The 57,126-nt window shown below is 63.9% G+C and carries 50 protein-coding genes and 1 pseudogene (2 of these 51 cut by a window edge); 14 read left to right on the forward strand and 37 right to left on the reverse strand.

The genetic code is table 11. The annotated features are described in order from the left end of the window. Positions 1-2,001: the 5' portion of a Tex family protein gene (locus J7E83_RS13205; protein ID WP_396020544.1), read on the reverse strand. The gene continues 420 nt to the left of window position 1, outside the view; only the first 2,001 of its 2,421 coding nucleotides appear in the window; its start codon is at positions 1,999-2,001; the stop codon falls past the left edge of the window. A gap of 135 nt (positions 2,002-2,136) precedes the next feature. On the opposite strand from J7E83_RS13205, the gene J7E83_RS13210 reads away from it, so the two are divergent. Next, positions 2,137-2,433 carry a hypothetical protein gene (locus J7E83_RS13210; protein WP_214962786.1) on the forward strand — a complete coding sequence of 99 codons (297 nt, stop codon included), beginning with the start codon at positions 2,137-2,139 and terminating at the stop codon, positions 2,431-2,433. Here J7E83_RS13210 and J7E83_RS13215 read toward each other — a convergent pair whose 3' ends face one another. The 3 genes from J7E83_RS13215 to J7E83_RS13225 all read right to left on the reverse strand — a co-directional run bounded on the left by J7E83_RS13215 (position 2,434) and on the right by J7E83_RS13225 (position 6,049). Then, positions 2,434-2,886 carry a nucleoside deaminase gene (locus J7E83_RS13215; RefSeq protein WP_214962788.1) on the reverse strand — a complete coding sequence of 151 codons (453 nt, stop codon included), beginning with the start codon at positions 2,884-2,886 and terminating at the stop codon, positions 2,434-2,436. Positions 2,887-3,008: 122 nt separating this feature from the next. Then, complete coding sequence (locus J7E83_RS13220) at positions 3,009-4,079, reverse strand: alkene reductase (RefSeq protein ID WP_214962790.1); 1,071 nt, start codon at positions 4,077-4,079, stop codon at positions 3,009-3,011. A 227-nt stretch (positions 4,080-4,306) separates the two neighbouring features. After that, on the reverse strand, positions 4,307-6,049 hold the full coding sequence (locus tag J7E83_RS13225) for a cytosine permease (protein WP_214962791.1): 1,743 nt from the start codon (positions 6,047-6,049) through the stop codon (positions 4,307-4,309). Between the two features lie 247 nt (positions 6,050-6,296). Between J7E83_RS13225 and bioB the strand changes: the two genes are divergently transcribed. The 3 genes from bioB (at position 6,297) to J7E83_RS13240 (ending at position 8,698) form a co-directional block, all read left to right on the forward strand. Continuing rightward, entirely contained in the window at positions 6,297-7,322 is a 1,026-nt protein-coding gene (bioB, locus tag J7E83_RS13230; RefSeq protein WP_214962794.1) for a biotin synthase BioB, read from the forward strand. 293 nt (positions 7,323-7,615) lie between these two features. Further along, positions 7,616-8,059, forward strand: a complete 444-nt coding sequence (locus tag J7E83_RS13235; protein WP_214962796.1) for a very short patch repair endonuclease — start codon at positions 7,616-7,618, stop codon at positions 8,057-8,059. A 228-nt stretch (positions 8,060-8,287) separates the two neighbouring features. Continuing rightward, entirely contained in the window at positions 8,288-8,698 is a 411-nt protein-coding gene (locus J7E83_RS13240) for an Hpt domain-containing protein (protein ID WP_214962798.1), read from the forward strand. Here the strand turns inward: J7E83_RS13240 and J7E83_RS13245 are convergent. Beyond that, the gene (locus J7E83_RS13245) at positions 8,671-9,444 is read right to left on the reverse strand and encodes a response regulator transcription factor (protein ID WP_214962800.1); all 774 of its coding nucleotides are present in this window, start codon (positions 9,442-9,444) and stop codon (positions 8,671-8,673) included. The genes J7E83_RS13240 and J7E83_RS13245 overlap by 28 nt on opposite strands. Positions 9,445-9,543: 99 nt before the next feature. Here J7E83_RS13245 and J7E83_RS13250 point away from each other — a divergent pair, with 99 nt between their 5' ends. Then, positions 9,544-11,199, forward strand: coding sequence for an ATP-binding protein (locus J7E83_RS13250; protein ID WP_214962802.1), 1,656 nt, complete (start codon positions 9,544-9,546; stop codon positions 11,197-11,199). A 7-nt stretch (positions 11,200-11,206) separates the two neighbouring features. Here the strand turns inward: J7E83_RS13250 and J7E83_RS13255 are convergent, their stop codons facing one another. The 10 genes and pseudogenes from J7E83_RS13255 to speB all read right to left on the reverse strand — a co-directional run bounded on the left by J7E83_RS13255 (position 11,207) and on the right by speB (position 25,063). Continuing rightward, complete coding sequence (locus tag J7E83_RS13255; protein WP_251043838.1) at positions 11,207-12,460, reverse strand: McrC family protein; 1,254 nt, start codon at positions 12,458-12,460, stop codon at positions 11,207-11,209. Next, on the reverse strand, positions 12,447-14,678 hold the full coding sequence (locus tag J7E83_RS13260) for an McrB family protein (RefSeq protein ID WP_214962803.1): 2,232 nt from the start codon (positions 14,676-14,678) through the stop codon (positions 12,447-12,449). The genes J7E83_RS13255 and J7E83_RS13260 overlap by 14 nt, the downstream gene beginning before the upstream one ends. 73 nt (positions 14,679-14,751) lie before the next feature. After that, a complete protein-coding gene (locus J7E83_RS13265) occupies positions 14,752-14,982 on the reverse strand; it encodes a PLDc N-terminal domain-containing protein (protein WP_214962805.1) in 231 nt (76 codons plus the stop codon). Between the two features lie 69 nt (positions 14,983-15,051). Then, on the reverse strand, positions 15,052-15,468 hold the full coding sequence (locus J7E83_RS13270) for a thioesterase family protein (protein WP_214963025.1): 417 nt from the start codon (positions 15,466-15,468) through the stop codon (positions 15,052-15,054). A gap of 71 nt (positions 15,469-15,539) precedes the next feature. Continuing rightward, positions 15,540-17,590 (reverse strand): annotated as a pseudogene (locus J7E83_RS13275) (ABC transporter ATP-binding protein). Further along, positions 17,587-19,320: an ABC transporter ATP-binding protein gene (locus J7E83_RS13280; RefSeq protein WP_214962806.1), complete on the reverse strand. Its 1,734-nt coding sequence runs from the start codon at positions 19,318-19,320 to the stop codon at positions 17,587-17,589. Before J7E83_RS13280 ends, J7E83_RS13275 begins: the two are co-directional and overlap by 4 nt. 196 nt (positions 19,321-19,516) lie before the next feature. Beyond that, entirely contained in the window at positions 19,517-21,586 is a 2,070-nt protein-coding gene (locus J7E83_RS13285; RefSeq protein WP_214962807.1) for an MDR family MFS transporter, read from the reverse strand. 10 nt (positions 21,587-21,596) lie between these two features. Continuing rightward, complete coding sequence (locus J7E83_RS13290) at positions 21,597-22,076, reverse strand: MarR family winged helix-turn-helix transcriptional regulator (RefSeq protein ID WP_214962808.1); 480 nt, start codon at positions 22,074-22,076, stop codon at positions 21,597-21,599. A gap of 186 nt (positions 22,077-22,262) precedes the next feature. Beyond that, positions 22,263-23,981 (reverse strand): thiamine pyrophosphate-binding protein, encoded by a 1,719-nt coding sequence (locus tag J7E83_RS13295; RefSeq protein WP_214962809.1) that lies wholly within the window; start codon positions 23,979-23,981, stop codon positions 22,263-22,265. Beyond that, positions 23,978-25,063, reverse strand: a complete 1,086-nt coding sequence (gene speB / locus J7E83_RS13300) for an agmatinase (RefSeq protein WP_214962810.1) — start codon at positions 25,061-25,063, stop codon at positions 23,978-23,980. The genes J7E83_RS13295 and speB overlap by 4 nt, the downstream gene beginning before the upstream one ends. Positions 25,064-25,369: 306 nt before the next feature. On the opposite strand from speB, the gene J7E83_RS13305 reads away from it, so the two are divergent. Further along, positions 25,370-26,200: a DUF559 domain-containing protein gene (locus J7E83_RS13305; RefSeq protein ID WP_214962811.1), complete on the forward strand. Its 831-nt coding sequence runs from the start codon at positions 25,370-25,372 to the stop codon at positions 26,198-26,200. A gap of 136 nt (positions 26,201-26,336) precedes the next feature. Here J7E83_RS13305 and J7E83_RS13310 read toward each other — a convergent pair whose 3' ends face one another. Beyond that, complete coding sequence (locus tag J7E83_RS13310) at positions 26,337-26,912, reverse strand: helix-turn-helix domain-containing protein (RefSeq protein ID WP_214962812.1); 576 nt, start codon at positions 26,910-26,912, stop codon at positions 26,337-26,339. A gap of 297 nt (positions 26,913-27,209) precedes the next feature. Between J7E83_RS13310 and J7E83_RS13315 the strand changes: the two genes are divergently transcribed. Further along, entirely contained in the window at positions 27,210-28,733 is a 1,524-nt protein-coding gene (locus tag J7E83_RS13315; RefSeq protein ID WP_214962813.1) for a sodium:solute symporter, read from the forward strand. Positions 28,734-28,828: 95 nt separating this feature from the next. On the opposite strand, the gene J7E83_RS13320 is transcribed toward J7E83_RS13315, so the two are convergent. Beyond that, positions 28,829-29,071, reverse strand: coding sequence for a hypothetical protein (locus tag J7E83_RS13320; protein WP_214962814.1), 243 nt, complete (start codon positions 29,069-29,071; stop codon positions 28,829-28,831). Positions 29,072-29,326: 255 nt separating this feature from the next. On the opposite strand from J7E83_RS13320, the gene J7E83_RS13325 reads away from it, so the two are divergent. Next, a complete protein-coding gene (locus tag J7E83_RS13325; protein ID WP_311379669.1) occupies positions 29,327-30,487 on the forward strand; it encodes a VIT1/CCC1 family protein in 1,161 nt (386 codons plus the stop codon). Positions 30,488-30,567: 80 nt separating this feature from the next. Then, the gene (locus J7E83_RS13330; protein ID WP_396020545.1) at positions 30,568-31,386 is read left to right on the forward strand and encodes a matrixin family metalloprotease; all 819 of its coding nucleotides are present in this window, start codon (positions 30,568-30,570) and stop codon (positions 31,384-31,386) included. A 27-nt stretch (positions 31,387-31,413) separates the two neighbouring features. Here the strand turns inward: J7E83_RS13330 and J7E83_RS13335 are convergent, their stop codons facing one another. Beyond that, positions 31,414-32,547 (reverse strand): LOG family protein, encoded by a 1,134-nt coding sequence (locus J7E83_RS13335; RefSeq protein WP_214962816.1) that lies wholly within the window; start codon positions 32,545-32,547, stop codon positions 31,414-31,416. Between the two features lie 160 nt (positions 32,548-32,707). On the opposite strand from J7E83_RS13335, the gene J7E83_RS13340 reads away from it, so the two are divergent. Then, entirely contained in the window at positions 32,708-33,448 is a 741-nt protein-coding gene (locus J7E83_RS13340) for a GntR family transcriptional regulator (protein ID WP_214962817.1), read from the forward strand. Between the two features lie 80 nt (positions 33,449-33,528). Continuing rightward, entirely contained in the window at positions 33,529-34,425 is an 897-nt protein-coding gene (gene iolB / locus J7E83_RS13345; protein ID WP_214962818.1) for a 5-deoxy-glucuronate isomerase, read from the forward strand. Between the two features lie 31 nt (positions 34,426-34,456). Here iolB and J7E83_RS13350 read toward each other — a convergent pair whose 3' ends face one another. From J7E83_RS13350 to J7E83_RS13380, 7 genes are all read right to left on the reverse strand, one after another. Continuing rightward, a complete protein-coding gene (locus J7E83_RS13350) occupies positions 34,457-35,491 on the reverse strand; it encodes a Gfo/Idh/MocA family oxidoreductase (RefSeq protein WP_214962820.1) in 1,035 nt (344 codons plus the stop codon). Further along, positions 35,488-36,273, reverse strand: a complete 786-nt coding sequence (locus tag J7E83_RS13355) for a TIM barrel protein (protein WP_214962821.1) — start codon at positions 36,271-36,273, stop codon at positions 35,488-35,490. Before J7E83_RS13355 ends, J7E83_RS13350 begins: the two co-directional genes overlap by 4 nt. Next, positions 36,273-37,388 (reverse strand): Gfo/Idh/MocA family oxidoreductase, encoded by a 1,116-nt coding sequence (locus tag J7E83_RS13360; RefSeq protein WP_214962822.1) that lies wholly within the window; start codon positions 37,386-37,388, stop codon positions 36,273-36,275. Before J7E83_RS13360 ends, J7E83_RS13355 begins: the two co-directional genes overlap by 1 nt. Before the next feature lie 103 nt (positions 37,389-37,491). Beyond that, a complete protein-coding gene (locus tag J7E83_RS13365) occupies positions 37,492-38,409 on the reverse strand; it encodes an ATP-binding cassette domain-containing protein (protein WP_214962823.1) in 918 nt (305 codons plus the stop codon). A 12-nt stretch (positions 38,410-38,421) separates the two neighbouring features. Further along, complete coding sequence (locus J7E83_RS13370) at positions 38,422-39,495, reverse strand: ABC transporter permease (RefSeq protein WP_214962824.1); 1,074 nt, start codon at positions 39,493-39,495, stop codon at positions 38,422-38,424. Between the two features lie 78 nt (positions 39,496-39,573). Beyond that, positions 39,574-40,569 (reverse strand): substrate-binding domain-containing protein, encoded by a 996-nt coding sequence (locus J7E83_RS13375; RefSeq protein WP_214962825.1) that lies wholly within the window; start codon positions 40,567-40,569, stop codon positions 39,574-39,576. 280 nt (positions 40,570-40,849) lie between these two features. After that, positions 40,850-42,067, reverse strand: coding sequence for an MFS transporter (locus J7E83_RS13380; RefSeq protein WP_214962826.1), 1,218 nt, complete (start codon positions 42,065-42,067; stop codon positions 40,850-40,852). Positions 42,068-42,233: 166 nt separating this feature from the next. On the opposite strand from J7E83_RS13380, the gene J7E83_RS13385 reads away from it, so the two are divergent. Then, positions 42,234-42,683 carry a MarR family winged helix-turn-helix transcriptional regulator gene (locus J7E83_RS13385; RefSeq protein ID WP_214962828.1) on the forward strand — a complete coding sequence of 150 codons (450 nt, stop codon included), beginning with the start codon at positions 42,234-42,236 and terminating at the stop codon, positions 42,681-42,683. 74 nt (positions 42,684-42,757) lie between these two features. Here the strand turns inward: J7E83_RS13385 and J7E83_RS13390 are convergent, their stop codons facing one another. The 8 genes from J7E83_RS13390 to J7E83_RS13425 form a co-directional block, all read right to left on the reverse strand. Then, the gene (locus tag J7E83_RS13390; RefSeq protein WP_214962829.1) at positions 42,758-43,633 is read right to left on the reverse strand and encodes a sugar phosphate isomerase/epimerase family protein; all 876 of its coding nucleotides are present in this window, start codon (positions 43,631-43,633) and stop codon (positions 42,758-42,760) included. 111 nt (positions 43,634-43,744) lie between these two features. After that, complete coding sequence (locus tag J7E83_RS13395) at positions 43,745-44,758, reverse strand: Gfo/Idh/MocA family protein (protein WP_214962831.1); 1,014 nt, start codon at positions 44,756-44,758, stop codon at positions 43,745-43,747. 44 nt (positions 44,759-44,802) lie between these two features. Beyond that, the gene (locus J7E83_RS13400) at positions 44,803-45,714 is read right to left on the reverse strand and encodes a sugar phosphate isomerase/epimerase (RefSeq protein ID WP_214962834.1); all 912 of its coding nucleotides are present in this window, start codon (positions 45,712-45,714) and stop codon (positions 44,803-44,805) included. A gap of 91 nt (positions 45,715-45,805) precedes the next feature. Beyond that, a complete protein-coding gene (locus J7E83_RS13405) occupies positions 45,806-47,320 on the reverse strand; it encodes a CoA-acylating methylmalonate-semialdehyde dehydrogenase (RefSeq protein ID WP_214962836.1) in 1,515 nt (504 codons plus the stop codon). 37 nt (positions 47,321-47,357) lie between these two features. After that, a complete protein-coding gene (gene iolD, locus J7E83_RS13410) occupies positions 47,358-49,313 on the reverse strand; it encodes a 3D-(3,5/4)-trihydroxycyclohexane-1,2-dione acylhydrolase (decyclizing) (RefSeq protein ID WP_214962837.1) in 1,956 nt (651 codons plus the stop codon). Between the two features lie 39 nt (positions 49,314-49,352). Continuing rightward, complete coding sequence (locus J7E83_RS13415) at positions 49,353-50,261, reverse strand: deoxyribose-phosphate aldolase (RefSeq protein ID WP_214963029.1); 909 nt, start codon at positions 50,259-50,261, stop codon at positions 49,353-49,355. Between the two features lie 23 nt (positions 50,262-50,284). Continuing rightward, entirely contained in the window at positions 50,285-51,286 is a 1,002-nt protein-coding gene (iolC, locus tag J7E83_RS13420; protein WP_214963031.1) for a 5-dehydro-2-deoxygluconokinase, read from the reverse strand. Between the two features lie 200 nt (positions 51,287-51,486). After that, on the reverse strand, positions 51,487-51,891 hold the full coding sequence (locus J7E83_RS13425) for a tautomerase family protein (protein ID WP_214962839.1): 405 nt from the start codon (positions 51,889-51,891) through the stop codon (positions 51,487-51,489). A 168-nt stretch (positions 51,892-52,059) separates the two neighbouring features. Here J7E83_RS13425 and J7E83_RS13430 point away from each other — a divergent pair, with 168 nt between their 5' ends. After that, complete coding sequence (locus J7E83_RS13430; RefSeq protein WP_214962840.1) at positions 52,060-52,419, forward strand: helix-turn-helix transcriptional regulator; 360 nt, start codon at positions 52,060-52,062, stop codon at positions 52,417-52,419. After that, positions 52,416-52,898, forward strand: a complete 483-nt coding sequence (locus J7E83_RS13435) for an SRPBCC family protein (RefSeq protein WP_214962848.1) — start codon at positions 52,416-52,418, stop codon at positions 52,896-52,898. The genes J7E83_RS13430 and J7E83_RS13435 overlap by 4 nt, the downstream gene beginning before the upstream one ends. Before the next feature lie 157 nt (positions 52,899-53,055). On the opposite strand, the gene sucD is transcribed toward J7E83_RS13435, so the two are convergent. From sucD to J7E83_RS13455, 4 genes are all read right to left on the reverse strand, one after another. Then, positions 53,056-53,958: a succinate--CoA ligase subunit alpha gene (sucD, locus tag J7E83_RS13440; RefSeq protein ID WP_214962851.1), complete on the reverse strand. Its 903-nt coding sequence runs from the start codon at positions 53,956-53,958 to the stop codon at positions 53,056-53,058. Positions 53,959-53,968: 10 nt separating this feature from the next. Continuing rightward, a complete protein-coding gene (gene sucC, locus J7E83_RS13445) occupies positions 53,969-55,138 on the reverse strand; it encodes an ADP-forming succinate--CoA ligase subunit beta (RefSeq protein ID WP_214962853.1) in 1,170 nt (389 codons plus the stop codon). Positions 55,139-55,357: 219 nt separating this feature from the next. Beyond that, positions 55,358-56,065 carry a hypothetical protein gene (locus J7E83_RS13450; RefSeq protein WP_214962855.1) on the reverse strand — a complete coding sequence of 236 codons (708 nt, stop codon included), beginning with the start codon at positions 56,063-56,065 and terminating at the stop codon, positions 55,358-55,360. A gap of 21 nt (positions 56,066-56,086) precedes the next feature. Further along, a protein-coding gene (locus tag J7E83_RS13455) for a glycosyltransferase (RefSeq protein ID WP_214962857.1) crosses the window boundary here: on the reverse strand, positions 56,087-57,126 show its 3' portion. Its footprint extends 271 nt past the window's final position; only the last 1,040 of its 1,311 coding nucleotides appear in the window; its start codon lies beyond the right edge, outside the window; its stop codon occupies positions 56,087-56,089.

The raw sequence follows: 57,126 nt of genomic DNA on the forward strand, positions 1-57,126 counted from the left end.
GACCATGCCTGGCCTAAGGTCGGAGATCCTCTCGATCCCTTCCGAGAACGTGGCAGCGGCAAACCCGGGCCGGGGATCGCGGCCCGGCTTGTCCAGCTCGGCCAGGATGTCCTGCACAGTGGGCAAGCCAAAGCTCCCGTCCACGAAGTTGCGCGGGTCCAGGGACGACGCCGGTGCGGAACCGGCGGCCACCAGAATCTTCCGGGCCACCGCATAGGCCTCCGGGTGCACACTTGACGCATCCAGTGGCTCCGCTCCCCCGGTAATCCGCAGGAAGCCAGCGCATTGCTCAAACGCCTTGGCGCCCAACCTCGGCACCTTTTTCAATTCAGAGCGCTTGGCGAACGGCCCGTGCTCATTCCGGTACGCCACAATGTTTTCGCTCAGCAAAGGTCCGACGCCAGCCACCCGGCTCAGGAGCGCCGGCGACGCCGTGTTGACGTCGACTCCCACGGCGTTCACGCAGTCTTCCACTACAGCGTCGAGGCTGCGGTCCAGCTTGGATGCCGTGACATCGTGCTGGTACTGCCCGACTCCAATGGACTTTGGATCGATCTTGACCAGCTCCGCCAGCGGATCTTGCAGCCGGCGCGCTATGGAGACGGCCCCGCGCAAGGACACATCCATTCCCGGCAGCTCCGCTGCAGCGAGGGCGGACGCTGAATACACCGATGCCCCGGCCTCCGACACCACCAGCTTTTGTGGCTTCCGGTCCGCCGCGGGCAACTGCTTGATCAGCTCCGCGGCGAGCTTGTCCGTCTCCCGGGAGGCCGTCCCGTTACCGATCGCCACGAGCTCGACGGCGTGTTGCCGCGCCAGCCGGACAAGGGTCGCCAAAGCTTCATCCCACTTCCGCGCCGGGGCGTGGGGATAGACGGTATCGGTGGCCACCACCTTGCCTGTCCCATCGACAACGGCGACCTTCACGCCTGTCCGCAGCCCCGGGTCGAGTCCCAAGGTGGCGCGGTTGCCTGCAGGAGCCGCGAGGAGGACGTCGCGTAGGTTGGCAGCGAATACCCGCACAGCCTCGTCTTCGGCAGCGGTAAACATCCGGCCACGAAGGTCAGCGGTAAGTCTGGCCAGCAGCCGCGAGCGCCAGGCAACCTGGGCAGTCTGCACCAGCCAGGCATCGGCGGGACGGCCCCGGTCGGCAACGCCGAGGCACCTGGCCACAGCGGACTCGTAGCGGGAGCGCGCGGCGGCGAGGGCGTCGTCGTCGTTCGGATCCGCCTCGGCGAGATCGAGCTCCAGGACGCCGTCCTTCTCACCGCGCAGCAACGCGAGCACCCGGTGCGACGGCATCCCGGCCGGCGCCTGCGAAAAGTCGAAGTAGTCCGCAAACTTCTGGCCCTCGGCCTCTTTGCCCTTCTTCGCCCGCGACACCATCCGGCCCTGGGTCCAGAGCCGTTCCCGCAGCGTTGCCGCGAGGTCAGGGTCCTGCGCAACACGTTCCACGAGGATGGAACGGGCACCGGCGAGCGCTGCTGCGGCGTCATCGACGGCGTGTTCAGTGTTCAGATACTTGGCGGCCTCCCGCTCCGGGTCCAGATCGGGCCGCTTCAACAGGGCCTCGGCCAAAGGCTCCAGCCCGGCTTCCCGGGCGATCTGTGCCTTGGTGCGGCGCTTGGATTTGAACGGGAGATAAATGTCCTCCAGCCGGGACTTGGTATCAGCGGCGAGGACAGCCTTCTGGACTTCCGGAGTGAGCTGGCCTTGGGCGGCAATCACTTCGAGGACAGTACGACGGCGGTCCTCAAGTTCGCGGAGGTAGCGCAGGCGCTCGTCGAGCTCGCGGAGCTGGGTGTCGTCAAGCGTCCCCGTGGCTTCCTTGCGGTACCTGGCGATGAAGGGGACAGTGGACCCGCCGTCGAGCAGTTCCACGGCGGCCTTGACCTGCCAGGTTTTCACGCCCAGTTCGGCGGCAATCTGGCTATGGATCATGTCATCCGGTGCTTCGGCCGGGGACGCCGGGGCGGACGGGCGTTGCGGGAGTTGGGTCACCAGAACATTTTGCCCTACTCACCCGTCTTGAGCAGACTTGCCCCAGTCCGCCGCCGGAGGTATTCCGCTCGGGGCGCCGAAGTGCTGTAGTGGAGATGCCGTCACAGGCAACCCATTCTCGAGGAAGAGGCCACCATGCGGGAACTGCTCATCGTCTTTCAGGATGGGTTTGACGAGGCCAACATCACCGTCATGGTCAACGGCAAAGAAGTCCGCCGCGATGTCGGAGTGTCCACCAACCCTCTCCTCGGAGAAGCGTTTGAAACGTCAGTGGAGCTGCCGGCCAAAGGCGCACACGTGGGCGTGGAGGTCACCAACCGGGGACTCAAGGGCATTATCAAAGTAAGCGGAAAACCCAGGAGCTTGCTGGTTTCCATTGAGGACGGGAAGCTGCTGCTGCGGGAAGGAACCGGCCGCGAAGCGTTCCTTTAGCTATTCGGCGATGTCCACTTCTTCGGCGATGTCCTCGGCCCAGAGTTCAGCGTGATCGCGTTGAAAATCGCGCATCATGTCGACGCAGCGTTCGTCATTCAAGACCACCACTTCCACCCCGCGCGACCGCAGGAGATCGAATTCGCCGGGAAAGGTCTCTGCTTCTCCCACAACAACCTTGGGGATCTTGAACTGGATGATTGTTCCCGTACACATGGCGCATGGAGCGAGTGTTGTGTACAGCACGGTGTCCCGATAGTTGCGCTGGCGCCCCGCCGCCCGAAGCGCGGACATCTCGCCGTGGGCAATCGGATCCCCGTGCTGCACCCGCTCGTTGTGGCCGGTGGCGATGACCTCGCCGCCACGGGCAAGGGCGGCGCCGATAGGGATGCCGCCTTCACTGAGGCTTTTCTGCGCGGCTTGGAAAGCAGCTTCGAATCCAGGGTCATTCATAGGCAGAGCCTACCCTCGGGGGAGAGCCGGATGGCTTATTGGCTCTGGCTGCCGGACAGCACACCGGGCAGCAGGCGACGGCGGCACCCAAGACGGGGGCCGCCGTCGTCGTTAAGTTATTCCTAGTTCTGGTAAGCCGGGTAGTCGGTGTAGCCCTTGGCCCCTTCGCCATAGAAGGTGGACGGATCAGGCTCGTTCAGGGGGAGGCTTTCCTTCCAGCGCCGGGCCAGGTCCGGGTTGGCGATGGCCGGGCGCCCCACCACAACTGCGTCGGCATGCCCGTCGGCAACCAGCGACAGTGCTTCATCCCGAGTGGTGACAACACCGAAGCCGGTGTTCACCAGGAACGTCCCGTCAAAGCGTGAGCGGAGATCCTGGACCAGCTCACCCTTTGGCTCGTGGTGAAGGATGCTCAGGTACGCGAGATTCAGCGGCGCAATGCTGTCCACCAGGACCTCGTACGTGGCGCGCACGTCGGCGGCGTCGGTTTCGGCGATGCCCTGGACGTTGTGCTCGGGTGAAATCCGGATGCCCACGCGGCTGGCGCCAAGCGCCGCCACCACGGCATTGACCGTCTCGATCACAAAGCGGGCACGGTTTTCCGGTGAACCACCGTAGCTGTCCGTGCGGACGTTGGCGTTCGGCGCCAGGAATTCGTGCAGGAGGTACCCGTTGGCCGAGTGCAATTCGACGCCGTCGAACCCAGCCTCGATCGCGTTGAGGGACGCCGTGACGATCTCCTGCATGACCACGGAAAGCTCATCACTGGTCAGCGCATGCGGCACTGGGTACTGCTGCTTGCCGGCGGGGGTGCGAACTTCGCCTTCGATGGCTACGGCACTGGGGCCAACGATCTGGTGACCGCCGGTGATGTCCTGGTGCGACACCCTGCCGCCATGCATGACCTGGGCGAACATCCGGCCGCCCTCAGCGTGGACGGCGTCGGTGACCTTCTTCCAGCCGGCGATCTGCTCTTCAGTGACCAGGCCAGGCTGCCCCGGGTAGGAACGGCCTGCAGGGCTGGGGTAGGTACCCTCGCTGACGATCAGGCCGAGCGTTGCGCGCTGGCGGTAGTGCTCAGCGACCAGCGGTCCGGGAACGCCTTCCTCACCCGAGCGGACACGGGTCAAGGGCGCCATCACCAGGCGGTTAGGCAGTTCGAGCTCGCCAAGGGTCAACGGGGAAAACAGCATGCGCAGTTCCTTTCAGGAAATGAAGTGGTTCTGCTCTGCCCAACTGGGTGGCGCCTGCAACTATTCCGGATGAGACAGGGATCATGCTGGGTGTGGCGCCGAGTCGGCACCTGAGCGGCCCACCCTCCCTGAGCTGTCGATGGATCGAGGCTGCTTCTGGAGTCAAAAGGGAGGCCGGCGCATAACTGCACCGGCCTCCCCAACAGAGCACAAACGAAAACAGGGAGCTACTTTTGCGCCGGCAGTACCAGCTCCCCTGTCTTGTCGGTCGAAAGGGCGAGGGACGAGACGTACTGCGGTCCGCCGTCGGGCCCGTCCTGGGCAGAGCGGATCATGTCCGGGCGTTCGAACTCCAGCCCCGTGACATGGCAGAGCAGCTTCTGGTCGCTCGGGTTGCCGTCGCCGTCGAACATCGGCAGGTCGATGCCGTCATCGGCGCGCCGCAAGTAGTACCTTCCGCGGGTAAGCAGCGCCAGGACGGGCGGCAACACCAAGGCCAGGCCGACGGCGAAGATCGGCGAGTAGGGCTGGATGGCGGCGCCGAACGCCCCGAAGAAGACCGCAATGGACACCCCGGCGGACACCAGCATGGACACAAACCCAACCGGATTCACCGCGTAGAGCATGCCGCGGCGGAACTCCGGAACCTTCGGCGAAATCTTGAGCAGGTACTTGTTGATCGCGATGTCAGACGCCACCGTGACAACCCAGGCCATAGCGCAGTTCGCGTAGAAGCCCAGGATGGTGCTGAGGAAGTCGAACATGTTGGCTTCCATCAGGATCAGGGCGATCACCAGGTTCACCACCACAAACACCATGCGGCCGGGGTAGGTCTTGGTGACGCGCGTGAAGCTGTTGGTCCAGGCCAGCGACCCGGAATACGCGTTGGTGACGTTGATTTTGATCTGGGAGATGACCACCAGCGCCACGGCCAGGCTCATCGCCAGCCACGCGGGCATCATCTCCTGGTACACGCCAAGGAACTGGTGGACCGGCTCATTGGCGTGCACGGACGCCGCCGGATCCAGGGTGGCGATCAGGTAGATGGCGATGAACATGCCCACGACCTGCTTGATCGCCCCGAAAATCACCCAGCCGGGCCCGGCCAGGATCACGGCCCGCCACCAGGCGCCCTTGTTCTGGGCAGTCTTGGGCGGCATGAACCGCAGGTAATCGATTTGCTCGGCGATCTGCGCCATCAGGGACAGGCAAACGCCGGCGGCCAGCATCACCGACGCGAGGTTCGTCCCCCCAGCCCCCGACTCCCCCGTATAGGCAAAGAAGCCGTCGATGCTCTCCGGGTGTGAAACCAGCAGGTATCCCACCGGCACCACCATGAGGAGCAGCCACAGAGGAGTGGTCCACACTTGCAGCTTGGCCAGCGTGTTCATTCCGTAGATCACCAGCGGAATGATGATCAAGGTGGATGCCGCATACCCCAGCCATTGCGGGATGCCCAAGCCAAGCTCCAGGCCCTGGGCCATGATCGAGCCTTCCAGGGCGAAGAAGATGAATGTGAACGTCGCGAAGATGACGTTGGTGACCACCGATCCGTAATACCCAAACCCGGATCCGCGCGTGATCAGGTCCAGGTCGATGTTGTAGCGCGCGGCGTAGTAGGCAAGCGGAAAGCCGGTGGCAAAGATGATCACGGCCGCCACCAGGATGCCGAAGATCGCATTCACTGTTCCATAGGCTATGCCGATGTTCGCGCCGATGGAGAAGTCGGCCAGGTACGCGATCCCGCCCAGCGCGCTCGTGGCCACCACGCCGGCACTCCACTTCCGGTAAGAACGCGGTGCGAACCGGAGCGTGTAATCCTCCAGGCTCTCCTTCGTTGCGCTCAGCGCTGCGGCGTTGCCCGTCGTCGCGGTTCCCGCCGTAGCAGTTCCAGACGGACTGCTGACGGCGGCGGCCCCTCCTGCCGCCGTCGGCTCCAGTAGCTGGGTGCTCTCCACGTCATGACTCATTCGGGCCGTCGCTTTCGTTGCTGAAGCATGGTTTTCGTAACGTCTCTTTGCGAGGCTAACCGGCAGGAACGACAGATGGGTCACGGCCTTGTTTCGGCCGCGTTAAGGATTGACACAGCTGTGAAGCGGTGGGCCCTACTTCGACCAAACGGGGACGGACGCCCTTGTAGCCATTCCACAAAAACCGCCACGAAGCGCCGGACTACCGTCAAAGGGAGGTCCCACCCAACCCGATGAAAGAGGATCGATGACGATACAGGCAGAACCGCAGGTGAGCCGGCACGCCATTCTCGAAACCGCCCGGATGCAGGTACTCGAGCAAGGCATCGGTCTCTCTGAAAGCCAACTCCTGGACATCCTCAGGCTCCCGGACCATGCGGTTCCGGCGGCCCTGCAGCTGGCCCACGAGGTCCGGCTGAAGCACTGCGGCGAGGACGTTGAAGTGGAGGGCATCATCTCCATCAAGACCGGCGGCTGCCCCGAGGACTGTCATTTCTGCAGCCAGTCTGGCCTTTTCGATAGCCCTGTCCGTGGCGTCTGGCTGGATATTCCCGCGCTGGTCAGGGCCGCGAAAGAGACCGCAGCCACGGGCGCCACCGAGTTCTGCATCGTGGCAGCGGTCCGCGGCCCGGACATCAAGCTGATGAACCAGATCAAGTTCGCGATCGACCGCATCAACGAAGAAGTGGACATCAACATCGCATGCTCCCTGGGCATGCTGACACAGCGGCAGGTGGACCAGCTCGACAGCTGGGGCGTACACCGTTACAACCACAACCTGGAAACAGCCCGCAGCTACTTTCCACAAGTGGTCACGACGCACAGCTACGAGGAACGCCTGGAGACTTGCGCGATGGTGAAGGACGCCGGCATGGAACTCTGCTGCGGCGCCCTGATCGGCATGGGCGAGTCCCTGGAGCAGCGGGCCGAACTGGCAGCCCAGCTCGCAGCCCTCGAACCGCATGAGGTCCCGCTGAACTTCCTCAACCCGCGCCCCGGAACTCCCCTGGAAAATCAAGGCATCATGGACGGCAAGGATGCCCTCCGCGCCATCGCGGCCTTCAGGCTCGCCATGCCCCGCACAGTGCTGCGCTATGCGGGCGGACGCGAGCTGACCCTGGGTGACCTTGGCACCCGCGAAGGCCTGCTCGGCGGCATCAACGCAGTCATAGTCGGCAATTACCTCACCACCCTGGGGCGCCCGGCGACCGCTGACCTGAACCTCCTGGTGGAACTGAATATGCCGATCAAGGAACTCCAGAAGACGCTGTGAACGGGAGTCCCAGGAGCCAAGTTGCCGCTGGTATCACCTACTGCGGGCACTGCGGTGAGACGCCCGGCGGCGCCGGGGCAGCGCCGTCGGACGCTCACCAGCTGTGCAGCGCACGGCTCCAACTCGAACCGCCGCGGTATTGCCGGCTCTGTGGGCGGCGTCTGAAGGTCCAGGTGTCTCCCTTGGGCTGGTGGGCTAGCTGTTCACGGCACGGGGTCACGACAGCCTGAGATTACCGGCACGCGCGGCACGAACAGCCGGAGCGCTGAAACTGGAGCTCCTAGACTGGAAATATGGCGGACAGGCTGACTCCCGAGCGGCGCAGCTGGAACATGTCCAGGATCAGGGGCAAGAACACCAAGCCCGAGTTGTTGGTCCGCCGGCTCCTCCATGCCAAAGGATACCGGTACCGCCTGCACGGCAAAGCCGGCAAGGCCCGCCTGCCCGGTAATCCGGACCTGGTTTTCGCTGGCCGCCGCAAGGTCATCTTCGTCAACGGCTGCTTTTGGCATTTCCACGATTGCAGGGTGGGCCAGCACGCCCCGAAAGCAAACGCTGTGTTCTGGGAGGCAAAGCGCACCCGGACGAAAACCCGCGATGCCGATCAGCGCCGTCGGCTCCAAGAGGCCGGCTGGGAAGTTCTTACAGTGTGGGAATGCGAGTTGAAGGACGCATCCGCGCTGGAAATCCAACTGGAACAGTTCCTGGACGCACAAGCAAAGTACCGCGGAAATTGAGGCAATCTTTACCATTTACGCCCGCCCTTATTGAGGCCTCGACCCGAAGATTAGATCGGGTGGCCCGTCCGGACTGCCGATGTAAAACCCGCAGTCTCCCCAAGAAAGCCGCACTACTTCTCCGCAGCCGATGCCGGTCAGGAGAACAGACCTAACCTGAAGACTGACGAATGCCTCAGCTCACAACCCCCCTTGCTGGGGCGGAGGAGGCCAGCGGAAAGGAGGATCATGACACAGCCCGACGACTCCGGACGGCCGCTGGTGGACCAGTCCGTGCTGGACCGGCTGCTTGAGGAACTGGACCAGGACGAGGGCTATTTCACAGTTTTCGTTGGGAAGTTCATCGAACTGCTGCCCGCCAGGATAGGAAAGCTGCGGCTCGCGCTGACAACAGGGGACCTGGACGGAACCGTCGACGCGGTCCTCAGCCTGAAGACCTCCAGCCAGATGGTCGGGGCCGAGCGGCTTGCTGGCCTGGCCATGGACTTGGAAGGCGCCATTCGAAACGAATCCCAGCTGGGCGATCCGACAGTGGGCCTGCCCCGGTTAGCGGCCATGTACCTGAAACCGATCGACCATTGCAGCAAGCAAACCCTTCACAGGCTCGAGGCTCAGCGCTCCTCGGGAGCCAGCCGATAACCTACGCCGCGCACCGTCTGGAGCCATCGAGGACGCTGGGGCGAATCCCCGAGCTTCTTGCGCAGGTTTCCCATGTGGACTTCCACGGAACGTTCATCCGCTTCGCTGATGTAACTGCCGACGTCGTAGTCCTCGTCGCGGAGGCGCCGCACCAGATCCGATTTGGTCCGGACCGTCCGCCCCGCCTCCAGGAGGGCGTACAGGAGTTCAAACTCTGTCCGGGTCAGGTTCAGTTCCTGGCCATCCACAGCCACCGAGCGCGACGCATAGCTAAGGACCAACCCGTTATGGCTGTAATTCCCGCTCCCCGTGACCCTTTGTCCGCCCTGCGCTGCCGCCTCCGCGGGTACGGAATGAGGAGCAGGGTCCGGGACTAAGCGGGGCCGGCGCATCATGGCAGCCACCCGGGCCCGCAGTTCCCTGGGTCGGAAGGGCTTGGTGAGGTAATCGTCGGCACCGGACTCCAGGCCAATCAGCGTGTCCAGCTCGTCAGCCCGGGCCGTCAGCATCACGATGTAGGCGTCGGAAAATTCGCGGATCTGGCGTGAGACTTCAAAACCGTCAATATCTGGCAATCCCAGATCCAGCGTTATCACGTCGGGGTTCAGGTTTTTCGCAGCCAGAACCCCCTCGGCGCCGCTGGCCGCAACCGATACCTGAAAGCCTGCCTGGCTCAGCACCGTACGTACCAATTCCCGGATGTCCTGATCGTCCTCGATTACCAGACCTACACGTGCTTCACTCATCGCAGCCCCCTCAGCCAGCCCTACTCGTGAGAAGTATAGCTGGCTGCCGATATCCTGCTGGTATGCAACTCGATTATCCGGCGTCCCAGGCACGTATCCATGACTAAGCCTGTAGCGAAGCCCTCCGGCAGACTGAGGTTTTTCCGCCGGCAGTTCCACGAATACCGGCTGACGGACCGGGTTGCCCTGAGCCAGATGCCACTTTTCGTCACCACGGTGCTGACGGCAATCCTCGTCGCTGCGTTCTTCCCAGTCAGCATGGGCCACCCGCTGTTTATTGCGTTCCTGGTCTCCCAGCTTTCGATCATGGTCCTTTGCTATGCAGTGCCATGGGAGCGCCTGCCGTACACCAGCTTCCTCGTTCTGCCGCTGCTGGACTTCATCTCGATCGCGCTGGGAAGGGAAGGCGGACAGGACGGGCTGACGGGCATCAGCCTGCTCGCGGTTTTCCCCGTAATCTGGCTGTGCGCCTCGGGCTTCTACCCACGTGCTGCCCTGTGTCTCTCCTTCCTTGGGCCGCTGGCAATCATTTGGGTGCCCCTCTTCATCCGGGGAGACATATCCGGGCCCAGTTTGGCGCGTTCGTTACTCCTTCCCGTGATGATGCTGGGGATCGGGGTGTCCGTGACTGTGCTGACGATGAGCATGGCACGGCAGCAACAAGTCCTGGAGGAGAAGGACCAGCAACTCCTGGACAGCCTGCGCAGGAGCAAGCGGCACGAGTCGCTGCTGAATACCATCCTGGACACGGTCCACCTGGGCGTGCTTGCTGTCGACGCCGACGGTCACGACGTACTGATGAACCGCAAGCAGCGCGCTAACCATGAACTCGCCAGACCGAAGGACATCGAGGATCCCAACGAGTCCCAGTTGCTGGTCTTCGCTGCAGACCGCACCACGCCGGTCCCCGTGGAAGAACGGCCAGTGCGCCGGGCCGTACTGGGCGAGACCTTCACGGACTACCTCGTCTGGTTAGGCTCGGGAAGCGAGCAGCGTGCCATCACCACTACGGCACGCGCCATGAAGGAGCCCGACGGCGGGTTCGCCGGTTCAGTGGTCGTATTCAGTGACGTGACGGATCTGGTGAACGCCCTTGAGGCCAAGGATGACTTCGTCTCCAACGTGTCCCATGAATTCAGGACTCCCCTGACGTCCATCCTGGGCTATGTGGAAATCCTGATGGATGACGATCTTGCGGAGCACCAACGGCACTCGCTGGAGATCGTGCGGCGGAACTCAGAGCGGCTACTGACCCTGGTCTCTGATCTGCTGGCAAGTAGGAACGGCCAGCTGATCGTGACACCCGAGGCCGTTGATGTGGCCGAGCTGGTCCGAGCGAGCGTGTCAGCGGCCATGCCCAAGGCTGCGGCCTCGCACGTGGCGCTGGAGGCTGCGACGCCGGAGCGGCTGGATGCCCATGTGGACGGCGCCCGCATCTCCCAGGTTTTGGATAACCTGGTTTCCAATGCCATCAAGTACTCGCCCGAGGGCGGCAATGTGCTGGTATCCCTAGAGGCGCAGGAGGGCCGCCTGACCTGCCAAGTCAGGGACACCGGCATGGGCATGAGCGCCGATGATCAGGCTGAGGTCTTCACCAAATTCTTCCGCACCAGCAACGTGCGCCGGACGAACATACCGGGGGTAGGTCTGGGCCTGCCCATCAGCAAGGCCATTGTGGAGGCTCACGGCGGCACCATTGAGGTGGACAGTGCGTTGGGCCAGGGAACGACGTTTACCTTCCGGGTACCGGTCTAGGCCCAGCTCACTTGACCGGGGCGGCCTGGCGGACCACGTCGCCCCAGGACTGCCCGGCAAGGTCCGCGACGGCAGCCAGGATTTCAGCTGGGGGCCGGGACAGATCCAGCGGAAACTCAACGATGTCAATGTCTGTGTTAAGGATGCGCCGAAGCTTCACCTCGCCCGCGCCAGCATAAACCAGCCACGCTGTCGGCACCCTCAGGGCGGTGCAGTGTGCCAGGATCTGGTAATGGTCCGCGGTCAAGGACGCGCCCAGATCCGATGCCGCCTTGTACTTGGTGTTGTAGACCACCACCGGGCGTCCGCCCAGCAGGTGCACCGCATCCGGGCGCACGGAGAGCCGGTCAGAATCCCGGACGGCCTCACTCAGGATGGCGTTGTACCGCAACCGCAGCTCACCCGGGTACGCCGCCATAGCTTCGCGGAGGGCGCTCCCGACAAAGTCCTGGAACACCTGTGCCATGTCCACTACGAACGACGCCGTCTGCTGGCGGCCGTCGCCGGCTTCGGCGGAAGCATTACGCAAAATCAGCTCCGCCAGGCGGAGCACCGGTTGATAGCGGACGTTCATCCGGCTGGCTTTCCACGGCGGGAGGGGAGCGCCTGCCGGCAGGCGGGTGACGGCGTCGAGCTTTCCCCTGAGTTGCCGCAGGCGGCTCAAAACTTCGGGCCGTACGCGCGGCACCTGGCTCATGCGTTCCAGCGCGGCCCGAAGGATCCGGTTTTCGGCGATGTCCTCCGTGAACTCGTCGTAGGACACTTCCAATGGCACCAGCATGCCGGGGCGGCGGGAGATCTGGTCGGAGATGCGGATCCTGCCCTTGACGGTGCGGAGGGACTCGTCCACGTTGAGGTAGCCCTGCATGACGCCGCGGCCCAGGGCACGTTCGGCGAGTTGTGCCAGCGATTCGGCCAGCGCGCTCCAGAGTTCGCGTTCCTCGACGGCGGCGACGGAATCGGGCCGGAAGCCCTGATTGCCGGCGTAGCTGAGGAGGAACAGGAGCCGGCTGAGCCCCAGCCGGTCCTTGGGCCTGACGTCCAGCTGCACGCTGGCCGTCCGGACCGAACCCACTTTGCCTACCGGTTCGATCCGATGCAGGCCCATACCTATCGGCGACGCTTTCGCCAGGCCGCTTGAGTTGAGGAACGCCGCGCTGGCAGGGTCCAGCTTCTCCACGATTCCGCCGGACAGCTCGTCCAGGACCAGGTGCCTGACGGCCGAGGCAGGGCCGCCGGATCCAGGGCTACCCGGACGCAAGGCGTCCCAGCAACTGGTCCAGCCCGAAGCGTTCCTCAAGCTGCGCCCGGGTCAGTTGTCCGTGATAGTGCTCCTCCAGCAGCGGCATGAGCTCGTATTTCCAGATCCGCCTCAGGCCGCCCGGCGTCTGGGCGGCGGGCTTCATGAAGTAGGAGGGTCCGATCATCAGGTCCCGGTCCCATTCATCAATGGCCGCATTCAGCGCGTCGAGCAGCAGCGCCGGGGTGGTGTCCAGTTGGCGGGCCTGCAGGAAGCGCAACAATGAGCCCTTCACCGGTTCCGTCTGTGGATGCAGCTCGATGAAGGCAAAACGTCGGCGGATGGCAGCATCCATCATGGCGATGGACCTGTCGGCTGTGTTCATGGTGCCGATGATGTAGAGGTTGTCCGGCAGGGTGAATGGCTCGTTGGGGCTGTACTGCAGGTAGATCCGGTCATCCCGGTATTCCAGCAGGAAGTAGAGCTCGCCGAACACCTTGGCCAGGTTGGCGCGGTTCATCTCGTCGATGATCAGGAAGTACGGCTTATTTTCATTGCCGGGCTTGGCGGCTTCCTCGGCGAGCCTGCGCAGCGGCCCTGCCACCAGCTTGAAGGACACCTGTCCTTCGTCCGTCTTGTCGGGCCGGTAGCCCTCGAAGAAGTCCTCATAAGCGTATGACGGGTGGAACTGCACGAGTTTCACGCGCTCGTCGGTGCTGTCATCGGCCAGTTCTGCGGCGAGGTGTTTGGCCAGATAGGTCTTGCCGGTTCCGGGCGGACCGTAAAGGACCAACTGGCGGTTTTCCTCAAGCAGTTCGGCGATCTCCTGCAGCGGCTCAAGATCCATGTGAAGCGACTCAGCGAACTCACGGGTGAGCGGGCTGAAGCCCTCCTGGACAGGATGGACGACGGCGGCGGCCTCACCGGCGTCGTCGTCTTCCGGTTCCGCCTCGGCCGGAAGGAGCGCCTGCAGGGCCTGCACCACCCGTGTGACGTCCACAATGATTCCCGGAGTGGCAAGCTGGCGCTGGACATGCCTAGGCAGGTCTGTGGTGGTGTGACCTTCGTCGAACCAGCGCACCTTGCGGCGCATCCGCCGGTTGTCGTCGTTGTGTTCGGGCTCCCCCAGCACCACGCCGAGGCGGACAGTGCCGGAGTGCTGGTAGAGCACCAGGTCGCCGGGCTTCATGACGGTCAGGAAGGCAAACACCGCCGTCTTGGTGTCCTCGCGCTCCACGTAGCCCAGGTGCTTGTAGTCCTCATCCACGGCGTGCTGCACCAGGCCGGCAGTGACTCCGGGGTCGAGCAGGCGAAGGTGTTCGACGTCGAGGGTCACCTTTTCCTCGCCCTGCCAGGCTGCCAGCAGCTCGGTGTTGTCACTGTGCGTGCGCAGCAGCCAGGCGCGGCGTCCGGGATCCCCCACCTTGCGCCACTGACTCACCAGCTGGCGTGCGTACCAGTCGATGCGCTGGCCGGCCTGTTCGTCCAGGTGGCGGCGGATGCGGTGGATGTCAGCCGTCACGTCCTCATCGCTGTCGCCTCTGGCCCCACCCACCAGCGAGGCGAAGGCGTCCCGGATCTCCTGGCGCTCGACGTCGGCCACCACTGGCTCGAAGTAACTGGGCCAGGCGAGGTACTCGATGCTGCGGCGGATCGCTGGCTGGTCGCCTGGGGTACCTGCCGCGAGCTCATGGAACTTCAGCGGGTCCTTGAGCGCGTTGATGACGGCTGAAGGGATCTGCTGGTCGACGTGCTGGACGAACCGGCACAGCCACTTGAGGTGGTCCCAGATGGTCCAGTTGAATTCGGCGGTGCGGTCACGGATCACGCCATGGTCCGTCATGCCTTTGTACAGTTCCTCGGGCAGTTCCAGCGGCGGCTCCAGCCATGACGCTGCCTCGGCCACCCGAGCCCGTTTGACCTTAAGCGACTTGACCTCGTGGGCCAACGGCAACGACTGCAGGAAGAGCAGCTCGACGGCCAGCTGTTTGGCCGCGCGCGAGGCGTCCTGGAGGTTCTCGCGGAGGTTGGTCATCATGGGTGCCTTGGGGTCCGGAACGCCCCGTTCCAGACGTTCCAGCAGCTCGGCCGCGGCCTCCGCAGTCCATGTCAAGGTACGGTCGTCCAGAGCTGAGGGCTTGCCTTGCAAACCCGGCCCGAGCACAAACCAGGCCGCGTCTTCGATCTCCCGGGAGATACCGAGGGCGCGGGTCAAGGCTGTTTTTGGGGCAAGGGTCATGGATCAAATTTACAGGCTCAAGCTGGGCGTCCGCTCCAAAGCTGTGGAGCAAGCCGGTCAACTCCTTGACTGCTTACTTGACCTCCGCTGGCCTCTTGCGGCCAAACACGAAGTAGCCCATGGGCCCAATAAAGTTAATCAGGGCAGCCAGCCGCCAGGCCGCCTTCGGCCCGTTGATCAGCTCCGCCGGCCGCCGCGAGATATCCCGCTGGGCAGCCAGCATGAGCGACACTTGCGCAATTCCAACTGCCACCGTCCCCGCCCGTGCCGCCGGCGACATTTCCTTCCAGGTTTTCTTGGCCATGGTTCAATCTCCTTAGTCCAGGTTCTCAGTTTCGGGTGTATGCCCTGCCAGTGCAACGGTCTGACGAACTCACACCGTGAACGGCGCGATCCGCTCTTTTTGCTGCGGGGTCAGCCGCTGGACCCTGCCGCTGGCCTCGTCCACAAACGCCAAATGGCTGCTGGCCCTGACGCAGTCCTCCCTCGTGACCGGATCCTGCAGCAGGTAGTGGATGTCGAAGCTGGCACCCTTCACCGCGCCGATCCACACCTGGACCACTGCCGGGACGTTGCGGTACTCCAGCGTCCTGACGTAGCGGATCTTGTGGTCCACCACCAGGGCCAGGGTGCCCTCCGGAACGTCGTTGAAGAGGGACACCTCCGGCTCAATGCCGGGCAGGCCGGCACCGCGGGGCGGACCGAATGCCGCGATCCGCGCCTCCTCAAGCATCCGGACAATCTGGACGTTGTTGATGTGCCCATAGGCGTCCATGTCTCCCCAGCGCATGGGAACCAGAACCTCGATGCGCCGATGGTCCGTCTGCTGTCCAGGCACCGTGGCACCGGCGCCCTGCCCGCTCAGCTGTGCACCGCCGTCGAATCGTCCACAGTGGTTTCTTCAACGTTGGAACCAGAGAACTGGGACATGTAGAGGCGGTAGTAGGCGCCTTCAGCCGCGAGCAGCGTCTTGTGGTTGCCCTGTTCCACGATCTTGCCGTTCTCCATCACCAGGATGGTGTCGGCATCGCGGATGGTGGACAGCCGGTGGGCGATCACAAAGCTGGTGCGGTCCGTCCGCAGCGCGGCCATGGCCTTCTGCACCAGGAGTTCCGTCCGGGTGTCCACAGAACTGGTGGCCTCGTCCAGGATGAGCAGCGACGGGTTGGCCACGAATGCGCGGGCGATGGTGATGAGCTGCTTTTCACCGGCGCTGACGTTATTTCCTTCCTCGTCGATCACGGTGTTGTAGCCTTCCGGCAGGCCGCGCACAAAACGGTCCACGAAGGTGGCCTTGGCGGCCGCCATGACCTGTTCCTCGGTGGCGTCCAGATTGCCGTAACGGATGTTGTCGTAGATGGAGCCGCCGAACAGCCAGGCGTCCTGTAGCACCATTCCCACCTTGGCCCGGAGCTCCGCCCTGCTCAGGTGCGTGACATCCACCCCGTCCAGGGTGATGGATCCGGAGTTGAGCTCGTAGAAGCGCATCACCAGGTTCACCAGGGTGGTTTTGCCGGCCCCTGTGGGCCCGACAATGGCTACGGTGTGGCCGGGCTCGGCGGTAAAGGAGAGGTTCTCGATCAGCGGCTTGTCCTCTGTGTAGCTGAAGTGACGTCCCTGAATTCCACATGCCCGTCCGTCTTGGCCGGCAGATGCTCAGAGGCGGTTTCGGCGTCCTGCTCATCCGCGTCCAGGAATTCGAACACCCGCTCCGAGGAAGCCACACCGGACTGGAGCATGTTTGCCATGCCCGCCATCTGGCCCAGCGGCTGGGTGAACTCGCGTGAGTATTGGATGAAGGCGGTGGCGTCGCCCAGGGACATGGAGCCCGACGCCACCCGCAGGCCGCCAACTACGGCAATGCCCACGTAGCTGAGGTACGAGACGAACTGCATCACGGGGAAGATGATGCCGGAGACGAACTGCGCTCCGAAGCTGGCCTTGTATAGTTCCTCGTTGCGTTCCTCAAAGCGTTCCAGCATGTCGGCGTCGCGGCCGAAGACCCGCACCAGGTCGTGTCCGGAGAAAGATTCCTCGATCTGGCCGTTCAGCGCACCGGTATTTTTCCACTGCGCCGCGAAGAGCTTTTGGCTGCGCGAGCCAATAATCCCGGCCGCGACGCCGGACAGCGGAAGGGCTACCAGGGCGATGAGCGCCAGTTGCCAGGACACGATGAACATCATGATCACAATGCCGACGACCGTCAGGAGCGAACTGATCAGCTGCGCGAAGGCCTGCTGGAGCGCCTGCTGGACGTTGTCGACATCGTTCGTCACCCGGGACAGGACATCGCCGCGCTGGCGGGTGTCGAAGTAGTTGAGCGGCAGCCGGTTCAGCTTCTTTTCAGTATCGTCCCGGAGCCGCCGGATCACCTTCATGACAAGGCGGTTCAAGACGTAGCCCTGCAACCACAGGAAGATGTTCGCCACGAAGTACATCAGCAGCACGATGGAAATGAGGACTGTGAGCTTCTGGAAGTTGATCCCGGTGCCCGGCACGAGTTCCATCCGGGAGACCATGTCGGCGAAGTTATCCTGGCCTTGCTGGCGCAGGCCGGCGACGAACTCGTCCTTGCTTGCGCCGGCCGGCAGCTGTTTGCCGACTACCCCGCCGAAGATGACATCCATTGCCTGGCCCAGGATCTTGGGGGCGATGACGTTCAGGACAACGGAGACCACCACCAGGGCCACCACGGCGTAGATGCCGAGTGCCTCAGGCTTCAGGAGACCTATCAGCCGCTTGGCAGAGGGCCAGAAGTGCTCAGCCTTTTTGGCCGGCATGCCTCCGAACATATCCCCGTCAGCTTCAGAGGGCTTGTACTCCTCCTCGACGAAATCGTCGTCCTCCAGGACCTCCATTGGTGTTGCCGCTGTTTCCTCAGCCGTTGTCGAGTCCTTCTTGTGGCCGCTCATGCCATTTCCTCCACGCTCAGCTGGGATTCAACAATTTCCTGATAGGTAGGCGAGGTTTCCAGCAGCTCCTCGTGAGTGCCCCTGTCCACGATCCTGCCGTTGTCCAGCACCAGAATCTGGTCCGCCTCGGTGATGGTGGAGATCCGCTGGGCCACGATGATCACGGTGGCGTCTGCGCTGACCGGCTTCAGCGCGGCCCGGAGCCGGGCATCTGTGGCCACGTCCAAGGCTGAAAATGAATCGTCAAAAAGGTACACCTTGGGCGTGGTGACCAGGGCACGTGCGATGCAGAGCCGCTGTCGCTGGCCACCGGAGACATTGGTTCCACCCTGCGCAATGCGGGCGTTCAGGCCGTTCTTCTTTTCGCGGACAAAGTCCTCGCCCTGTGCCACGCGCAGGGCGTCCCACAGCTCCTGGTCAGTTGCTTCGGTCTTGCCGAAGCGCAGGTTGTGCTCGATGGTGCCGGAGAAGAGGTAGGGCCTTTGCGGAACCAGGGCCACGCGCTTGGTGATGTCGGCCCGGTCCAGCTTGCTGACCGGGACACCGTCCAGGAGGACCTCGCCTTCGGCAACGTCATACAGCCTCGGCAGCAGGGAAAGCAGGGAGGTTTTGCCGGCACCTGTTGATCCGATGATGGCCAAGGTCTCCCCGGGCTTGGCGGTAAAGCTGATGTTGCTGAGCACGGGCGATTCGGCGCCGGGGTAGGCGAACGTGACGTTCCGGTACTCCACAACACCGGCAAGCGCGGCTGGAGCCTCGGGCATTTCCGGGTCATGGATGGAGGGTTCGACGTCGAGCACCTCGCCGATACGGTCCGCACAGACCGAGGCCCGCGGGATCATCATGGCCATAAACGTGCCCATCATGACGGCGATGAGGATCTGCAGGAGGTACTGAAGGAAGGCCGTCAGGGACCCCACCTGCATGTCGCCGGAGTCAACGCGCTGCCCGCCGAACCACAGTACGGCGGCCGTGGACAGGTGCAGGATCATGCCGATCGCGGGGAACATCAGGACAAACAGGGAGCCGATCTTCAAGGAGACGTCAGTCAGTTCCTTGTTGGCCTCGCCGAAACGTTCGGTTTCGTACGGCTCCCGGACAAAGGCGCGGACCACCCTGATCCCGATGATCTGTTCCCGCAGGACGGCGTTGATGCCGTCGATCTTCTTCTGCATGGAACGGAACAGTGGCATGAGCCTGACCACCAGGTACCCGACCACCACGATCAGGAGCGGAACGGAGACCCACACCAGCCAGGACAGGCTGATGTCCTCCCGGAGCGCCATGATGATGCCGCCGATGCACATGATCGGCGTGGCCACCATGAAGTTCAGCCCCATCAGCACCAGCATCTGGACCTGCTGGACGTCATTGGTGCCTCGGGTGATGAGGGTGGGCGCGCCGAAGGTGTTGACGTCCTTGGCGGAGAAACTGGTGACCTTGCGGAACACGCCTCGCCGCAGGTCCCGCCCCACGGCCATGGCTGTCTTGGATCCGAAGTAAACACCGGCAATGGCGGTGCCCACCTGGACGAAGGCAACCAGGAGCATCACGCCTCCGGTGCGCCAGATGAAGTCCGTGTCCCCACGGGAGACGCCTTCGTCGATGATCTGGGCGTTCAAGCTGGGGAGGTAAAGAGCAGCAATGGTGGACGCCAGCTGGAAAAGAATGACGGCCACGATGTACGGCATATACGGCTTGGAGTAGCGCCGTATGAGGGTGAGAAGCATGCCCACGGGTCCTTAGGAAGAGAGCGCGATTGGTGAGAGTAAGTAGTAACAGCGAGGGCTGACATTCTTAGCCTTCCCACTCTACGAAATCCTTAGCTCCAGCGAAACGTCCGTGGCAAAAGATCATCCAATCGGAGTACTTTTTCTCGCCAGCCACTCTGCTCTCCGGCAAACCGCCTCCGGCTGAGTGCCGATTTTATGCTCCGGAGTCCTCCGTGCCGTGCTGCTTGCCTCCGGCCGCCAGGTAGTGCGCGGCCGCCTTCTGCAGTTTCCGTTCCTTGCCAAGTTCCTTTGCGATGGCCTTGAGCATGGACGCCGCCTTGGCTTGTTCGTCCGCGATAACCTGCTGGGCCTCGGCCTGCCGGTGCACGGCACTCATTGCGGCGGACAGTTGGAGTTGCTGTTCGGCGAGCAGTTTCTGGGTCTCCATGATCAGCGGTACCACCTCGGCGGACGTCAGCGTCGAGCGTCTTTCGTTGCTGGCCTGCCGCCTCAGCACCTCGACAAACTCCCGGTCGATATCGTCGACGTCGGTTGTTGAGGCGGGGTCCGTCGTCGGACGTCCAGCCGAACGAGCGGCAGGAGCTGCCGCGGATGCCAGTGGTTCCGGCACGTCGGAAGGTCCGCTGCCGGCGGCGTCCGCGTCCGGGCTGCTTGCAGCCTCCGGCCGGATGTCGACGGTCCGGCGGAGCGGCTTCTCCTTGATGAAGAGGACAGAAATCAACGCGACCACAGCGATGATGGCGGAAATCAGGAAGATCTGTGCCGTGGCATCCCCGTAGGCCGCCCGCATGATCTCGCGGATGGGTGCGGGGAGGTCCACCAGGTCCATGCTGGCCCCGGACGCGTCGCCCTGCACCGGGATATTGGCGGCAACCAGGCCCTCTTTCGCCAATTGGGTGACGCGTGAGCCGAGGATAGCCCCAAGGACTGACACGCCAATCGCGCCGCCGACTGACCGGAAGAAGGCCACCGATGCGCTGGCGGTACCGATGTCAGAGGCCTTGACGGTGTTCTGCACGGCGAGGACGAGGTTCTGCATCACCATGCCCAGTCCCAGCCCGAGCACCGCGGTGTAGATTCCTGTCCCCCAGAGTTCCGTGGTGTGGTCGATGGTGCCGGTCAAGCCGAGTCCGGCGATCAGCAGGAAGGAACCGGCAACCAGGTACCGCTTCCATTTGCCCGTGCGGCTGATCAGCTGGCCAGAGACAACGGAACCAATGAGGTTGCCCGCGATCATCGGCAGTGTCAGCAGGCCGGCTTCAGTGGGGGTGGCGCCGCGGGCTACCTGGAAATACTGGCCCAGGAATGTCGACGAACCGAACATGGCGACTCCGACTGCCACCGATGCCAGGATGGCCAGGGCTGTGGTCCGTTCGGAGATGATTTTGAGCGGAATGATCGGCTGCTGGACCTTGGACTCCACCAGCACCAGCAGCCCCAGCAGCAGGACGCCGCCGCCCACCATCGCCGCCGACTCCCAGGACCACCAGTCGTAGTAGTCGGGGTTGCCGGCGAAAGACACCCAGATCAGCAGGAGGCTGACCCCTGACGTGAGCAGGATGGAACCAAGCCAGTCAATCTTCGCCGGGCGCCTGACATGCGGAACCTTCAAGGTGATCTGGAGCAGGATCAGGGCCACCACGGCGAGCGGAACGCAGACAAAGAAGGTCCAGCGCCAACCCAGCGGGCTGTCCACGATGAACCCGCCCAGAAGCGGGCCCCCGGCGGTGCCAACGGCCATCACGCCGCCCATGTAGCCTGAGTACTTCCCGCGGTCCCGGGGCGGGATCATGGAACCGATGATGGCCTGCGCCAAGGCAGTGAGGCCGCCCATGGCTACGCCCTGGATCACCCGGGCAGTCAGCAGCAAGGGGATGGTCTCGGACAGGCCCGCCATGACGGAGCCCGCGACAAACACGACGATGCTGAGCTGGACCAGGACCTTCTTGTTGAACAGGTCGGCGAGCTTGCCCCAGATGGGAGTGGTGGCTGCGTTGGCCAGCAGCGCGGCAGTGATGACCCAGGCGAAATCAGTCTGGGTGCCCTTGAGCTCAGACATGATGGTTGGCAACGCATTCGCCACGATAGTGCTGCTGAGGATGGCGGTGAAGAACGCGGCCAGGAGCCCGGTCAGGGCTTCCATGATCTGCCGGTGCGACATCACCTGCCCCGGCTCCCCTGCAGGCGGGGGCGTGACAGGTGCGGGTGGTGACGATGCTGGGCGGGTGGCCGTTGATGCCGGTGCGGCGGCGTGGCTTGCCATGTATCTGCTCCTAGGAGGTGTGGGTGGTAGTTATGGGTCCGGCCGCCTTTGCCCGGGCTGAATGCTTGAGCGATTCAGAAAGCTTCTTCAGGGTTCGTGCCGTAGCTTCGGCGTCTTCCTGGCTCCAGTCCTGGAGATACTCCTGCAATTTGGCAGCGCGCTGCTCTTCGATCTGCCTGAGTTTGTCCACGCCCGGTTGCGTCAAGGCGACCAACTGGGCCCGGCCGTCGTCGGGATCCGGTCGCCGGATGACGTAGCCCTGGTCTTCAAGGTCCGCGATATGACGGCTGAGAACCGGTGCGCTGACGCCAAGCCGTTCGGCCAGATGCGTGGCGCGCGATTCCCCCTCCCCCACGAACCTGAGCACACCCTGCAGCGCGACGCCCGTGTCCTTCCCCCGCAGACTTGCGGCGGCAATGCACTTCACGACGCGCTGCAGGTCAAAGATCCTGTACACGAGGTCTGCTGCTGTATCCGGCTCAACTGCCATGGCTCTGAGCTCTCCTCCATTGTTTGCCTTAGGCAACTATACAGGACGATGGTTACTTCGGGAAACTAAAGAGGTGTGCGAGGGGTCACTCACCTTAAACACCGAAGCGCGAACGGGCAGCCAGCCCTCAAAGTCGCTTTGAGAGGGGATTAGCTGCCAGTTCGCGCCGTGGGAGTGGGTTGTTGTTCAGCAGTCCAGGTGGGTGGGTCCGAACATCTTGAGCAGCGTTTCGACGACGACGACGGTGGGCCCGTCCGCGGCGAAGCCCGCCTTCAGGGCGTCCCCCACATTCTCGGGGGCAACCCGCGTGGCCGGCACACCGAACGCTTCGGCGAGCCTGACGAAGTCCGGGCGTGCGAGCTCGGTGGCGGTGGCCTTGCCGAACGCGTCCACCATGTATTCGCGCAGGATGCCGTAGCCGCCGTCGTCCACAATCAGCCAGGTGACGGGGACGTTGTGCTGCTTGGCCGTGGCCAGTTCGGAGATGGAGTACATGGCCGAGCCGTCGCCGGATACTGCGAGCACCCGGCCTAGCTTCCCTACGGTCTCCAGTCCCACGGCACCTCCGATGGCTGCCGGGAAGGCGTAGCCCAGACCTCCGGCGCCCTGGGCCGAATGAAACTGGCCCTCCCGGGCGTCCCAGCAGCTCCATGCCCAGTAGGACGAGATGGTCATGTCCCAGAAGGTCTGCATGTCCGCGGGAACGGCGTCCCGGATGTCAGCCATGAATTTGAGTTCCTTGGCGAGGTCCTGGGACTCAAGCCTGGCGCGCACCTTCGCGAGGGACTCCTTCACCAGGTCCTCCGGCGAGCGGCCATGCCAGCTTCGGGCGGGCAGGGGTTCAACCGGCAGGGCATCGTCGAGCGCTTCAGCCAGGGCAGCCAGGGCCTGACCGGCGTCCGCGCGGATACCGAGGCCGGGCCGGTTTGATTCGAGCACGCGGGGCTCGGCGTCGATCTGGATGATCCGGCCGCGGGGCTCGAACGTGAAGTAGTTGGACGTGACCTCGCCCAGGGACGAGCCGATCACCACCAGGACGTCCGCATCTTCCAGGACGTCAGTCATGTACCGGTCCTCGATCCAGGACTGCAGGGACAGCTCGTGGTCCCAGGGAAACGCGCCGTTGCCACCTGGAGTGCAGATCACTGGTGCACGGAGTTTCTCGGCGATGGAGAGGAGTGATTTCTCGGCCCGGCCGCGGCGTGTGCCGCCGCCGGCGATGATGGCGGGACGTTCCGCCGTCGACAACCATTTCACTGCTTCCCGGACGAGTTCCACACGCGGCGGATTGTCCGCCGCTTCGGCCAGCGCATCCTCCACCGGCGGAACCATAATCGGGTCCAGCAGGACGTTCTGCGGGATTTCCAGCCAGACCGGGCCCTGCGGCGAGGAGATGGCTTCGGTCCAGGCGTCCTGGATGGCCGACGGGATGCCGGACGCGTGCTGGATCAGGCGCTGGCTCTTGGTGACGTTCGCGGCAGAGGCCTTCTGGTCATCCAGTTGGTGGAGCATGCCCTTGCGCCGTGCTCCCAGTCCTTCCAACGGAATCTGGCTGGCCACGACCACCATGGGCACGCCCGTTGCATATGCTTCCTGCAGCCCGGCGAGGGAGGTCAGCGCTCCGGGGCCCGTGGACAGGAACAGCACGCCCACCTCGCCCGTGGCGCGGGAATAGCCGTCTGCCGCGAAGGCGCTGTTGTTCTCCAACCGGGAAGACACGAAGTGCAGGTTGCCGCGGCCCATGGCATCAAAAAGGCCCAGGGCGTGCTGGCCCGGAATACCAAAGACTGTCTTGGCACCCAGCGCCTCAAGCGTCTCGACGACGAGGTCCCCGCCGTTCCGCACGTCCGAACCTGTCTTGTCCCCTGAGGTTGCAGCTGCTGTCTCCGGATCGAAATCGATCACTGTCCGTACTCCCTGGTGCCGGCGCCCGTGCTGGCCGCGAAGCCGGCAGGCTGGCGGACCTCCTGGCCCAGTGCCTGTGCGGCATAACCGTTGGCGGCGCCGAAACGGTCGCCTTCAACGGCATTGTCCGCCATCAGCGTCACCAGCTCATAGGCAACATGACTGGCGGCCACACCCGTGATCTCGGCGTGGTCGTAGGCCGGGGCCACTTCGACAATGTCCGCCCCGACCAGATTCATGCCACGGAAACCGCGGATGATCTCCAGCAGTTCGCGGCTGGTGATGCCGCCAGCTTCGGGAGTGCCGGTGCCGGGAGCGTGCGCTGGGTCCAGAACATCGATGTCCACTGAAATGTAGAGCGGACGGTTGCCGATCCGGTCCCGCACCTTGGCCACGGTCTCCAGGACGCCCTGATAATAGACGTCCGCGGAGGTGACGATTCCGAACCCGAAGCGGTGGTCGTCGTCGAGGTCCTTCTTGCCGTACAGCGGACCGCGGGTTCCGATGTGACTGATGGCTTCAGTGTCCAGAATGCCCTCCTCCACCGCCCGGCGGAACGGGGTGCCGTGCGTGTATTCCGCGCCGAAGTAGGTGTCCCACGTATCCAGGTGGGCATCAAAGTGCAGCATCGCTATGGGGCCACCGGCACGCTCGGCGGCTGCACGGAGCAGCGGCAGGGCTATGGTGTGGTCCCCGCCGAGCGTTACGAGCTTACTGCCGGCCGCAGTGAGATCCAGGGCGTTCTGCTGGACGGTTTCGATGGCCTCGTTGATGTTGAAGGGGTTGACGGCCATGTCGCCGGCATCCGCCACCTGGACGTTCTCGAAGGGGCTGACGTCCCAGGCCGGGTTGTACGGGCGGAGCAGGCGGCTGGCTTCGCGAACGTGGTTGGCCCCGAACCTCGCACCGGGACGGTAGGACACGCCGGAGTCGAAGGGGACGCCCACTACGGTGATGTCAGCCCTGGCCACCTGGTCCAGGCGCGGAAGGCGGGCATAGGTGGCGGCGCCGGCATAGCGCGGGATGCGGGATGAATCGATGGGGCCAAGGTTGCCGTTGGCTTCGATGCGCAGCTCTTCCAAAGGGAGGCCTCTCCTTCGAGGATTGATCAGGCGGTGTGACTGTCATCATACCCTAAGTTGCCCTCTGTGCATCAGCCGTTTACAAGATCACGCTGGTTGCAGGCAGCACCTGAGCGCTCCGGCCCACTTACTTCTCCCCTACCACCCCGTCCGCCCGCTCCTGCCACGTGATGTAAGGGTTCGGCGGCCGGGGCCGTCGGCAGAACCAGTGGCAACTGGGCAGGAAGGTACAGGACCCGGCCAGCGCTATCCACATACAGATGGTTCCGCATTCCGCACCCGGCACGGGCCACGTGCAATGGCAGGATGGAGATCCTCGATTACCTGGAACACACCGGTGGAGTTGCCCGTTCTGCCCAACTTCTAAACGCCGGGTACTCACGGCGGGACCTTGGAAGGCTGGCGGGCCTCGGGGCCACTCAGCCCAGGCGCGGAGTTTTTGTGTTGCCTGGCTGCGACGAAGGCCTTGCCGCAGCCATCCGGCACAACGGCAGGCTCACGTGCGCCAGCGCCGCCGGCCACTACGGACTCTGGCTGCGAAAAGTGCCGGAACGGCTTCATCTGGCTTGCAACCACGGTCACGGCAAGGGCTTCATCCGGCACCGGACGGTCAGGTTCGACGGCCATCCGGGGCTACCGGTGGCCGCCGTGGAGGACGTGGCTTTGCACGCACTGGGCTGTCTGCCACCACCGTCGTCCACTGCGCTGGCTACATCGGCCATCCGGCTACACGGCGTGCCGCTCGAGCTACTTAAGGACCAGTTGCGGGCGGACCGGTCAGGAACCGCTCTTCGGGTGCTGCGGGAGCTGGATTTGCGGGCCGAATCCATCGTGGAGGTTGATGCCCAGCACCTGTTCCGGAGCAACAGCATTGAATATGAGGCCCAGGTGTTCCTGCCTTGCATCGGGCGAGTGGACTTTCTCCTTGCCGGGTTCCTGATCGTGGAAATCGACGGGTTCGCCTTCCATTCAAAGCGCGGGGACATGCTCAAAGACCGAGACAGGAACAACACGTCAACGGTTCGGGGCTTCGCCGTACTCCGCTATATGCCGGAGCAGATCTGGTTCAACCCGGAGCGGGTACTGGCGGAAATCCGAGCCGTCCTTGCCGCCGGGCCGCGATTCCCTACCCAATGACGTGCAGTCACGCCCACTTACTCGAGCGGGTCAGCCCGGAATGCGCAGCAGGCCCGCGGCATCACGCAGGTGCCGGAAGAGACTCCTGAAGCAAGTGGGCAGGAACGACATGGGCCACCCACGGAGAGCGCGGCGGTCACCGGCTTGCGGCAGGAACCAGAACCCAGAGCACTTCCACCGACTTGTCCGTGGGGTTGACCCACGTGTGCGGCTCACGGCCCGGGAAGGTCACGGTGTCGCCCGTGCTGAGCTGATACTCCTCGTTGGTGAGGATCAGCCGGATACTGCCCTTGATCACGTGCAGCACATCCACATCGCAGTCCACCGCGTAGAGCTCAGATTCGCCGCGGCCATGAGGTTCAATGACTGCCTGGATGATCTGGATCCGCCGCTCGGAGCGGGCCGTGAGCAACCGCTCAACAATTCCTTCGCCGCCCAGCGAAATCCGCGGCCCGTCATCCCGCTTGGTGAGATGGGTCTCCGGAGCAGCAAACAGGTCCCCGATGGAAATCGACAGGACCTGGCAGAGGGTGACAAGGGAGGCAACCGACGGGGACGTCAGGTCCCGCTCCACACGGCTCAAGAATCCCTTGGTCAAGCCTGTGGCGTCGGCAACTTGCTCAATGGTGAGCCGCTGGGACTGACGCGCGGCACGGATTCGGGAACCGATGGCAACCGGGGCGTTGCTCGGCTCGACTGGCAGTGCCTTCATGTGCGGACCTTTCATGGCCGGAGTCCGGCCCCATCTCTGGAGCAATACTAATGGCCAGCAGGTTATGTGACGCCGCCAAAGCGAAGCGGGACGCCTGTCCCGACCCTGAGTCCGATTGCCCTTGACTGTTACCCCTGTCACAGCATACGCTCTCGGGCAACAACTGTTGTCTAGCAGGAAATATCCGAAGAAACAGCACAAGAGGAACCTTCCAGTAAGAGCAGCGGAATACCGGCCTCCCCAGCAGCACCCGCCAGATTCCAGCCCGGCCGCCGATCAGCTCCAAGGAGCCCAAATATGGACGCTACATTCGTCAACATCGCCATTGTGGTGGTGTACCTCATCGCTATGCTCGCCTTCGGCTGGTGGGGCAAGTCCCGCACCAAGAACAACAGCGACTTCCTGGTGGCCGGCCGCCGCCTGGGTCCTTTCCTTTACACCGGCACCATGGCCGCCGTCGTCCTGGGCGGGGCCTCCACAGTGGGCGGCGTGGGCCTGGGCTACAAATTCGGCATTTCCGGCATGTGGCTCGTGGTGGCGATCGGGGCCGGCGTCCTGCTCCTGAGCCTCCTCTTCGCTGGGACAATCCAGAAACTCAAGATCTATACGGTCTCCCAGATGCTGACCCTCCGCTACGGCAGCAAGGCCACCCAAACCTCGGGCATCGTGATGCTGGCCTACACACTCATGCTGTGTGCCACCTCCACCAGCGCCTATGCCACCATCTTTGTGGTGCTCTTCGGCTGGGACCGTTCCCTGGCCATCGCCATCGGCGGCGCGATTGTCCTGGTGTACTCCACCATCGGCGGCATGTGGTCGATCACGCTGGCGGACCAGGTGCAGTTCGTCATCAAGACAGTGGGCATCTTCCTGCTGATGCTCCCGTTCACGCTCAACGCAGCCGGCGGCCTCGATGGCATCCGGAGCCGCGTGGACGAAAGCTTCTTTCAGATGGACGGCATAGGCGTTCAGACCATCATTACCTACTTCGTCGTCTACACCCTGGGCCTCTTGATCGGGCAGGACATCTGGCAGCGAGTGTTTACCGCCAAGACACCACGGGTCGCCCGGTGGGGCGGCGCCACCGCAGGCATTTACTGCATCCTGTACGGCGTGGCCGGCGCGCTGATCGGCCTGGGCGCCAAGGTTGCCCTGCCGAATATTGATGTGGCGACTGCTGGCAAGGACGTGGTTTACGCCGAGGTTGCCCAAAACCTGCTTCCCATCGGGATCGGCGGACTGGTGCTCGCGGCGGCGGTGGCCGCCATGATGTCCACGGCATCCGGCGCGCTCATCGCCGCTGCCACGGTGGCCCGCGCCGACGTCCTGCCGTTCGTTGCCAGCTGGTTCGGCAAGGACATCAGCACTGAAGACACGGAGAACCCTGAGCATGACGTCAAGGCCAACCGCATCTGGGTCCTGGCACTGGGCATCGTGGCCATCGTCATCGCGATCATCACCAAGGACGTGGTGGCGGCGCTGACCATCGCCTACGACATTCTGGTGGGCGGGCTCCTCGTGGCCATCCTGGGCGGCCTCGTCTGGAAGCGCGGCACCGGGCTGGCCGCCGCCGCCTCTATGGCTGTTGGTTCCGTGGTGACCCTCGGCACGATGATCGTGCTGGAGATCAACGCTAAGGCACCCTTGGACGGCGTTTTCGCCAACGAGCCCATTTACTTCGGCCTCGCCACGTCAGCAGTTGTCTACTTGGCGGTCTCGCTGATCACCAGGCCCACCGATCCGCAGGTGATGCGCAACTGGCACCGCCGCGTCGCGGGCCAGGACAACGAGGACGTTCCCGTGCCCGTCCCTGCTACCTGACGGCAGGAGCAGCAACAGCAAGAACCAGGCTTAAGACACGACGGCGGCACCCCCGTTCGCTTCCAGCGAAACCCTAGGTGCCGCCGTCGTCCGTTCTACTCGATGTCGTCGGCTTCCGCAGTCTCGCGGTACTCTTCGGGATCCAGCGGGACCACCCGTTCCTCGGCGTCGACGACTACCGGGGCCGGCGGAATGACCGGTTCTTCCGCATCCAGGAATTCATCCTCCGCGTCCCATTCGGCTCCGGCAACCGGTGCGTCCTCTGCATAGTCATAAGCGGGATCTGATTCCACAGCTTCCAGGTGCGGCATGTCTGGGTGCTGTCCGGTGGTACTCATGATTCAACCTCCGTTTGTTCGCCTGACGTGCTCTTTCGGCTGTGCGCTGGTAGGCGCCACACCTTCATCACAGCACCGGGGGCACGGCCGGTCAAGGGCCTGCGGACGCCTCGCGGCGCGGGTCCGTTGCCGCGCCGTTTTTGAGGGAAACCGAAACTGCGGAGTGAGGTTTACCAGCCAAAAATCACCGGATTTGCGCGGTAAGCTTGCTGTGCAATGGGGCCGAACTATGCCCCATCAAGCCCAGGAGCCCCTGTGTCTCAGCACGCCAAGTCCAGTCACCATTCTCCCGGCCACGAAACCCGGTCCGGCCAGCAGTACCCCGTCCACGAAGAGCAGCCCAGCGCCGCGGATATCCGGCGCTGGCGCCAGTACCTCGCGGATGAGCGTGCCGAGGCTGCCGTGTACCGCGATCTGGCACAGAGCAGGCAAGGTGAAGAGCGCGAGATCCTGCTTGCCCTGGCGGAAGCGGAAGGACGCCATGAAGCGCATTGGCTGAAGCTTTTGGGTGGGCACGCGGAAAAGAACCGCCCGGCGTCGCTACGCAGCCAGCTCCTGGGATTCCTCGCACGGCACTTTGGTTCCGTCTTTGTCCTGGCCCTTGCCCAGCGGGCCGAAGGCCGCTCTCCCTATGCCAAGGACCCCTCCGCCACACCGGCCATGGCCGCCGACGAACAGATCCACGAGGAGGTGGTGCGCGGCCTGGCAACCCGTGGCCGCAACCGGCTGGCCGGCACGTTCAGGGCCGCCGTATTCGGCGCCAACGACGGCTTGGTCAGCAACCTCTCCTTGGTGATGGGGATGGCTGCGTCCGGGGTTGCCAGCAGCGTGGTACTGCTGAGCGGGGTGGCCGGCCTGCTGGCCGGTGCACTGTCCATGGGGGCGGGCGAATTCGTCTCGGTGCGCTCCCAGCGAGAGCTCCTTGCGGCTACCAGGCCGACGCAAATCACGCTTGCAGCGGCCCCCAAGCTCGACCTTCAACACAACGAACTGCTGCTGGTTTACCTGGCCCGCGGAATGTCCCACGAAGCCGCCGAACACCGTGTTGCCGAACGCATGGGACTGCTGGCATGTGATTGCGACCCAAGCCTGTCCCTCCAGCCGGAACTGCCGGAGGCCGGGGACCACCACGAAGCCGTGGGCACCGCGTGGGGAGCTGCCATGTCCAGCTTCTGCTTCTTCGCGTCCGGGGCGATCGTTCCCATCCTGCCGTTCGTGTTCGGCCTCACGGGAGTGACTGCCCTCGCAATGGCCGTGGTCCTGGTAGGCCTCGCACTGCTGGTGACCGGAGGAATTGTGGGCCTCCTTTCCGGCACGTCGCCGCTCACCCGTGGGCTGCGGCAGCTGGCGATTGGGCTGGGGGCCGCGGCCGTGACCTATGTGCTGGGGCTCGCCTTCGGCGCCGTGGTGGGTTAGTGGACAGCCCGCCTCCGCGCCACGCGCATCAAGGCCCACCGAAGCGCAGTGCAGGGCGGTTTGTCCGCAACGTAGCGCTGGTGGCGGCCATCGGGGCAGGAGCATTCATGGTCGCCGGGCTGGTTTATGGTGACCCCCGCTTCGTCGGGCTGTTGGACGTCCGCATCGGGCCCGGCGCCGCCCAGCCCCCTGCTGCGGGCGGCTCCCAGCCGCCCGCGGAAGGACGCCGCCAGGCTCCCCCGCCAGGCCTTGAGGACTCTGCCGCGCCCCTCGGAACCGCGGAACAGCCCCCTTATCCCAGTAATTCCTACCGGTTCCTGGCCGTGAACAGCGACGGGACGCCGGTGGGATATTCCCCTTGCAGGCCGCTCCACTACGTGGTGAACAACGATCTGGTCCCGGCCGGGGCTCAGCACCTCATTCCGGAAGCCATCAACACTGTGTCCCTCGCTACCGGGATCCGTTTCGTCGACGACGGCGCCACAAGCGAACAGCCCTCCGGGCAAAGGGCGCCCTACCAGCCTGATACCTACGGAGACCGCTGGGCTCCCTTGCTCTTAGCGTGGACCACCCCCGAAGTGGCGCCCCAGCTCAAGGGCAAGGTCATCGGCACCGGCGGCAGCACGCATTACAGTTACGGCGACGGCCCCAAGACCTTTGTCACCGGCAGCCTGGAACTGGACGCGCCGCAGATCACCGAGGAACTGGCGCAGCCTGATGGGCAGCTGTACGCCACGGCCGTCATCCTGCATGAACTGGGCCACGTCATGGGACTGGAACACGTGGATGATCCAACGCAGCTGATGTATCCCGAGATCGGCACTCCGGACGGCCTGGCTGCGGGGGACCTCAACGGCCTCCACGAACTGGGCAAGGCCCAGTGCCGAAAGGACCTTTAGCCGCAGGCTTCCGCAGCACGCCCGTTGCTACCGGCTTACCACCGCAAGCGCCTCGTCCACGCTGTCCACCAGGAAAATCCGGTCTTCCATGGGCCGTCCTGCCGCCAACCGCCGGAGCAACGGCCACGCCGGGTACTCCTCCTGCCAATGCCTCCTGCCCACGAGCACCATGGGGGTGACGGCTTCCCGGGCGCTGTAGTAGTTCTCGCAGGCATCCTGGAAGATTTCCTGCACGGTGCCGGCTGCTCCGGGGAGGAAAATAATGCCGCCGTCGCAGAGTTCCAGCAGGATTGCCTCGCGGGTAGCATTGGCGAAGTATTTGGCTATGTGCGTGGCAAAGTAGTTCGGCGGCTCGTGTCCGTAGAACCAGGTGGGGATTCCCAGCGATGGAGTCCCTTCCGGAAAGCGTTCGACGACGGCGGCGGCCACGCGCGCCCACGCGGACACCGAGGGGCGGAAGCCGGGGACGGACTCCAGCTCAGTCAATGCTGCGCTGAAGCCGTCGTCCGGGATGTGGCTCAGGTATGCACCAAGGTTGGCTGCCTCCATGGCTCCGGGTCCGCCGCCCGTGGCCACGAGCCGCCCGGTCTGCGCCAGCAGCCTGCCCAGCGAGGCGGCCTGCGCGAACTGTGCAGTGCCTCGCTGGGCGGCATGACCACCCATGACTCCCACAATGGCGCGGCCGGAAGAACGTTCGGACCGGGTCAGATCATCCAGCGCGTTTCCGATCGCGTGGTCATGCAGAGCGGAGGCCAGGGTAGCGTCCACCCGCTGCCGCTGCCCCTGGCGGATGCTCCATTGGTACACGAGCGCGTCGGGAAGTTCTTCATAGGGTGCGTGATCCAGCCCGTCGTAGAGCTCCCGCGGTGTGTAGAGCTTTGACCGGTAGGGATTGAAGGGGACGCCGTGAAGCCTGGGAAAGATCAGCGCACCTCGGCGGCGCAACCGCTCCTCCACCCCTGAATCAAAGGTGCACCCGAGGAATATGGCACCTTCCACGTCCAGGTTGTCAAGCGCTGCCGTCCGGCCGCGAAGGTCCAGCGACTGCGCGTGCCAGCCGTGCATGGCCACGGCTCCGGCGCCCACCAGCCGGTCGAAGCTCTCCAGGGTTTCCACCTCGAGGGTCCGTGGGCTGGGGCCCAGGCTGGCGGAGAGGTTCATAGTGCCAGCCTAACGATGCACGCAAGCCGGGCAAGGTTCCTTTGCCTGCCGGGCACGTCCTGTTATTATCAAAATAAAGGCAGTATGTCCTATCAAGCGGACATATGCTGACCAGGCGAGGTTGCTGCCCGCGGCCTCGCGCAGCACAAAGGGAGCATCCATGGCGAACCAACTCAATCTCAGCATCGACCGCTCTTCGCCGGTGCCTTTGTATCACCAGGTGGTGCAAGGGATTGAGGCAGCCATCCACACAGGCCTTCTGGAGCCCGGAAGCCGCCTGGACAACGAAATCGATCTCGCGGCACGGCTTAACCTGTCCCGCCCCACCATGCGCAAGGCCATGGACGAGCTGGTCCGATCAGGCCTCCTGGTGCGCAAGCGTGGCGTGGGCACCCAAGTGGTCTCAAGCCAGGTGCGGCGTCCGCTCGAGCTCTCCAGCCTCTTTGACGATCTGAGCAACAACGGGAGCAAGCCCACCACGGAGGTACTGTCCTTCAGCCACATTGAAGCCGACGACGCCACCCGCGAGGCCCTGCACCTCCCGCCCGGTGCCAGCGTGTACCACTTCACCAGGTTGCGCAAAGTGGGCGGCAAGCCGTTGGCCCTGATGGAAAACTGGGTCCGCGATGACATCACGGAGATCACCGAGGAACTGTTGGGCGGCCAGGGTCTCTACGGAATTCTTCGCAGCGGCGGAGTGAACTTCCGGCTCGCTACCCAGCGGATCGGCGCGGTGGTGGCCAACGAATACCAAGCCCCACTGCTCGAAACGGAGCCCGGATCCGCGCTGGTCACCATGGAGCGCACCGCCGTTGACGACACCGGCCGGAACGTGGAGACGGGCCACCACGTGTACCGGGCCGATTCCTACAGCTTCGAAATGACCCTGGTTCAGCGCTAACGCCGTCAACGGTGAACGCCTTCAGAATGGGCGCCGCCAGCACTGAAACCTGACCCGCACAATCCGAAAGAGGGCAATCCATGGCCGACTGGGTATATCCGCTGGGCAGCGCAGCTCAAGGCTGCTGGGATGTATCGCTGGGGACAATGGACTCCACGCTCACCATTGACGGGTGGGCACACACCGGACTGAAGGTGGCCACCCTGGCGGCGGCCGCCGCCGTCGAACTTCCCGTGGCCGGCGAAGAACGCATTGTGGTTCCGCTCAGCGGTGCCTTCACGGTCACCGTTGACGGTGAGAAGTACGAACTCGCCGGACGGCCCAGTGTCTTCGGCGGTCCCACTGATGTGCTGTATTCGGGAACGAACAGGGCAGTCACCATCGCGTCCTCCGACGGCGGCAGGGTGGCAGTTGCCACGGCTCCCGCCAAAGTCCAGTACCCCACCCGGCTGATCAGGGCGGAGGAAACCCCTATGGAACTGCGCGGAGCCGGAAACTGCTCGCGCCAGGTTCACAACTTCGGTACTCCCGCAGCACTCGAAGCGGACCGCTTCATCGTCTGCGAGGTCATCACCCCGGCCGGAAACTGGTCCTCCTATCCGCCGCACAAGCACGATGAGGAAAAGGACGGCGAGACCCGGCTCGAGGAGATCTACTACTTCGAAACCCGCGTCGCGCCAGGTCTTGCCGGGCCCGCCAGGACAGCCGATCCCGTTGGGTACCAGCGGGTCTATGCCTCTGACGAGCGCCCCATCGACGTCGCCGCGGAGGTACGCACCGGGGACGTCGTCCTGGTGCCGTACGGCTGGCATGGCCCCGCGATGGCCGCGCCCGGCTATGACCTCTACTACCTCAATGTCATGGCCGGACCCGGCCGTGTGCGCGACTGGCTCATCAGCGACGATCCCCACCACGGCTGGGTCCGCCAGACCTGGGAAGGCCAGGACGTGGACCCGCGCCTCCCGTTCGGGGCCTAGTTACGTTCACAGCAGCCCTGTTCGGCGCTGTTTAGCGGACCGCCTTCAGTGCCACGCGAACCGGGGCGCCCGTTATCAGCGATTCCTGGGCAGCATCGGCCACCCGGGAGGCAGCGACGGCGTCTTCCGGGGTGCACGGGTTCTCGTGACGGCCCAGGATCAACTCCACGAACGCTTCCATCTCGGAGCGGTACGCCTGGTCGAACCGTTCGGCGAAGGTCTTGTGCGGCTGGCCCGCAGGGAAGCCGACACCGGCTTCGGCCGAGGCCATCGCCGTTTTGTCATCCAGCCCCACCATCAGCGATCGGCGGGATCCCTGGATTTCCAGGCGGACGTCGTGGCCGGCCCCGTTGTAGCGGGTGGCTGAGACGGTCCCCACCGTTCCGTCGTCGAACGTCACCACAGCCAAGGCAGTGTCCACGTCGCCCACCGCACCAATAGCCGGGTCGCCATTGTTGGAGCCTTTGGCATACACCTCGACGATTTCCTGGCCGGTCAGCCAGCGAAGGATGTCGAAGTCATGGACGGAGCAGTCCCGGAAGAGGCCGCCGGAGCTGGCCAGGAACTCCACAGGAGGCGGCGCCATGTCGCACGTGACAGCCCGCAGGGAATGGATCCAGCCCAGCTCGCCCGCCTGGTAGGCACGGCGTGCTTCCAGGTAGCCGGCATCGAATCGGCGCTGGTGTCCGATCTGAACCACACCCTGCCTGTTCCGGATGTAATCCAGCACCGGCAGTGCATCTGTCACGCTCAAGGCGACTGGCTTCTCGCAGAAGACCGGGACTCCGGCGTTCACCCCGGCTTTGATCAGCTCGGGGTGGGTTCCGGTTCCTGTGGCAATGATCAGGCCGTCCACGCCGGAGGAAATAAGGGCGTCCATGGAAGGAAGAAACTCAGCGCCAAGACCGGCCGCGACGGAACGGGCCTGGTCTGCGGCCACGTCGGTAAGCCGGAGCCGGACGTTGATACCCTCCGGATTCAGGACCCCGTTGAGAGCGGCGATGTTGTGGGCGTGCATCACGCCGATCCGCCCCACGCCCACGAGGCCAAGAACGATGTCCCTCATGATTTCTCGTGCGCATAGACCGTGAACGCTGTGCGGAAGGCATCCAGTGCCGATTCGCTGTCACCGCTGGCCCAGGCTTCCATGCCCACGGTTCCTTCGTACCCGGCGTCCGCGAGCGCGCTCGCTACGCGCGCGTAGTTGATTTCCCCGGTCCCGGGTTCACAGCGGCCAGGGACATCCGCCACCTGGATCTCGCCGATGTGCGGCAGGGCAGCGCGCACCAGCTCAATGAGGTTACCCTCCCCCAGCTGTGCGTGGTACAGATCGAGCATGAGTTTTGCGTTGGGGTGGCCCGCAGCCTCCACCAGCGCCAGCGTGTCCTTGGCGCGCGCCAGCGGGATGCCGGGGTGGTCAAGGACAGTGTTGAGGTTCTCGAGACAAAACGTCACGCCGTGTTTTTCGCCCAGCCGGCCAAGGCGCTCCAGGGTCCTGGCGCCCGTGCTCCACATGCGGCCGGTAGACCGGTAGACGGGACGCGCGGCATGCCCGTCGATGAGCTCGGCCGGGTGCACCACCATGCGGCTGACGCCGAGTTCCAGGGCGGTCGGGATCAGCGATTCGGCCGTCTTCACAACGTCATCTGCACTGTCCGGGTCCACCAGGCTGCCAGAGATGTATCCGGTCATCGAGGAAAACACTGCGCCTGTGGCCTTGAGTGCACCGATGTCCTTGGTGCGCGAATCCCACAGCTCAACGTCGAACCCGGACTCGTGGATGCGGCGCACACGTTCGACAAATGGAAGGTCCGTGAAGACCATCTCGGCGCACACTGCCAGTCGCATCAGACTCCGGCCTTGTCATCGAGTGCGGACAATACTGCCAGCCCTGCCACTGCCACCGGGCCGCCTTGCTTGACGGAGTCGATGCAGGCCAGCGCGACTGCCAGCGCGCGGCGGGCATCCGCGCCACCTGGCGTAAGGGTGAAGTCGGAGGACGGCGCCGGCACGCCGTCGCGCCGGGCACGCACCGCACCGGCGAAGTCGGCGAGTTCGTCCGTGTACGCCTGCTTGAAGAGTTCAATGTTCAGCCTCGGAGTCTCGGCGGACAGCCCTTCGGCGGTGTAGCGGCGGGCCGCCGATTCCGTGGCGCGGCCAGCCTGGACCATGCCCTTGGAACCGAAGACCTCGCCGCGGATGTCGTATCCGTAGAGTGCGCTGAAGTTTGCTTCAGCAACAGCAAGTGCACCGTTGCTGTAGCGGATGGTCACCACTGCGGTGTCCAGGAAGCCCTGGTCTCGCAGTCCCGGCTCCACCAGGGCATCCGCAACAGCGTAGACCTCCACGGGTTCGGCGCCTTCGTTGAACCAGTTGAGGGTGTCGAAGTCGTGGATGAGGGTTTCCAGGAAGATCGTCCAGGCGGGAACCCGGGCCGCGTTCGGGATGCTGCCGGTTCCGGGGTCGCGGGTCAGCGAGCGCAGGAGCTGCGGCGTTCCGGCCACACCTTCGGCGAGGTCCTTCTTGGCGGCCTGAAAGTCGTCCGCGTACCGGCGGTTGAAACCAATCTGGAAGTGCACGCCCGCTGCCTCCACGGCGGCAAGGGCGGTGTCCAGCTCATCGAGCCCCTGGCCGGCCGGTTTCTCGCAGAACACGTGTTTTCCGGCGGCAGCAGCCTGTGCAATAAGGGAAGAATGGAACCGTGCCGGGCTCGCGATGATCACTGCATCGATCTCCGAATCAGCCAAAATATCCTCGGCGTTTGCCGTCACTTTTGGAGTACCCAAGGCGGTAGCGAGTGCTTCCGCAGATTCAACGTTGGGGTCGGCGATGGCCGAGAGTACTGCGCCAGGCACGCGGCGGGCGATGCTCTCCGCATGGAACGCCCCCATCCAGCCGGAACCGATAAGGCCGATCCGTACGGGTGCCGGGAGCCCGGCGAAATTCTGGGTGATGTAAGCCAATGGCTCATCCTTTCAATTGATCAAAAGTTATGCGGCCCCCACGGGGGCCGGTCGGCGGCACGGCTGAACGGGGCCGGGCACCGGCCCCGTTCAGCCGTGACTGCTACGAGTAGGACTTGCCTGTGGTCTGGGCCACGCCGGCAACTTCACCCTTGACTTCCTTTACAACGTCACCGTGGCCGCCCAGCTGTTCCAGCTCATGGGCCAGTTCCGCCAGTTCGGCGCCCCCGGCCATTTGTGCGGTGAGCTCATCCAGGGTGATGTCCTTCTTGTCGAAGTAGCCGATCGATTTGCCGCGCTTGAGCAGCAGGAACCGGTCCCCGACGGGGAAGGCGTGGTGAGGGTTGTGGGTGATGAAGATGACGCCCAGCCCGCGGTCGCGGGCCTGCAGGATGTAGCGGAGCACGACGCCGGACTGCTTGACGCCCAGGGCTGCGGTCGGTTCGTCCAGGATCAGCACCTTCGCGCCGAAGTACACGGCGCGGGCGATGGCCACGCACTGCCGCTCACCGCCGGATAGCTGGCCGATGGGCTGCTCCACATCGCGCAGGTCGATACCCATTTCGGCCAGTTCCTTCAGGGTGATGTCCTTCATCTTCTGGACATCCATGCTCTTGAACGGGCCGAATCCGCTGGTCAGTTCGGAGCCGAGGAAGAAGTTCCGCCAGATCGGCATGAGGGGAACGACGGCGAGGTCCTGGTAGACGGTGGCGATGCCGGCGTCGAGCGCGTCCCTGGGCGAACTGAAATTCCGCTCCTCGCCCATGATCTTCAGCGTGCCTTCATCGTGCTGGTGCAGGCCGGCGATGATCTTGATCAGGGTGGACTTGCCTGCACCGTTATCGCCGAGGACACAGGTGACCCGGCCGTTGTCCACGGCCATGGTGACATCGCGCAGGGCAATGATGTTGCCGTAGTGCTTCCCGACGCCGTCGAGCGACAGCAGGTGGACCGGGGTATGGGTCAGGGGATCTGTTTCGTCTCTCAGCAGGGTCTGCTGGTCGATCTGTTTGGCATTCATGAATCCGCCCCTTTACTTGAGCTCTGCGCGGCGCTTGACGATCAGGTTGACGATGGTGGCCAGCAGCAGCATCAGGCCCAGGAAGAACTTGAACCAGTCCGGGTTCCACTGCGCGTACACGATGCCTTTGTTGGCCATACCGAAGATGAAGGCGCCGATAGCACCGCCCACGGCCGAGCCGTACCCGCCGGTCAGGAGACAGCCGCCGATCACGGCCGCAATAATGTACAGGAATTCGTTGCCGACGCCTTCGCCGGACTGCACGGCGTCGAAAGCGAAGAGGTTGTGCATGCCAAGGATCCAGCCGCAGAAGCCGACCGCCATGAACAAGCCGATCTTGGTCTTGGTGACCGGCACACCCACGGCCCGGGCAGCGTTCGCATCGCCACCGACAGCGAAGATCCAGTTGCCCACCTTCGTGCGGAGCAGTATCCAGGAGGCAATCGCCACGAGGATGATCCAGAAGAACACGGTGATCTTCACTTCCACACCGCCGATGCTGATGGAGGAGGCGAAGACCGCATGGGCAGAGTCGAAACCGTCGAGCTTGGAAATGGAGGGCGAGGACACGCTGCCGCCGATGGCGCGGGTCAGGGCCAGGTTCAGGCCGGTCAGCATCAGGAACGTGGCGAGGGTGACGATGAAGCTGGGCAGTTTCGTTTTAACCAGGATCCAGCCGTTGATGAAGCCGATTCCCAGCGAGACCACCAGGGCCAGCACGACGCCGACCCATGCGTTCAGTGAGAAGTTCCAGCTGAAAAGGGAAGCTGTCAGTGCCGAAGAGATCACTGCGACGCCGGTGGAAAGGTCGAATTCCCCGCCGATCATCAGCAGCGAAACGCCTACCGCCATGATTCCGATCGTTGAGGATCCGTACAGGACCGTGGCGAGCGCGTTCGGCTGAGTGAAGGTGCTGGAAACGAATGCGAAGAAGATGAAGAGGACCACCGCTCCCACGAGGGCGCCCACCTCGGGGCGCCCCAGGAGTTTCTGAAACGGGCTGCGCTGGCCGATTCGCTCATCGCCGCGCTGCCCGGGGGCCGAAGACGGCGCAGGCGCCGGTGGCAGGGTTGCTGTGTTTGCCATAGGAAGGACTCCTTGTTGGTCATGACCTGTTGGTCAGGCCGCGCGGCGGTCACCCGCCGCGCGGCCGGATGCCTGGATCTATCGGATGCCCTGCTGGGCGAACTTGAGAACGTCCGCAGCGTTGGACTTGTCCACAATGGCCGGGCCGGTCAGGACAGGCTGGCCGCCGCCGATCTTGAAACCGCCAACCTTGGTCTGCCACAGCGCGTCAACTGACATGTAGCCCTGGAGCCACGGCTGCTGGTCCACGGTGAAGAGAACCTTGCCGTCCACGATGTCCTGGGCGAGCTCGCCGTTCAGGTCGAAGCTCGCAACCTTCACGGAACTGCCGGCATCCGTGACGGACTTGAGCAATGTGAGCGTAAACGGGGCTCCAAGCCCGATGATCACGTCGGCGTCCTTCGTGGACTGGAGCTTCGCCGTCGCCGTCGACTGAACAGAAGTCATGTCCTGGCCGTTGACGTAAAGCACCTCGGTGCCGGGGACCTTTTCCTTGACGCCTGCACAGCGGTTCTCCAAGCCGACATGGCCCTGTTCCTGGATGACACAGATCGGGTGCTTGTACCCATCCTGAGCCAGCTTCGCCCCGACGGCACGGCCCGCGACCTTCTCGTCGGATCCGAAGTAGGTGAAAGCGCCCAGGGAAGCCGAAGCATCGGAGCCAGCATTCAGACTAACGACGGGGATGCCGGCGCTCGCGGCTTTTGCCAGCACATCCTTCATGGCGTCGGGCTTGGCCAATGTCAGCGCGATCCCATCGACCTTCTGATCGATGGCCTGCTGGACAAGCTGCGCCTGACGGCCCGCGTCGCCATCACTGGTGTAGAGGAGTTCAACATTGTCCTTGGCCGCGGCCTGCTCCGCACCCTTACGCACGATGTCCCAGAAAGTATCGCCCGCTACAGCGTGCGTAATGAGAGCCACTTTGATCCGCGGCGTCGAAGCGGCTTGGCCGCCACCACCGGCGTTGCCGCTGTCAACGGGCTTGCCCCCGCCGCTGGAGCATGCGCCCAGAGCCAGCATCGGAACGACGGCTGCCACAAGGCCCGCCTTCCGCCAGGAAAACTTCTTCACGATTAATCTCCTTTGATAAGGGTTGCGGCCCTGCCTCTCTGCAGGAGCTCGAGGCCCTCTACAACCGATCATGGTGATTCGGCCCACAGATGTCAATAGTTTGTCCTGACATTAGGATGTTCTGGCAAGCCAGACGCACTGAAACAGCAGGCTGCGGCAAAAAGGGACGGCGAGACTCGCTCTAGCTGATCCCCCTGGCTACCAGCGCGCCCACACCACACCTGCCGTACGGGGCCTGGTTTCCGGGCCACCGCCGGTCACACCGTGGACCGGAACGGGGCTAACGAGGGACTGGAACAGACTCAACGTCAGAGGGACCGTTCTTCGACACGGGAACATGGTGGCCGTCAGCGGTGCGCTTGGCGGTTGAGGACGCAACGACCATGACACCCAAACCCAGCAGGGTGATACCGGCGCCGGCCCAGATCGGCGAGGTGTAGCCGAGGCCCGCGGTGATGGTGGCCCCGCCGAGCCAAGCGCCCAGCGCGTTGCCCACGTTGAACGCACCGATATTGGCGCCGGAAGCGAGCGTGGGCGCGCCGCTGGCGTATTTCATAACGCGCATCTGCAGACCGGGCACGGTGGCGAAGCCGAAGCCACCCAGCAGCACCATGGAGGTGATGGTGAGAGGCTGGCTGGCGGCAGTCAAGGCGAAGGCCACGAGGACCACGACCAGTGCCGCGAGGACCGCAAGCAGGGTGCGGTCCACATTGCGGTCGGCCGCCGCGCCGCCGACGGTATTGCCAATGAAAAGACCAACGCCGAAGACGATGAGCAGCCACGGCACCGTGGAGGCGGCGAAGCCGGAGACTTCGGTGAGCGTGTATGCGATATACGTGAACGCACCGAACATGCCGCCGTACCCCAGGATCGTCACGAGGATAGATAGCCAGACCTGGCCGGAACGGAAGGCCCTCAACTCGTTCCGGAGGCTTCCTGCCCCTGGGGCGCCCGCAGCCCTGGGCACCAGGGTCATAATCCCGACCAGCGCGATCACGCCAATGCCAGTGATGGCCCAGAAGGTGGAGCGCCAGCCGGCCGCCTGGCCCAGCATGGTACCGAACGGCACGCCCAGGACATTGGCCGCGGTGAGGCCGGTAAACATGACGGCAATGGCGGCGGCCTTCCTGGCGGGAACCACCAGGTCAGCGGCCACCACCGCGCCGATCCCGAAGAAGGCGCCGTGTGCGAGTGCTGCCACGATCCGGCCCGCCATCATCATCCGGTAGTCCGGTGCTGTGGCGCAGATCAGGTTGCCGGCTACAAACAGCACCAGCAGAACTGCGAGGACGGGCTTACGCTCGAGGCGCGTGACGGCCGCGGTGAGACCTAGCGCCCCGACGACGACGGCGAGGGCATAGCCCGAGATCAGCCACCCCGCGGTGGCCTCGCTGACCTGGAAGTCCGCTGCAACCTCGGGCAACAGGCCCATGATCACGAATTCCGTGAGTCCGATCCCGAACCCGCCGAGGGCGAGGGCTAGCAGGCCAGCTGGCATGGAGGCACTCCTTCAAACTGTACGCAGCAGGAAGTCCGCGTAAAATAGTAGTTGCAGACGCGTTATTTATTGTTGCACAAGCAGATATGCGGCGCAAGCAACTATTATTTGGTTTCCTGAGTGTGTGCTTCGGCCGCATCGGGACATGCGGAAGGAGCAGTGACAGATGGGCATCAAGGACGACGCCGTCGAGGTGCGGGCGCAAGGCTGGCGCACACTCGCGGCCTTGCATGGCCTGATCGAAGGCGAGCTGGAGCGCTCCCTGCAGGCCGAGTCGAAGCTGTCCGTTGTGGAGTACACCGTGCTGGACGCACTGAGCCGCCAGGATGGCTGGCACATGCGGATGCAGCAATTGGCCCGGGCCTCCGCACTCAGCGCGAGTGCCACCACGCGCCTCGTTAACAGGCTTGAGGACCGCGGCCTGCTCACCCGTATCCTGTGCGCGGATGACCGCCGGGGCATCTACACGGAGCTCACCCCTGCCGGCAGCAAGCTACTGGCAGAAGCACGTCCCACCCACGACGCAACCCTCGAGCGTTCCCTTGCCGCGGCCCGGGAGGTCCCGGAACTGTCACCGCTTGTGGAGGCATTGCCCAGGCTGCACGCCAGGGCCTAGGGCGCCGGCCGGAGCGCCCTCTTTGTGGCTGAGCGGCGGTTTCCCGGCGTTGTGCTGTGAAGCCTCCTACGCCGTCATTCGCTGACCTTCTGCACGTACTGTTTCATGGTCTCCAGCTGGTAGCGGGAGACGTCTACAGCATAGTCGTCCTCTGCGAAGACGCTGGACACCATGACGGTGTCCTCCCTGCCCAGGAAGCCAATTTCCTGCAGTCCGCGGAAAAATTCATCCCAGTTAACGTCGCCGTCCCCGATTTTCAGGTGCTGGTGCACGCGGACCGGGTTGCCGGGAGGGTTCGTGATGTAGCGCAGGCCATGGGATGCGTGATGGTTCATGGTGTCCGCCACATGGACAAGTCGCAGCTTGTCCCCTGCTGCGCGCATGATGTCCAGCGGCGCATCCCTCATGTGGAAGCTGTGCGACGCCACGTAAACCAGGCCCACGTTCTTGGAGTTCAGGCCCCGGATGACGCGGATGGCGGCAAGTCCTTCTTCCACGAAGTCGTCCGGGTGCGGGTCGATCAGGAGGTCAATGCCTTCGCGCTCGATGATGGGCAGCAGCTCTTCCATGGAGCGGTAGAAGGCCCGTTCCGATTCTTCGGCCTTTTCGGGGCGGCCGCTGAATTCAGTGTTCATCGTGCTGACGCCGAGGTCCACTGAGATCTGAATGGCGCGTTTCCAATAACGGACGGCGGCCTCTCGGGCGTCCTCATCCGGGCCGGACCATCGCAGCACCGGCAGGACGGAGGCGATCTCGATCCCGGCGTCCTTGCAGGACTTCTTGAGCTGTCCCACCAGTTCGTCGTCGGCCTTGGGGTGGTTGTAGAAGGGGATGAAGTCGGCGTGCGGGGTCATCTGCATGTACTTGTAGCCGAGGTCCGCCACTACCCGAGGGAAGTCGAGCAGGCTGTGCGAGTGATGGAACGGCGTGGGGTCAAGTGCGATTTTCACGAGAACACTCCATTGTGGGTCAGTCAGGTATCTGATGGGGTTTTTGTCCAGATAAGGCGCCCTTGAGGGCCTGGGAGTCGCGTTATCTGGACAAAACTCCTCTTGCGGGGCCTAGCTGTAGAGGGCAGGCTTGGCGTTCAGTTTCACGGCGACCTTTTCGCCGTTCTTCTGCGCCTCAACGCCGGCTTCACAGCACGCCGCCGTGGCGTAGCCGTCCCAGGCGGTAGGGCCGCCGATTTCGCCGCGGCGGGCGGCGTCAACCCAGGCCTGGATTTCGACGTCGTAAGCCGCGCCAAAGCGCTCTTCGAAGCCGGGCGTGACGTTGCCGCCCCAGCGGCCGGCGGTCCGGGTGTAAGGCCCCTTGTCGCCGCCGATACTGACGGTGCCTTCCTCGAAGGAGGCCTGCGTGCCCACTTCGTAGCCGTATTTGGCATTAACGAAAATCTCGACGTCGGCCAGGACGCCTGACTCTGTTTCAATCAGCACATGCTGCGGATCGTGCTGCCCGGCAGGCGCGTTCTTAGTGGCCTTGCCCAGCCGCACCTGCACGCTGGTGATTTCCTCGCCGGTGAAGAACCGGATGGCATCGAACTCATGGACCACCGAATCGTTGATCAGCATCTCGTTGGTGAAGCCGGGCGGGGTGGTGGGGTTGCGGTGCTGGTGGTGCAGCATGAGCAGCTCACCCAGTTCCTGGTTCTGGATGATGTCGCCCAACGCCGCGTACTCGGCGTCAAAGCGGCGCATGAAGCCCACCTGGATGCGCTTGCGCCCCAATTTCTCCTCTGCCTGGACGATCTTCCAGGAGGACTCGGCATCCGGGGTCATCGGCTTTTCGCAGAGGATGGGGATGTCCCTGGCAAGCGCCTTGAGCAGGATGTCTTCGTGCAGAAAACCCGGGGTGGCGATCAGCACAGCGTTGACGTCGCCGTTGTTCAGGGCTTCCTCGGCATCGGCGAGGGCAACGGCGCCCGGGATGCCTTCGATGGCGGCCTGCGCGCGGGCGAGGTCCACGTCAACGACCGCGGCGACTTCGGCTCCGTGAATGCGGGTGTTGAGGCGTTGGATGTGGTCCGCACCCATGCGGCCGGCGCCGATGACGGCTATGCGGAGGGTTTCACTCATTGTTCTGTCCTTCGATGTCTGTAATGGATGCGGTCGGTTTGTTGTCAATTGACGGCGGTACGGGAGCCGCAGGACAGCAGGTAGTTGCGGGTGCGTTTGGCGATCGGCATGGGAACGTCGAACGCCACTGGATACATGTCCTGTTCAACGATGCCGAAGACGGGCCGGTCGAGGGCTTCGACGGCTTCGATGACGGCCCTCAGATCCGGCAATCCGCTGGGCGGCTCGGTCATGACACCCGCCAGGTTGGCCGCTGCCCAGGTCATGTTTTCCTCATTGACCTTCTTAAGGATGTCCGGGTTGATCTGCTTCAGGTGAAGGTAGCCGATGCGGTCCGGGTAGTTCTTGATCAGCTCAAGGCTCGAGGCTCCGCAGTATTCGGCGTGACCGGTATCCAGGCAAAGGTTGAGGTACTTGCTGTCGGTGGACGCCAGGAGGGTTTCAATGTCCTCCTGCGCACCGACGTGGGAGTCTGCGTGGGAGTGGAACTGCTGCTTCAGGCCGAAATCCTCCAGCAGGGTCTTGCCCAGCCGGTTGTGGCCCTCAAAGAGGTCGCTCCACGCCTTCTCGGTCAGCTCGCCGCTTTCCACGGCCTCACCGGTCACGTCATCGCGCCACATGGCCGGGATGACCACAATGTGCCCGCCGCCCATTGCGGCGGTGAGCTCGGCAACCTTGCGGGCCGGCTCCCAGGCGGTCTCCCACTGGTCAAGGCCGCGGTGGAACGCCGTGAATACGGTCCCGGCGGTGACCTTCAGGTCGCGCTGCTTAAGTTCCTCGGCGAGGCGTGCCGGGTCCGTGGGGAGGTAGCCGTAGGGTCCCAACTCGATCCACTTGTAGCCGGATTCTGCCACTTCGTCCAGGAAGCGCTCCCACGGGGTCTGCTTCGGATCGTCCGCGAACCAGACGCCCCAGGAGTCCGGTGCCGTACCGATGATGAACTTGTTTTCAGTCATAACCGTTCCTTCTCATCGGTTGCTCCGCAAGTGCCCTTCTGGACGCTCACAACGGCTGTTACAGAGCAATCGATAGTGGTGTGTTGGGGCGTTAGTTGGAGGGGAAGTTGTAGGAGGCGCCGGAGGCGTGGGTGGGTTCTGGCCAGCGGGAGGTGACCACCTTGCCGCGGGTGTAGAAGGAGACGCCTTCGGGACCGTAGATGTGCTTGTCGCCGAAGAGTGAGGCTTTCCAGCCGCCGAAGGAGTGGTAGGCCACGGGGACCGGCAGCGGCACGTTGATGCCGATCATGCCCACGGTCACGGAGCGCTGGAACTTGCGGGCGTGCGCGCCGGAGGAGGTGAAGATCGCGGTGCCGTTGCCGTAGGGGTTGGCGTTGATCAGCTTGATGCCTTCGTCCAGGTCGTTGACGCGGACGACGACGAGGACGGGTCCGAAGATTTCCTCGCTGTAGGCCGTCATCTCGGTCTTGACGTGGTCCAGGACGGTGGGGCCGACCCAGAAGCCGTCCTCGTGGCCGGGGACGATGAGGTCGCGGCCGTCCACCACCATCGCAGCACCTGCGGTTTCGGCTTCGGTGACAATCCGGATGATCCGTTCCTTGGACGCCGGGGTGATCACCGGGCCCATTTCGGCGTCGGGGGCGGTGCCGTTGTTAACCTTCACAGCCAAAGCGCGCTCTTCGACCTTCTTCACGAGCAGGTCCGCGGCGTCAGCGACGGCGACGGCGACGGAGATGGCCATGCAGCGTTCCCCGGCGGAGCCGAAGGCCGCGGCGGCGAGGTGGTCGGCGGCGTTGTCCAGGTCCGCGTCGGGCATGATGATGGCGTGGTTCTTCGCCCCGCCCAGCGCCTGGACCCGCTTGCCGTGCCTGGTGGCGGTCTCGTGGACGTACTGGGCGATCGGCGTGGAGCCGACGAAGGAGATCCCGTCCACGTCCGGGTGGGTCAGGAGCCCGTCAACGGTTTCCTTGTCCCCGTGCAGGACCTGGAACACGCCGTCGGGCAGGCCGGCCTGCTTCCACAGGTTCGCCAGCAGCATCGAGGCCGAGGGGTCGCGTTCGGAGGGCTTGAGGATGAACACGTTGCCGGTGGCGATGGCCATCGGCGCCATCCACAACGGCACCATCACGGGGAAGTTGAACGGGGTGATGCCCGCGACCACGCCGAGCGGCTCCCGGAAGGAGAACACATCGATGCCGGTGGAGACCTGGTCCGAGTAGTCACCCTTGAGCAGGGTGGGGATGCCACAGGCGTACTCGATGACTTCCAGGCCGCGGCCGATCTCGCCCTTCGCGTCGGAGAGGACCTTGCCGTGCTCGGCGGTGATCAGCTCCGCGAGATCGTCCACGTGGGCGGCGACGAGCTCACGGAACTTGAACAGCACAGCCGTGCGCTTGGCCAGGGAAATATCACCCCAGGAATCCGCGGCGGCACGGGCTGCAGCGACCGTGGCGTCCAGGTCGGCCCGGTTGGCCAGCCGCAGCTCCCCGGACACGGCACCCGTGGCGGGGTTGTAGACGGGCTGGGTGCGGTTACCCTCGCCAGCGGTCTCGGCACCGTTGATGAAGTGGTTGATGGTGGTGGTTTCAGTGCTCGTGGCAGTCATTGGACTCTTCCTTGAGTGGTCGAAATTCGAAGGGGGATCAGCCCAACAGCTTGCGCTGGCGGGTCTTGTGGTCGGTGTAGGTCGTGAAGGCCTGCCGGGTCGATTCGAGGTCCGAGATCTGGGAGACGGGAACGTCCCACCAGGATTCCGAGCTGGGGGCGTCCAGCAGGGGGTCCGACTCGACATGGATGAGGATGGGGCCGCTGCGCTCGGGGGCCGCTTTGGCGTCGCGGATGGCCTGCTCAAGTTCGGCGATGACCTTCTCCCCCGGTTCGATCCGGATGACCCTCACTCCCAGGGACTCGGCGTTCAGGGCCAGGTCCACGGGTAGGGTGTCGCCTTCGTCGAAGCTGTGCTGTTCCTCGTTCAGGGCCCGGTACTGTGTGCCGAAGCGCTGCGAACCGAGCGATTCGGAGAGGGAGCCGATGGAGGCGTAGCCGTGGTTCTGGATCAGGACCACAATCAGCTTGATGCGTTCGGCGACGGCGGTGACCAGTTCAGTGTGCATCATCAGGTAGGACCCGTCTCCCACCATCACGACGACGTCCCGCACGTCAACTTTTACCCCGCCCCTGGCTGCGGTCCCGCTGGCTGCGGCTTCCGCCAGGGCTGCGCGCTTGACGCCCAGTCCGCCCGGTATTTCGTAGCCCATGCAGGAGTAGGCGTATTCGACGTGGTATCCGAACGGGTCGCGGACGCGCCACATCTTGTGGAGGTCACCTGGCAGGGACCCGGCCGCGCAGATCACCACATCCCGGGCGTCCATGGCCCGGGACGTGGCGCCGATGATCTCGTTCTGCGCCGGCAACGGCGTGAACCGCGTGTCAAAGGCCTCGTCGACGGTGGCGTCCCAGCGCTTCTTCTCCGCGGAAACCATCTGTTCCAGGTCCGCGCCCACACGGTAACCGCCGAGCGCCTGGTTCAGCTTGACCAGCGCCTTGCGGGCATCTGCCACGATGGGCAGGGTGGTGCCGTGCTTGTAGGCGTCGATGGGTGCGACGTTGATGTTGATGAACTTCACCTCCGGGTTCTGGAACGCCGTGCGTGATGCGGTAGTGAAGTCCTCGTAGCGCGTGCCGATACCGATAATCAGGTCAGCTTCGGCAGCAATGGCGTTGGCCGCCGTCGTGCCCGTGGAACCGATGGCTCCGAGGGAGGACCTGTGGTCCCACGGCAGGACGCCGACGCCCGCCTGGGTGTTGCCCACGGGAATACCGGTAAGTTCCACGAACTTCGCGAGTTCATCGTTGGCGAACGCGTACAGGACGCCGCCACCTGCAATGATTAGTGGCCGCTTCGCGGCCCGGATCGCCTCGGCGGCGCGGCGGATGTCCTCGTCGTCGGCGTCGGGACGGCGGATCCGCCACTCACGCTCGGCCAGGAATTCCTCCGGCACCTCCAAGGCCTCGGCCTGCACGTCCTGCGGCAGGGAGATGGTGACAGCCCCGGTTTCGGCGGGGTCGGTGAGGACCCGGAGGCCGTGGTGGAACGCGGAGAACAGCTGCTCCGGGCGGGACACCCGGTCAAAGAACTTGGACAGCGGCCGGAATGCGTCGTTGACGGTGATGTCATAGGCGTGCGGCTGCTCAAGCTGCTGCAGTACGGGGTCCGCCGCCCGCGTAGCAAACGTGTCACTGGGCAGGAGCAGGACCGGCAGCCGGTTGGCGGTAGCCAACGCCGCCCCGGTGAGCAGGTTGGACGATCCCGGTCCTATCGAGGTGCTGATCGCGAACGTCTGGCGGCGCCTGGTATGCCGTGCATAGCCCACAGCCTGGTGCGCCTGGGCCTGCTCGTTTCGGCCCTGGTAGTACGGCATGATGGCCGGGTCCAGCTGCTGGTACTGCTTCAGGGCCTGCCCAACGCCGGCAACGTTGCCGTGCCCGAAAATGCCGAACGTCCCGGGAATGAGTCGCTCACGGTAGTCCCGGCCGTCGACCGTATCGAGGGTGTACTGCTTGGAAAGATATTCGACGACGGCCTGGGCGACCGTCATCCGGCGGGTTCCTGGTGTTGTTCCTGTTCGCAAGGCGGGTTACTCCGATACTTCTGCGGTGTGATTGAGGAGTGAGGCAGCGGTGGCCACGGCGCCGGCAACGTCGCCGTCGGCAGGGTACAGGAGCGTCCGTCCGACAGTGAGGCCCTGCACGCCGGGCAGTGCCAACGCCGCTTCCCAGGTGGCGAAGACCTCGTCCTGGGTGCCGTCCGGGTCCCCGCCCAGCAGCACGGTGGGCATAGTAGTCGCCGCCATTACCCGTTCCATCTCCGCCACGACCGGCAGCTTCATCCAGGTGTAGGCGCTCGTGGAACCAAGGCCTTCGGCGATCGCCACCGACTTGATGACGGCGTCGGGGGAGAGGTCGTTGCGGGCCTTGCCGTTTTCGCGAACGGAGAGGAAGGGTTCCACCATGGCGATCAGCTTGCGCTCAGCCAGGGAGTCAATGGCTTTGGCTGTCGCTTCAAGCATGGACACAGTGTCCGGGTCGCCCAGGCAGATGCGTGTGAGCATCTTGCCGCCGTCGGCTCCCAGCGCTTCCAGGGCAGCCGCGGTGTGGCCAGTGAAGCGGTCATCAAACTCATTAACAAGTCCGGCCAGCCCGCCACGGTTCATGGATCCGAAGACCAGCTTGCCTTCAAGGGCTCCCAGCAGGAGCAGGTCGTCCATGATGTCTGGCGAGGCCAGGATGCCATCAACTGCCGGGTTGGCCAGGGCGATCTGCAGCCGGTCCAGCAGATCCCGTCGGTCCGCCATAGCCATCGGTTCCGAACCAACGGACAGGGCCCCACGGGCCGGGTGGTCAGCGGCCACAATGAAGTTCTGCGTACCGTGCCTCAAGCCTGAGTGGCGGCGCCGCGCCTTGGCCGCCCGGGCGATGGCATCCGGATCCTCGAGCCGAATGGTGCTGAGGTGGGCGTAGCGGCGTGGGTCATCGTCCACAGCTATGGCGGCGGTGCCAAGGTTGGTGCTCACAGTGCTGCTCCTTCGGTGGCGAACTGTCCGGGAGCCAGGCGGCCGCGTTCGGCGAGCAACGAGGTGACCTCATCCGGCGTCGGCATCGCATCGGCGCAGGACAAGCGGGAGGCGACGATCGCGCCCGCAGCGTTGGCGTAATCCAGCACCTGCTCGAGCGGCCAGCCGGAGAGCAGCCCGTGGCAGAAGGCACCGCCAAAGGAGTCACCGGCGCCCAGGCCGTTGACGGTTTCCACCGGGACGGGAGCCGAGACCACACGCTCGGTCCGGGTCTTGGCCATCACGCCTTCGGGTCCGAGCTTGACGACGGCGATCTCCACGCCGGCAGCCAGCAAACGGTCCGCCTGCTCATCGGGGGTTCCCTCGCCCACCGCTACGGCGCATTCCTTGTCGTTGCCAATGGCCACGGTAACCTGCGGCAGGATCCTGGCGACCTGGGCTCGGGCCTCTTCTTCCGAAGCCCAGAACATCGGACGGTAATCAAGGTCCAGGATGGTGAACTGGCCGTCCTTCAGGCCAGTGCGGGGACGGGCCGCGTGGGCGGCCAGATGTGCTTCGCGGCTCGGCTCCTGGCACAGGCCCGTGACTGTTGACCAGAAGATTCCCGCCTCGCGGATCGAATCCAGGTCAAGCTCTTCGGCCTTGATCTGGAGGTCCGGGGCCGTGGGAAAGCGCCCATAGAAGTAGAGCGGAAAATCATCAGGCGGCTTGATCGCGCAGAACGTGACCGCAGTGGGCCACTCCTTCACTGAAGTGACGAAGGTGTCATCCACGTTGAACTTGCGGAGTTCCCGGTGGAGATAGTTGCCGAAGGCGTCATCGCCGGTGCGGGTGATGACGCCGGCGCGGCGACCATGCCTGGCCGCCGCTACAGCCACGTTTGAGGGGGAACCACCAAGGTACTTTCCGAAGGACTCCACGTCCTCCAAGCCAACCCCAATGTCGTTCGGGTAGATATCAACGCTGATGCGCCCGATCGTAAGCAGTTCGTGGGTCACGATGATCGCGAGCCTTTCTGGTTTGAACTCTGAACCTTGTAACAGCTGGAGCACCAGCGCCGGCCCGCTTGTGAGCGGAGCCATACGCACTACTCTGCCTCAGAACAATTGTCCTGTCAAAGGTTTGTACTGACATAACTACAACCTCGTAATGCACGCCGCGGTTCGCTAGAAACGGCCAACTGGGGGCAGGCTTTGGGCTACTTCTGCGGGGCGGCAAGCTCACCGGTGACGTACTGGGCGCGCCCGAATCCGAAGGACCAGTCCCCCGCCGAATTTTCCACGTACCCAATAAAAACGTCCTCGCCGGCCACTCCCACTTTCCCAAGCGCCATGGCAATGGCCGAAAAGAGACTCTGCTTGGCCTGCTGGCTTCGCCCGCTCTGCGTAAAAATCTGAATCATCACCACGTCCGGGGTCCGCTCGAAGCCCAGGCCGGCATCCTGGGCAACTATCTGGCCGCGCGGATATTCTGTCACGATATGGAAGTAGTCGCGTTCCGGTATCCCATACTCCGCCACGATTGCATCATGGATCCCCTGACTGAGGCCTCTCAGCTCTTCAGTGCCGCGGCCCTGATTTACGTCAATTCGCACCAATGGCATTTTCAGCATCCTTCGATCTTTGTCCTGTCATACTAACAAAGTATGGGGAATCGATCAAGGAAAATTGACTAACCCCTTCCTGAATCCGGACGTCAGGTGTAGCCTTAAACAATCAACAGGTTGATCAATGAGTTCATTGATTTCCATTTGAAAGAGGCCTGACACACGATGAACGCGGACGACAACTCCCTGGACTCGGCCTTTATGGCCTTGGCTGATCCAGTGCGCCGCAGCATTATCGCCCGGCTCAGCAGGGGTCCGGCCACCGTGAACGAACTAGCGGAACCCTTTGCGATCACCAAACAGGCGGTCTCAAAGCACATCCAGGTCCTCGAGCAGGCGCAACTGGTCACGCGCACGCGTGACGCGCAGCGCCGGCCCGTCCATCTGAACCCCGCACGGCTGGAGGCGCTCACCGCATGGATCGACCAGTACCGGTTGGTCCGTGAGGAGCAGTTCCGCAGCCTCGATGCCGTGCTCCAATCCAGCGCCGCCGCAAGCGGCACCCAGGCAAAGGACCCATCATGAGCAACGAACTGAAACTCACCGTCCCCGAGGGACTCCCCTTCATCGACTACGAGCGGGAGTTCGACTTCCCGGTCGCGGACGTGTTCCGTGCACATAAGGACCCGGACCTGATCGTCCAGTGGCTCGGCCCGCGGGGACTGAAAATGGAAATCAACCAGTACGATTTCCGCACCGGTGGCAGCTACAGCTACGTCCACACCGGGCCCGACGGCGTCGCCTACGAGTTCAGCGGCGTCTTCCACACCGTTCGTGAAAACGAGTTCGCCGTCCAGACCTTCGAATTCGGCGGCTACCCGGACGTTGTCAGCATGGAGTTCCTCACCTTTGAGGACCTCGGCAATGGGCGGAGCCGCATTCGTGGACACTCCGCTTATCCCACGCAGGAAGCCCGGGACGGCATGGCACAGTCCGGGATGGAAGGCGGCATGACCGAAGGCTACGAGCGGCTGGACGAGCTGCTCAGCGGCGCCAAGGTCTAGAGCCCGAAGTACGACGACGGACGGCACCTTTCCTGGGAAAGGTACCGTCCGTCGTCGTACTTAAACAGCAACGCGGGTTCACTCCGCGTCCATCCCAGCGTCTGGAATGGGCGGTAAGTGAACCCGCGTTGCTCTTAGTGCTGCGTTGCTTCGAAACCTAAAGGGCTGCGTAGACTTCGCGCAGCAGCCGGGCAGTCTCGGACGGCGTCTTGCCGACCTTCACGCCTGCAGCCTCAAGGGCTTCCTTCTTGGCCTGTGCGGTTCCAGCGGAACCGGAGACGATGGCGCCGGCGTGGCCCATGGTCTTGCCTTCGGGAGCGGTGAAGCCTGCCACGTAGCCGACAACCGGCTTGGTGACGTTGGCCTTGATGAAGTCAGCCGCACGCTCTTCGGCGTCGCCACCGATTTCGCCGATCATCACGATCGCCTTGGTCTCGGGGTCCGCCTCGAACGCGGCCAGGGCGTCGATGTGGGTGGTGCCGATGACGGGGTCGCCGCCGATGCCGATGGCGGTGGAGAAGCCGAGGTCGCGAAGTTCGTACATCATCTGGTAGGTCAGGGTGCCCGACTTGGAAACCAGGCCGATGGGGCCCTTGCCCGTGATGTTGTTCGGCGTGATGCCGACCAGTGCCTCGCCGGGGGTGATGATGCCGGGGCAGTTCGGGCCGATGATGCGGGTGACCTGGTTGCCGTCGGCGTCAACCTTGGACTGTGCCAGGGCCCAGAATTCGGCAGAATCCTGTACCGGCACGCCCTCGGTGATGACAACGACCAGGCCGATGCCGGCCTCGATGGCTTCAACGACGGCGTCCTTGGTGAAGGCCGGCGGTACGAAGACGATGGAGACGTCAGCGCCGGTTTCCGCCATGGCTTCCTTGACGGTGCCGAAAACCGTAATCTCGTTGTCGCCATGCAGGACCGTGGTGCCGGCCTTGCGGGCGTTGACGCCGCCAACAATGTTGGTGCCGGACTTCAGCATCAGGGCGGTGTGCTTGGTGCCTTCGCCGCCGGTGATGCCCTGGACGATGACCTTAGAGTCCTTGTTCAGATAGATAGACATGGTGCGTCCCTTACTTCGCTGCGTTGGCGAGCTCGGCGGCCTTGTCGGCGCCCTCGTCCATGGTGGCGGCCAGGGTAACCAGCGGGTGGTTGGCCTCGGCCAGGATGCGGCGGCCTTCCTCAACGTTGTTGCCGTCGAGGCGGACTACCAGCGGTTTGTTGGCGGAGTGGCCCAGCTCGGCCAGCGCACCAACGATGCCCTTGGCGACGGCGTCACACGCGGTGATGCCACCGAAGACGTTCACGAACACGGATTTGACCTGCTCGTCGCCCAGGATGACGTCGAGGCCTGCTGCCATGACCTCGGCGGAAGCTCCACCGCCGATGTCCAGGAAGTTGGCGGGCTTGACGTTGCCGTGGTTTTCGCCGGCGTAAGCGACAACGTCCAGCGTGGACATGACCAGGCCTGCACCATTACCGATGATGCCCACTTCGCCGTCCAGCTTGACGTAGTTCAGGTCCTGCGCCTTGGCCTTGGCCTCGAGCGGGTCAGCGGCATCCTTGTCTTCAAGGTGTGCGTGCTTTGGGTGGCGGAAGTCGGCGTTCTCGTCCAGAGAGACTTTGCCGTCGAGGGCTACGATGTCGCCGGCGCCGGTCTTGACCAGCGGGTTGACCTCCACCAGGGTGGCGTCTTCCTTCTTGAAGACATCCCACAGCTTGAGGATTACGGCGGCGACTTTGCCGCGCAGTTCCTCTGCGAAGCCTGCGGCTGCAACGATTTCGTCAGCCTTGGCCTGGTCGATGCCGACGGCCGGGTCGATGGCGATCTTGGCCAGCGCTTCCGGACGTTCGACGGCGAGCTGCTCGATTTCCATGCCGCCTTCAACCGAGCACATGGCCAGGTAGTTGCGGTTGGCCCGGTCCAGCAGGACCGAGAAGTAGTATTCTTCGGCGATGTCGGCGCCCTGGGCGATCATCACCTTGTTCACGGTGTGGCCCTTGATGTCCATGCCCAGGATGTTGCTGGAGTGCTCAAGTGCCTCGTCGGCGGTCTTGGCAACTTTCACGCCGCCAGCCTTACCGCGGCCACCGGCCTTAACCTGGGCCTTAACGACAGTTACGCCGCCGATCTTCTCGGCTGCTGCTTTTGCTTCTTCTGGGGTGTACGCCACGATGCCAGCAAGCACGGGTACACCGTGCGCCTCGAACATATCGCGCGCCTGGTATTCAAACAGGTCCACGGTTTAGTGTCCTTCTACGTCGAAGTAGTTTCTGTACAGTCGGACACCATCGAAGACGATGACCGGGCTGCGGATTGCAAGCGCTGCGACTGTTGGAAACGAGCCACGCGGCGCAATGCTCCTTTCGGAACTCTAGTCCTTTCTGGGGACCGGCCCGTCCCAGAGTACCGCTTATGTGAGTAACGACACTATTCTATGAAGTGTAGAAAAACCGCGGAATCACGGGGTTTTTGAGGGCGCATCCGATGCTGGGGAAGGCCTCTCCGGTGCCTTGAAAATAAGTTCGTAGCGGTCCCTGGCAACAAAAAAGGCGACGCCCGCAGACACGTTTCCGCATGCCACCCCGCCGTTGTATGCCGAGCAGCGCAGGCCGTTGCGTTCAATGTTCTGCCCGTCTGCCAGCACCGGCAACTGGGTGAGGGGCCCGCTTTTGCTTCCCTTGGGTCCGTACGCTGCTTCCATTTGTGTGACGCCGGAACGGCAGTCGCCGTAGCGCACCGTGTCCGGGGTGAGCAGGGCCGTTCCACCCAGGTAGCCCAAGCTGGTGCCTGCGCAGTCGTCCTTGACATCATCTGCCGAGGGTTTGGCGTAGGCGGCGAGTTCGCAGTGGGCAACCGGAACGGTGGCCAACTTGTTGTTGGCAGGGTCGCTGAAGCTGTTCGCCTCGTAGGGGAGGTTGAGGTGCTCCCCGCGTGCTGAGGTGAGGGAACAGGCCACATTGTGGTCCTCCGTTATGAAGGACAGAACGCCCTCGCCCGCAGAATAGCCGGCAGGGTCCACCAGGGCCGCCTGTTCCAGCTGATCCAGTGGAGCTAACGGTGGCGGCGGCACGTACCCCCGATCCACAGTAGTGATGCTGCACGCCGTGGCAGTCAGCAGAAAGAGGGCGGCCAGGATCCCCACTACAGTCCGTCGCATGGCCTCCATTATGCGTCATGCCAGTCCGTGTCAGCCGCCGGCTGTGCTCCCCGAGGGGCTCCCCGCACTTTCGACGACGACGGCGGCGGCCTGAGCAGGATCCATCGAATCAAACTGCTCACGCATCTGCCGCGCCCGGTTTTTCCAGCCCGGATTTGCCAGGATCTCGGTGACTGCCTTCGCAATGTCCGCTGGCCTGGGTGACTCCGTCCCCAAGTTGATGCCGACGCCGGAATATTCAACCCGGGCGTTAACGTCGCTCTTGCCCTCATTGATGCCGGAGACAACCAGGGGAACACCCTTGGACAGGCTGAGCAGTACGCCGCCAAAACCTCCGTTGCTGATAACTGCATCGGTGAACTCTAAAACCTTGGCGAAGTCGACATAATCCCTGACGACGATATTGGGCTGGGGATAGCGCGCCTTGAGTGCCTCGGTGCCCCGGCCGCCGGTCGCAACGATCACCAGGGCATCCATATCCTTCACTGCCTCCAAGGCAGGGACGATGAGCTTGTTCTGGTCCACGTTGTCCACGGTTCCCTGCGTCACCAGAAGGGTGGTGGGATAGGCCGCCCAGTCATCGTCTGCGTTGGCTGCACGGACGGCCGCCGCAGGGGCCCGGTACGGCAGGAGGGCCCCGACGTAGTGCACTTTCGGGTTCACATGCTGGCGGGGAAAATCGAACGATTCCAAGCCTGTCTGGATGATGGCTTCCGAACAGCGGTAGGGCTCGTCCGTCAGGCGCCCCCTGCGTGGCACCTCCTGACCGTACGCCGCGTGTTGCCTGCGGTAGCTCCGGTTGGCAGGCCTAAGAATGACCTTGTCCGACAGAAGTCCCGCGGCAGCCTGCACGGCTTTTGCCACGGGATTCCGGGGCGGTTTGAATCCGAAAAACAGCGGCGGTACCAGGGGGTCGCTTTCCATGTTGGGAATCGCCACAAAGTTCACCAACGGTTTGCCCATCAGGTGGGAAACCAGCCGGTGAACGAACATGGAGCTGTCTGCTACCACGACGTCGAACGGAAAGTCTTCATACAACTCCCGGATGTCCTCAAAGAAACTGCTGAGGT

It is taken from the genome of Arthrobacter sp. ISL-48 (assembly GCF_018613805.1).
Classification (GTDB): domain Bacteria; phylum Actinomycetota; class Actinomycetes; order Actinomycetales; family Micrococcaceae; genus Arthrobacter.

Excerpts from the sequence above, each read along its gene's own strand:
- J7E83_RS13210 (WP_214962786.1), top strand. The coding sequence starts at position 2,137 with ATGCGGGAACTGCTCATCGTCTTTCAGGATGGGTTTGACGAGGCCAAC.
- J7E83_RS13215 (WP_214962788.1), bottom strand. The coding sequence starts at position 2,886 with ATGAATGACCCTGGATTCGAAGCTGCTTTCCAAGCCGCGCAGAAAAGC.
- J7E83_RS13220 (WP_214962790.1), bottom strand. The coding sequence starts at position 4,079 with ATGCTGTTTTCCCCGTTGACCCTTGGCGAGCTCGAACTGCCTAACCGC.
- J7E83_RS13225 (WP_214962791.1), bottom strand. The coding sequence starts at position 6,049 with ATGAGTCATGACGTGGAGAGCACCCAGCTACTGGAGCCGACGGCGGCA.
- bioB (WP_214962794.1), top strand. The coding sequence starts at position 6,297 with ATGACGATACAGGCAGAACCGCAGGTGAGCCGGCACGCCATTCTCGAA.
- J7E83_RS13235 (WP_214962796.1), top strand. The coding sequence starts at position 7,616 with ATGGCGGACAGGCTGACTCCCGAGCGGCGCAGCTGGAACATGTCCAGG.
- J7E83_RS13240 (WP_214962798.1), top strand. The coding sequence starts at position 8,288 with ATGACACAGCCCGACGACTCCGGACGGCCGCTGGTGGACCAGTCCGTG.
- J7E83_RS13245 (WP_214962800.1), bottom strand. The coding sequence starts at position 9,444 with ATGAGTGAAGCACGTGTAGGTCTGGTAATCGAGGACGATCAGGACATC.
- J7E83_RS13250 (WP_214962802.1), top strand. The coding sequence starts at position 9,544 with ATGACTAAGCCTGTAGCGAAGCCCTCCGGCAGACTGAGGTTTTTCCGC.
- J7E83_RS13260 (WP_214962803.1), bottom strand. The coding sequence starts at position 14,678 with ATGACCCTTGCCCCAAAAACAGCCTTGACCCGCGCCCTCGGTATCTCC.
- J7E83_RS13265 (WP_214962805.1), bottom strand. The coding sequence starts at position 14,982 with ATGGCCAAGAAAACCTGGAAGGAAATGTCGCCGGCGGCACGGGCGGGG.
- J7E83_RS13270 (WP_214963025.1), bottom strand. The coding sequence starts at position 15,468 with ATGCGCTGGGGAGACATGGACGCCTATGGGCACATCAACAACGTCCAG.
- J7E83_RS13280 (WP_214962806.1), bottom strand. The coding sequence starts at position 19,320 with ATGCTTCTCACCCTCATACGGCGCTACTCCAAGCCGTATATGCCGTAC.
- J7E83_RS13285 (WP_214962807.1), bottom strand. The coding sequence starts at position 21,586 with ATGGCAAGCCACGCCGCCGCACCGGCATCAACGGCCACCCGCCCAGCA.
- J7E83_RS13290 (WP_214962808.1), bottom strand. The coding sequence starts at position 22,076 with ATGGCAGTTGAGCCGGATACAGCAGCAGACCTCGTGTACAGGATCTTT.
- J7E83_RS13305 (WP_214962811.1), top strand. The coding sequence starts at position 25,370 with ATGGAGATCCTCGATTACCTGGAACACACCGGTGGAGTTGCCCGTTCT.
- J7E83_RS13310 (WP_214962812.1), bottom strand. The coding sequence starts at position 26,912 with ATGAAGGCACTGCCAGTCGAGCCGAGCAACGCCCCGGTTGCCATCGGT.
- J7E83_RS13315 (WP_214962813.1), top strand. The coding sequence starts at position 27,210 with ATGGACGCTACATTCGTCAACATCGCCATTGTGGTGGTGTACCTCATC.
- J7E83_RS13320 (WP_214962814.1), bottom strand. The coding sequence starts at position 29,071 with ATGAGTACCACCGGACAGCACCCAGACATGCCGCACCTGGAAGCTGTG.
- J7E83_RS13335 (WP_214962816.1), bottom strand. The coding sequence starts at position 32,547 with ATGAACCTCTCCGCCAGCCTGGGCCCCAGCCCACGGACCCTCGAGGTG.
- J7E83_RS13340 (WP_214962817.1), top strand. The coding sequence starts at position 32,708 with ATGGCGAACCAACTCAATCTCAGCATCGACCGCTCTTCGCCGGTGCCT.
- iolB (WP_214962818.1), top strand. The coding sequence starts at position 33,529 with ATGGCCGACTGGGTATATCCGCTGGGCAGCGCAGCTCAAGGCTGCTGG.
- J7E83_RS13350 (WP_214962820.1), bottom strand. The coding sequence starts at position 35,491 with ATGAGGGACATCGTTCTTGGCCTCGTGGGCGTGGGGCGGATCGGCGTG.
- J7E83_RS13355 (WP_214962821.1), bottom strand. The coding sequence starts at position 36,273 with ATGCGACTGGCAGTGTGCGCCGAGATGGTCTTCACGGACCTTCCATTT.
- J7E83_RS13365 (WP_214962823.1), bottom strand. The coding sequence starts at position 38,409 with ATGAATGCCAAACAGATCGACCAGCAGACCCTGCTGAGAGACGAAACA.
- J7E83_RS13370 (WP_214962824.1), bottom strand. The coding sequence starts at position 39,495 with ATGGCAAACACAGCAACCCTGCCACCGGCGCCTGCGCCGTCTTCGGCC.
- J7E83_RS13380 (WP_214962826.1), bottom strand. The coding sequence starts at position 42,067 with ATGCCAGCTGGCCTGCTAGCCCTCGCCCTCGGCGGGTTCGGGATCGGA.
- J7E83_RS13385 (WP_214962828.1), top strand. The coding sequence starts at position 42,234 with ATGGGCATCAAGGACGACGCCGTCGAGGTGCGGGCGCAAGGCTGGCGC.
- J7E83_RS13395 (WP_214962831.1), bottom strand. The coding sequence starts at position 44,758 with ATGAGTGAAACCCTCCGCATAGCCGTCATCGGCGCCGGCCGCATGGGT.
- J7E83_RS13400 (WP_214962834.1), bottom strand. The coding sequence starts at position 45,714 with ATGACTGAAAACAAGTTCATCATCGGTACGGCACCGGACTCCTGGGGC.
- J7E83_RS13405 (WP_214962836.1), bottom strand. The coding sequence starts at position 47,320 with ATGACTGCCACGAGCACTGAAACCACCACCATCAACCACTTCATCAAC.
- iolD (WP_214962837.1), bottom strand. The coding sequence starts at position 49,313 with ATGACGGTCGCCCAGGCCGTCGTCGAATATCTTTCCAAGCAGTACACC.
- J7E83_RS13425 (WP_214962839.1), bottom strand. The coding sequence starts at position 51,891 with ATGCCATTGGTGCGAATTGACGTAAATCAGGGCCGCGGCACTGAAGAG.
- J7E83_RS13430 (WP_214962840.1), top strand. The coding sequence starts at position 52,060 with ATGAACGCGGACGACAACTCCCTGGACTCGGCCTTTATGGCCTTGGCT.
- J7E83_RS13435 (WP_214962848.1), top strand. The coding sequence starts at position 52,416 with ATGAGCAACGAACTGAAACTCACCGTCCCCGAGGGACTCCCCTTCATC.
- sucD (WP_214962851.1), bottom strand. The coding sequence starts at position 53,958 with ATGTCTATCTATCTGAACAAGGACTCTAAGGTCATCGTCCAGGGCATC.
- J7E83_RS13450 (WP_214962855.1), bottom strand. The coding sequence starts at position 56,065 with ATGGAGGCCATGCGACGGACTGTAGTGGGGATCCTGGCCGCCCTCTTT.